A 57,671-nucleotide genomic window follows, 5' to 3' on the forward strand; every position below is an offset into this window, starting at 1 on the left:
TTACCAATCGAATAAGAGAGTTGCAACCCTTTTTTACAAAAAAGTTGTATTTTTTCGTTTTTTTTCTGAAATCAGCGCCATTGCACTGTTTACCCAGCCATTTTTCTCCTTAGCAATGGTTTTATATCCAATCTTATCACGATAATCCGTCCAAAAATGCTTATGTAAAATGGGGCGTCCTACCTTTTCAGGATTCAAAGCTCTTGTAGATAAACTGATTTTTTGATTATATTCATCAATCCCCATTACTACTACTTGAACTTCATCGCCTATTTTATATCTTTCTTCTATATTAGAAACAAATCCATGTTTTAATTCTGAAATGTGAATTAGCCCTTGATGCGTGCTATCCAATTTAACGAACACACCGTAAGATTGAATTCCTGAAATGGTTCCAGTAAGTTTATCTCCTATTCTCATTAATTTTCCACCTTTTTAGATTCTAAATATGTAACAATGTATCTATAGATTATATAACAGAAAATGGTGACTAAGATTATGAATGATAAAATTTATGACATTTCAATCATTGGTGGTGGCCCTGCAGGTATGTTTGCTGCCTATTATGCACGATTACGTAATTTGAACGTATCTCTAATTGAAAGCTTACCTAAATTAGGTGGTCAACCTGAAACATTATATGCGCAAAAGCATATTTATGATGTGGCAGCCTTACCTAAGATATCAGGTACTGATCTCATTAAACAACTAACTACTCAGCTCAACACTTTGGATTGTGATAAGTATCTAAGTACTTCTGTTTCTTCTATAGATAGAAATGAAGACGATACTTGGACTATTAAGACCAATAAGGGAGAGATTACTTCAAAAGCAATCATCATTGCTATTGGTAATGGTGCTTTCGAACCACGTAAACTAACGTTTGAATATGATCAATCACTTGAAACAAACAATTTAAGTTACTTTGTTAATGACATTGAAGATTATATAGGAAAAGATGTCTTAGTCGCTGGTGGCGGCGACTCTGCTGTTGACTGGGCGATTGATCTTAGTAAGATTGCTAAGCATACATCCCTTATTCATAGAAGAAACAAATATCGTGCAATGGAATCAAGTGTTGAAAAGTTAAATACTTCTGCCGTTGAACAATTGAATCCTTTTATCATTAAAGAGGTTAACTACAATCCTGACAATCATCAAAAAATTGACGTAACTCTTAAAATGGTTAAATCAGATGAAATTAAAACTGTCACTGCTGATAAGCTCCTCGTTAACTATGGTTTTGTGTCTGATTCACGTGTCCTTCGTGATTGGAATATTGATCTACAGGGACCCTTTGTCAAAGTATCGCAAGAAATGGAAACTAATCTCCCCAATGTTTTTGCAATTGGCGATATTGTAACTTACCCAGGTAAACTACAATTGATCACAACAGCCTTTGCCGAAGGTCCTATTGCAGTAACCAAGGCTCTTCGTAATCTGTACCCTGATAGAAACTACTTTGAGCACAGTACTTCTATTTTTGAAAAATAACATTAAATTTAGAAAATATTAAAGCTAATTTTAAGTTATGCTAGTATAATGAAAACTAATTTGAATTCTGGAGTTGATTGATTGAGTTACGTAATGAGTCTGGTCGATTTCATTTTGCATATTGATAGTCATATGGTCAATATTGTAAATAATTTCGGCCTTTGGACATATTTAATCATGTTCCTTATCATTTTCATTGAAACCGGTGTGGTTATTTTACCTTTCCTTCCTGGTGATTCCCTGATTTTTGCAGCAATGGCTTTAGCAGCTAATCCAAAGTATGGATTATCAACTTGGTTGTTATTCATCATTTTCTTAGCTGCCGCGGTCTTGGGAGATTCGATGAACTATGAGATTGGTGAACATTTTGGACAGTTTGCGACGGAGAATAAATACCTTAGTAAGCTGATTAATAAAGAGCATCTGCATGATGCACATATCTTCTTTCAAAAACATGGTGGTAAAACCATTGCGATTGGAAGATTCATTCCACTAATTAGAACTTTTGTTCCTTTCGTTGCTGGGAGTGGAACCATGCACTATCGAACTTTCCTGAAGTTTAATTTTATTGGTGCCTTCTTGTGGGTCTTGGTTTGTTCTATTGCTGGACATCTATTCGGTAATATTCCCGCAGTTCAAGAACACTTCTCAATGATCATCCTTGGTATTATCTTGGTATCATTGATTCCTGTATTGATCACCGCACTTAAAAATCGCAGAAAAAAAAGAGCTTAAGACAAAACGTCTTAGGCTCTTTTTCTTGCTTCCCAAAAATTAAGTCCTTCAAAAAGGATAAAGAATAGTACAAAGCATTGCGTAAAGAATTCTTCCGGCAGGATATTGATAACAGGGTCACGTCCCGGATCGAATAACCAATCACTATTGCGAAACAAGACTTCATGAAAAATCACGAAAAATCCATCGAAATCAATCAACATTAACAAAGCCAGTATGATTCCCAGAATACCAATCCAGAGAAAAACCTTATTAAAATGAGCTCGTATCTTACCAAATTTAACCACTAGTAATCCTGAAATAATCCAGACACCAAAATTTAGCATAAAGAGTTTTTTACAATCTTCAAAATGCAGCCTACCTGCTGGTGAAGAGATAAAATTACTCAAATGAAAATTCCAATTAAATGGATTGATCAAGTAATTCATCATTTGAGCATAATTTTTATAAACTGTTCCGTAATCCATATTTACCAAAGAATCCAAATTGTAGAATCTAATATTGATAGCAAATAAAAAATAGCTGGCAAAAATTGTTACTGTAATTGCCGTTGTCAAAATGAAAAGCGCTAAAGCAGCCGTGTAAAAGCCATCCTTTTGCGTATTAGACATCCCACTTGTCCAAACTTTCTACTTCATGAGTAGGTTTGATCTCTTGTTTAGCAATATCCTCATGTGTACTTACACCTGTATAAACCAATAGAGTATCTACATTTGCGTTGATTCCACACTTAATATCAGTATTGTAATTGTCTCCTACCATCAAAGCTGTCTTAGGATCAAAATTTTTAGCTTTAGCAGCAAAATCCATAATGTCTCGTTCTGGTTTACCGATGTACTTAGCTTTTTGTTGAGTAGACGTTTCAACTAGTGAAATCACAGAACCAGCTCCAGGAACTAGTCCACGTTCATTAGGCAAGTTAGTATCTGCATTAGTTCCAATAAAGAATGCTCCACGCTTAATAGCCAAAGTAGCTAACTCAAACTTATGGTATGTAACATCATAATCCAATCCTACAATAACCACATCCGGATTAGTCTCATTCAACTTGATGCCAGTACCAAAGACTGCACTCTTTAAACCGTATTCTCCAACCACATAAGCTGAATGGTTCTTTACATCATCATCAAACATATTCTTAACGTAAGCTGCCGTAGCAAGTGATGGTGTTACCACTTGATCTGCCCTTGCAGAAATTTGGTGGTTATTAGTTAAATTATCTGCCACTTGTTGTGGTGTTTTAGTTGTATTATTTGTTAAAAAATAATAATCAATTCCCTTAGCGTTCAAATTATCGATAAACACTTTAGCTTCTGGAATCTTATCTTTTCCGCGATACATTGTTCCATCTAAATCAATTAAATATGTTTGATACTTCATTTATTCGTTTCACCTATTTTTCTAATTTTAAAAGTCTTTTTAGCCGTTGTTTTTCTTACTCGACGTTTAGAGACTTTATTTTTTTTCTTCTGACCATTAACGTTATTCTTCGAATTATTATTATTCGAATTATTAGAATGCTTCGTTTTATTATTACGAGTATGAAATTTATGATTAGACTTATTATTACGACGTCCATTTTTTAATGGTGCTTTCTTGACCTTTTCTAGTACAAAATAAGCACAGCCAAAATTACAGTACTCTAGTAAGTAATCTTCTAAATAGGAGATTCTGGTATCTAGAGTACTTTCTTTTCTTCCATCTTCATAAAAGCCTTTAAATCTTAATTGATCATAACCCCAGTCGCCGACAATATAATCGTATTTATCTAAGACATTGTTATATCTCTCTTCAATACGTTCTTTGCTAAAACCATCGTCGTGATCTTCAACGATTCTGTACTGGGTTTTATTAATCGTAATTAGGTTATCAGCCAGAACAATAACATCAGCTAATTTGGTTGTGGTATTATTCTCAACTTCCTGCAAACAATCACCTCAAATCGGATATTTTTTCCCTAAATATTCACCAAAAACATTTCTTAAAAACTTAGGATACATAATTTTGTTCTTACCTGCTACCTCTATAGAAGGAAAATACGGAACAAATAAGTAATGATCCAATAAAGCTAAAGTATACTCTTGATTCTTATTTAATTCTTGACCATTTATATATACATTACGTTTATCATCAATCTTAATGCCTCGATAAATGAGTTCGCCAAATATCTTACCACGAAATCCCATTCCCTTTTGTTGATGCGTCCGCAAATACAAACGATTCTTTTCCATTTCCATTACTAGGCGCCAAACATTATCACCTGTCATAGTTGTTCTCATTACATGGATTGCATGTGGCAAAATATCATGTAAATTTTTCTCAGTAATTATACCTTTAGGTAAATCCTTCAAAAATAAACCTGAGCTTAAAATGGCTACTTCAGCATCAGCATATTCTTGTACCGCTGTTAAAGCCTCTTGAATAATCGAATGGTCTGCATGATAATCACTGCTCAAAGTAACTGGCAAATTTGCAACTTGTCTTTGATTCAACAATTCTTCACCTTTATCATATTGTGCTTTAATCCAGGCAGCATCAGTGTCCAATACTTTCATGGATGAAGTTGGTGTAGTAAAGGCGTCCTTTTTAATTACATGTTTATCCTGATTCAACTCTAAATTAATAGTCCCTACATTTTGACCGTATTTACCAGCCGCTGCTAGCAAAACGCCATTGTCCATTTCTCCCTTAGGAAAAAGGTGATGGGTATGAGATCCGATAATCACATCAATTTCAGGATGCTTACTGGCAATCAATCGATCCATGGAAACTCCTAAATGCGATAAGAGAACAATCACATCACAGTCTTTCACATCCTGTAGAACTTTGGGCAACATATCTTGTATTAAACGAATATCCCAGTTTAATAATGGATAAGTCAAAATAAATGGCGCCGTCAAACCGATCACACCAATTTTTGTACGAGATTTAGTTGTAAAAATTTTCGATTGCACAGCAAAATCAGCCAATTTGCCAGTTTTCTCTTCATATAAGTTACCTAAAATAACTGGAAAATTAGCATGGTCGTACAAATGTTCCAATTCTTCATGACTATTACCCAACCCTTCATTATTACCAATTGTAGCCGCATCATAATGAAGTGGATTCATCCAAGCAATATTAGCTTGACCATTAGTTGCTTCACTTAAAGGATGAGCTCGATCCATTGCATCCCCGATATCAAATAAATAAAAATCATCGGCAGTACTATTTTGACGAGTCTGCTCAATAAAACGAGATACTCGAGGAAAGTTTTCGAAGTGAGAATGCAGATCATTAGTATGAACTATTTGAATTTTTTCCATGGTAACCTACTTTCTTTCCATCTTTGCTAACTCTTTTTTCTTCTTATCATACATTTCTAGGATCTCTTCCCCACGTAATGGTGAGCCCCAAGGTAAATCCTCAGATAATAGATCACGTTCAGGTGCATCAACTCCGACATTGATATTTTCTGGAATTGGTACAGAATAATGATGAATGTGTCCATGCAAATTAATTATTTTATCAACTTTTCCCAATAACATTGGATAATGCGTACAATAAAATTGATGGTGATCAAACTTCAACAATGAGCCGACATCTTCGAACTCATATTTAGACTTACCATCAGCCATTGTCACGTTATGTTTATCAATAAATTTGAAAAGTGAACGATAATCGTGGTTTCCTTTAATCAGGGTTATGTGACCGTTCAATTGACGTAATATATCATAAGTCTCTTGATCAGTTGGATAATCCTGTGGACGCATCGAAATATCACCCAGATGATAAACACGGTCATTATCATCGACACGTGCATTCCAAGCATCAATCATTGCCTGATTCATTTCGTCAACATTACCGAAATGTCTTGGCGCAAAGTTATTTGGTTCTAATAATTGATAATGATAAAAGTGTGTATCTGCTATAAAGTAATTCATTATTCAGCGTTATCATCCTTTGAAATTATTTTATTTGCTTTAAGGATTTCATTGAAGGCATCTTGAATCTTACCTTCTGGTTTCTTATATTCAACCCATTCTGTCAAATCCATCGGTGGAACTGTATAATTTTCGTTAACATAGTCTTCATAGACTTGCACAGCTGATGAGTGTGGGATATTAAGTTTTAAGATTCTAACTTCTTTGATCATTCCTAATTCAGCGGCCTTTTCAGCACGACCATTCATGACGATATTAGCAAGCTCATAATACTTAGTCCCATCATTACGAGTTATTTGTTCAATAATATCGAGTGTTTGCTTTTCATTATCCATTTGTTACTACCTCACATTTCACTACTTATTTTAGTATATAATATCTAAAAAGTTAGGGAGTTAATTATGATTTCAAAAAGTTTCAATCTTTTCAAAATATCATTGGCACTGCTACTTTTCTTCTTTGCTAGTGGATTTACCGTTATCGGTCACCGTGGTGATCCAATCAATGCCCCCGAAGAAACCTTTGAAAGTTTCGATAAAGCTTTTGCGGAAGGCGCTGATTACGTTGAACTAGATATTCATGTTTCTAAAGACAACGTCTTAGTTGTTTCACACGATCGAGACTTAGAACGTGTCACAGGAACTTCTGCTATTGTATCGCAACACAATTTTTCAGATCTGGCTTCACTAAAACAAAAAAATGGTGAATCAATTCATAGTTTGAATCAGGTCTTCGAACACTACAAGAATAACCCTAAGGCTAAATTCCTCATTGAAACAAAGAAAACCAAAAAAGGTAATCCTCAAAATATGGAAGCCCTACTCAAACAAGTTATCGATCAATATGGTATGCAAGACCGCGTTATGTTCCATTCATTTTCCACTAAGAGTTTGGAAAACGAAGCTCAATTAATGCCGAACATCCCTCGTATCTTTATTGCCGGAACAATCAAGCGTGTCAATTTTGACATTTTACAGTATGTCACCGGCGTTAATCTATCTTCCACTATCGTTACTCCTGAAATAATCAATACAATGCACTACATGGGCAAAAGTGTTTATGTTTGGGATGAAATGAATGAAAGTCCTAAAAAATGGAATACTTTGATCAATATGCCAATTGATGGTGTCGTCACTAATTATCCTGCAACTGGTAATGAGTATCGGGAATTAAAGGATAAATCTAAGAGCCAGGTTATCAATCAAAATGTTTATTACATGAGCTCCAAAGAAGAACCTGTTTACGAAAATCCCTATCGTTTGATCAAGACTAAGAAAGTGGTTGAGCCGTTAGGTGGTTATCACATTACTAATATCATTAAATCTAATGGTCAAAAGTACGTTCAAATAGGCGAAAATGAGTTTGCAAACGCCACCGGTTTTAACTCCGAATACGTTTTAAAAGATTTACGTCAATATTTCGGTGCTAAAGTTATTTATCGCCAACAACAGCCTAATAATTTTCTCTATAGCGAACCAGATGACCAGAGCCCAGTTTCTAATCGTATTGAAGCCAACAAACCTGAGAAAATTATTACTATCCAACGCACCGGTTCACAGACTTGGTTGAAATTGAAAAATGGCTGGATCAATGCAAAAAATGTTTTAATTCAATTAAATCCTGACAATTACTTAGGCAACGATAGCGAGCAAAGTTACTACGACTTGCCTCAAGGGCAAAGATTGAAAAACATCGACTTGTTAGAAAATATTTCTTTAGCTAAACCAACAACCGACCAAAAGGTTAAAAACGCTGATTTACTAAGTGATTTCAATAATTTATTTATTAATTTCTCTTTAAATAATGACAACGATTCCATAAAGAAAATTTAGGTAAATTAGCCATTAATCCAAACCTTTGGTAAAATATATAAAACTTCATGTGGAGGTCAAAGATACATGTCTATAGATTGGGAAAAAGAAGTTTCACATCGTTCAGATGAATTAATCAACGATCTTTCTGAATTAGTAAGTATTGATAGTTCAAGAGATATCGAACATAAAACTAGTGATTTTCCATTAGGACCCGGACCAGCCAAAGCTCTTCAAACATTTTTACATTTTGCAGACCGTGATGGTTTCGAAACTAAAAACGTTGACAACTTAGCTGGAAGAATTGAATTTGGTGATGGAGAGGATGCTATCGCCATTTTGGGACACGTTGACGTTGTTCCTGAAGGCCCAGGCTGGAATACAGATCCATTTGATCCCGTTATTAAAGACGGAAACTTTTACGCTCGTGGTGCTAGTGACGATAAGGGCCCTAGTTTGGCTTCCTATTATGCAATGAAGATCATTAAAGAATTGAAACTACCAACATCCAAAAAAGTTCAATTGATCTTAGGAACTGATGAAGAGAGCGAATGGGTTGGTATCAACCACTATATGGAAAAAGAAACTCTTCCTGAAACAGGTTTTTCTCCTGATGCTGAATTCCCAGCTATCAATGGTGAAAAGGGTATTGTCTCATTTAGAGTTAACTTCCCTACTCCAAAAATCGTTTTAGTTAAGAGCTTCAATGCTGGTATCAGACCTAATATGGTTCCACAAAATGCTGAAGCAGAGTTAGATTTGAATTCTATCAAGGCCGAAGAACTAAAAGATAGTTTAAATAATTTCTTGGCTGAAAATAGTGAAGTCAAAGGTAGCACAACTACTGAAGACGATACTATCAAAGTACAAATTATCGGTAAGGGTGCACATGCTATGGAACCATTCAATGGTATCAATGCTGCCACTTACTTAGCTAAATTCTTAACTACTTTAAACCTTAATGATAGCGAAAAGCTATACTTCTCATTCATTGCTAATGATTTACACCTTGATTTTGCAGGCGAACATTTAGGAATTGCTAATAAGGATGACGTCATGGGTGAATTAACACTCTCACCTAACATCTATGAATACGACCAAGACCAAGCTAACATTTTATTGAACATTCGTTATCCAAAGGGTGACAATGGCAACACATTGACTGAAAAGATCAATCAACACTTACCAGAAAATGTTACAGCTGTAATTGAAGGACACAACCAATTGCCTCATTTTATTGACGCAGATGATCCTTTAGTTCAAGATTTAGTTGGTGCTTATCGTGATCATACCGACGACCAAACTGAACCATTCACTGTTGGTGGTGGTACTTATGGTCGAATTTTGAAACATGGAATTGCCTTTGGTGCAATGTTCCCTGGTGACGAAAACGTTATGCATCAACCTAATGAATATATTAATATTGATAAATTATTAAAAGCCACTGCAATCTATGCAGACGCTATCTACCGCTTGATTAAGTAACTTAATAAAAGTTCCGTAGAAATTCTTTTCTATGGAACTTTTTTTGTTTTTACACTTCTAAATCAATTTTATTATATAATTACGGTATGTAACTTTTTAAGGGAGCTTATTTAAAAGTGAAAAATTTATGGAATAGCATTGTCAATTGGTTCAAAAGTATTAAGAGCTGGTCCGATTTTGCTAACAAAGCTAATCTTACAATAGAGATCATTAGAAGAATAATTCTCTACTCTATCGCTGGTCTATTTATTATTTTAAGTTTAGCTGTAGGTCTCGGAATGGGATATGTTTCAGCATTAACGAATCAAGTTAGTGTTCCTACCAAAACCGAGATGAGAACCGAACTTCAAGATGTAAACAATTCAGCCACTCTATACTTTGCCGATGGTCAAAAAATTGAGAGTCTTCAAAAGGACCTTGAGGGTACTAAGATTTCAATCAATGAAATGTCACCTTATTTGAAGAAAGCCATCGTCTCAACTGAAGATAGTGACTTCTATCGTCATAAAGGTGTCGTCCCTAAGTCTATCTTTAGAGCTATTATTTCTGATGTTACTGGTATTGGTGCACAAACTGGTGGATCTACTCTGACCCAACAAACAGTAAAAATGCAAATGTTATCATCAGAAACAACTTGGAAACGTAAAGCTGTTGAAATCTTCTTAGCTATGCGTCTCGATAAGTATTTCTCTAAGGATGAAATCCTAGCAGATTACTTAAACGCCGCTACTTTTGGTCGTAATAATAAGGGACAAAACATTCAAGGTGTGCAAGCTGCCGCTCAAGGTCTCTTTGGCAAGGATGCTAAAGATTTAAACTTGGCAGAATCAGCTTTCATCGCCGGTTTGCCTCAAAGTCCTTCTATCTATACACCATATGACGAACGTGGAAGAATCAAGGACAACATAAGTCTTGGTTTAAAACGTAAAAATATCGTTTTATATCGTATGTATCGTGATAACCAAATTTCCGAATCTCAATACAATCAAGCCAAGAAATTTGATTTGAAGAATGATTTCCAAAAGCCAGAAAAAGCTGACAGTCAAAGTATCAAGTATGGTTACTTGTACAATACCTTAACTTCTCAAGCTAGAACAATTTTAATTAAACGTCTAGCTAAAAACGATGGTATTAAATACAAGGACTTGATCAAAGACAAGAACCTTTATGAGAGATATTGGACTCAAGCAGATACAGAATTACACAATAAGAATTACAAGATTCACAGTACAATCAATAAGAGTTTATACGTTGCCTTAAACAAGCAAGCTCAAGAATATAAAGATAACTTGGGAACAACTCATACTGACAACGCAACTGATCCTAATACTGGTAAGAGTATTAAAGTCTCCGAACCGGTTCAAAATGGTTCCGTCTTACTAGATAACAAGACTGGTCAAGTCTTAGCCTTCGTTGGTGGTGTTAACTTCAAGAAATCACAAAATAACCACGCCTTCGATACTAAACGATCACCTGGTTCATCTATTAAACCATTGATTACTTTTGCCCCAGCGATTGAAAATGGATTAATTGGTTCACAATCAATGTTGGCCGACTTCAAGACTAGTTTCAAGAAGTACTCACCAACTGATTATGGTGAAACAATTCAAAATCGTTTCATCTCCGCTCGTGAGACTTTGGAAGAATCATACAATATTCCTTCAGTTAACCTCTATAACTACATCAGACAACACGGCGTTGATTCTGAAAAGTATATGTCTAAGATGGGAATTCATCTTTCTGATAAAGAATATCAACAGTTAGGTATTACTTTGGGTGGTACCGCATCTGGTGTGACCGTACTTCAACAAGCCAGTGCCTTCTCTACTTTTGCTAATAAGGGTGTTCACGTTGATCCTTATGTTGTCTCTGAAGTTACTGATCCATCTGGTACCGATATTTATAAACATAAAGATTCTCGTACTCGTGTCTTCAGTAAACAAACTTCATACATCATCAAGAACATGCTTCACGGTGTTGTAACTAAAGGTACTGCTTCTGCTCTTTCATATGAAGCTAACTTCAGTACTAAGAACCTCTTTGGTAAAACTGGTACATCTAATGACTATCGTGATAACTGGTTCATTGGTAGTACCGATGGTATGACTTTGGCTTCTTGGATTGGTTACGATAATTTCTACGGTAACAATTACAATCTATCAAGCAATTCGACTGACCTTAACCAAGAACTCTGGGCGAAAATGGCAAATGCCGTTTACAAACAGGATCAAAGTGTCCTTAACGTTCATACCGCCTTTACTAGACCAAGTGGTGTTCAATCTTACAAGGTCGACAAAGAAACAGGTACTAACGTTGGTACAATTGGTTACAATGGTGTCACTTCTAAGGTTGATCAACATACAACTACCTCACTTTATTACAAAGGCAGTCCTCGTGATATGTCTTACAATAACTTTGCCATTGGTGGTAAAGCTAAGAATTACAAACTATTCTGGGATAACTACTTCGGACGTAGCAATAGTTACGGTACTGTAAAACGTCTTGGTGATGATAGTAAATCTGCCAATGAATTAGCTCAAGAAAACGGAAGCGGTCGTACTTCTGGTTTCAGTAATAGTACAAACAGCAGTGATTCATCACAAGTAATTACTAACAATAGTTCTTCATCCAATTCGGCTACAACGGAATCAACCGCTAGATCAAACATATCTAACAGTAATTCCGACACTGGTACTGGCTCGGGAACAGGTTCAGGCTCTGGTTCTGGATCAGGTTCTGGTAGCTCAAGTGAAGAAAAAGAATCTTCAAATAGTACTAGTTCAAGTTCTAATGAACAATCAAGTACTGAAACCACTGGTAACTCTTCATCAACTGGTACTGATACGGTTTCGACAACTCCACCAGCAGGTGAATAGTTAAAAAGCAGATATCTACGGATGTCTGCTTTTTTATGCAATCGAAAAACTATGATAGAATAAGTTTCGTTACTTTAGATCTAAGGAGAATAGTATGTACTTTAGTCCTGAATTCTTGCAAAACACTTTATATATAGTTGCTGCCATTTTAATTTTGTTTATCTTAATCGTGATTGGTTACAAAATTAAACACAACATCAAAATATGGGATAAATCTTTTACTTTAGCTTTGATCGTACTAGCTAACACGCTTTATTCCATCCTATCTGGATTCTTCGATATGCCTTACGAATTAAGTTCAATTATTACCGGTGGACTTTCATTAGTTGCTTTCGGATATATCGTCGTCATCGTTTGGGAATTACATAAGCAAAGAAAATCAATCAAGAGCAAGTAAAAAAGCCCTGAGAATGAAAATAACTTCACTCTCAAGGCTTTTTGTTTATGATCTTACTTATTTTGTTGAACCACGTTTTACAATGCTGTATGGTAATTTAACTGTATTTTCATCAATTTGTTCTTGATTCATCATCTTAGTCAACAAGCGCATAGCAACCGCACCAATATCATACAATGGTTCTTCAATAGAACTCATCTTTGGACGTGTTACTTCACAAAGCACTGTATCGTTACTTGTAACAAGTTCAAAATCATCTGGAACCTTAACGCCAGCCTTAACAGCTGAATTAAGAATACCAGCAGCCAACAAATCATCTGTAACATAAGCAGCTGTAGCACCACTACTGTGAACGGCATCCCAAATCGCTTCTCCGGCACGAACTGAATATTCAGCTTCAAATACTAAGTTAGATGAGAAGTTAAGATGTGCTTTCTTCAAAGCTTTCTTGTAACCATCTAATCTGTATTTTCCATCAATAGGATTTTCAAGGCTACCACCCACGAAGGCAACCTTCTTGTGACCATTTTGTGTTAATTGACTTACAACACTAGCAACAGCATCTGTAAAATCAATATTTACACTGGCACTTTCATTATTCTTATCAACTGAACCAGCCAAAACGATTGGTGTCTTTGAGTTTGCAAGAATGCGCTTCAATTTCTTTGATAATTGCTTGCCCATGTAAATAAGTCCATCAACTTGTTTAGAAAGCAAGTTATTCAAGATTTGTTCTTCATCACCAACAGATTCTTGTAAACTTGTCAAAATAATATTGTACTTGTACATTGAGGCAACATCATCAATACCTTTAGCCAATGAAGCAAAGTATAGGTTAGTGATATCTGGTAAAATAACACCAATAGTTGTACTCTTCTTACTTGCCAAACCACGAGCAACCGCATTAGGACGATAGTTCAAACGATCGATTACTTCCAAAACACGTTTTCTTGTTTCTTCTTTTACATTAGCGTTCCCATTAACTACACGTGAAATTGTAGCCATTGAAACATTAGCAGCCTCGGCTACGTCATAAATTGTTACTACTTTTTTGTCCATCAATATTCACTCTCTCAAACAATATTTTCATTAATTAACTTTAATTTATCAGAAATTTTCACTAATTGCAAGCGGTTTCTACATTATTGGCATATGTTTTCATATTTTTTCAAAAAGAAAATGATTTTCAGTGATATACTACTATTAAATCTGAACGTAAAGGAGTATTTTCATGAAGAAACAATTATTAGATCTACAAGAATATTTAGCACAAAATAATCTGGATATTGCTTATATCTCTAACCCCAGTGACATCAACTACTTTACCGGTTTCTACAGTGATCCTGTAGAAAGAATTCTCGCACTTTTAGTTTTCCCTGACAAGGACCCATTCCTATTTGCCCCTCAACTAGAAGTTGAAGCAGCTAAAGATGCTGGCTGGGATAAGGATGTCTTCGGTTACTTAGATCATGAGAAACCATTTGAATTAATGGCTGGTCATATCAAGGATGTGGCTGGAACTCCTACCAAATGGGGTATTGAAAAAGATGACTTACCTGTTCAAAAACTAGAAGCTATTAAAGGACAATTTCCTGATGCTCAATTTCCAACTAATCTTTCTCGCTACATGGAAAATGCTAAATTAATCAAGACGGCTGCTGAAATCAATGAATTAAAAGCTGCTGGTACTGAAGCAGATTACGCTTTTGAAGTTGGTTTCAATGCTATCAAAGAAGGCCGCACTGAACAAGAAGTTGTTGCAGAGATCGAATACGCAATGATGCGAAAAGGTGTCATGCATATGAGTTTTGATACTATTGTTCAAGCTGGTGCCAACGCTGCTAATCCACATGGTGGCCCTGAAAAGAATCCTATCGAAAAAAATGAACTTGTCCTCTTTGATTTAGGTACAGTTCATAACGGTTATATTAGTGATGCCTCACGTACCGTTGCTTTTGGCAAACCAGATGCTAAATCACTTGATATCTATAAAGTTGACCTTGAAGCTCAATATGCTGCTATGGATGCTGCTAAACCTGGTATTACTGCTGCCGAACTTGATAAAGTTGCTCGTGACATCATCACTAAAGCCGGTTATGGCGAATACTTCATTCATCGCCTAGGCCATGGTATGGGAACTTCTGAACACGAATTCCCATCAATTATGGAAGGCAATGACATGGTTCTAAAACCAGGCATGTGCTTCTCAATCGAACCCGGAATTTACATTCCAAATGTTGCTGGAGTTAGAATTGAGGACTGTGTTTATATTACCGAGGATGGTTGTGAACCATTCACACATACAAATAAGGAACTGAAATATATCGACTAATATAAAGTAAAAAGGATTTGATAAAACCACTAAGTGGTTTATTAAATCCTTTTTGTTTGTATAAACTTATTAAAGCAAACATCTTCCATTCAGAGAATCTCATAAATTTTAATAATTATATTACCAAATTTATTTTTAGAATCAGGGATTATCTTTGAAATAAATGTTCGGTTAGCTAAATTACCGTAGTATCCTTCATCATTTACAATGAATTCAGGATGACATATTCCAATTCTGCCCTTTTCTATATTACCTGAATTTCTGATGAAAATATTTTCTTGATTATTTTCAGTCTGAAGAACATATGATGCGTCAGCACTAGAATACTTGTCATCAAATTTATAATTAAAATCACCGCCAAACTTCAATACTTTTCCTGATATTTCTCCAGTAAAATATCCGCCATCAATTGGAATGATTTTAAAATATCCCTTTTTCGTATTTCCTATTCTAATTGGATTACCTAACATTATGTGAATATCAATAAAACTCTTAATCTTTAATGCCATTTTTATTAGATCCTTTATATCCAAATAGCATAACTAAAACAAAACCTATAATTGCAGTGACTATTCCTCCAATCGTCATAGGAATCCAATTAATTGATGTTTGTAATGATAATATACTGAAGAACATTACAGTAATTTGACCTTTTACAACTGCTGTAATTGCTCCACCTATAGCACCAGCTACAATAACATATGCCATACATTTCCTATATCTTAATAATGCTCCATAGACAATGGGTTCTGTTATTCCTGCAAATAATACAGGAATAATGGCTGCAGCCATAACTGAACGTAGTTCCGGATCTTTTTTTGCTTTAAAGATTAAAGCAATGGCAATACCAATAGCAGCCCAAGTTGCAGCACCAGCACAAGCTAATATTGAATCTGCACCTTTGGTTGCAATATTAGAGATAACAATTGGCATTATTGCCCAATGTAACCCAAACGTTACTAATATTTCCCATAAGCCACCCAAAAGCAAACCAGCCAAAATTGGTGCAACCGAAAACAGGCTCATAATTAATCCACTGATCATATCTCCAAGTCCAACTGCAATTGGACCAATTATTAAAATAATAAACGGAACCATAATTAATAATGATATAAATGGAATCAATAACGTATGATAATTACTTGAAATTCTTTTTTTCATAAATTTATATATTAGTGTATAAATGGGAATAGCAATTAATACTGGAAAAACTGTTGAAGAATAATTTTCCATCGAAAATGGAATTCCTAAAAATGATGTACCTTTAACACCAATTAATTTCATGATCATAGTAGGTTCTAGAATTGACGCACCAATAGCTGCAGCCACATATATATCAACTTTAAATTTTCGAGCCATACTTATACTTATGATAATTGGCAAAAAGTAAAAGAAAGCATTATATATTCCATTAAATATCATTAATGTTGGAGCTTTAGCAGAAAATACGCCTATCCCTGACAAGGTTATTGACAATGCTTTTATCAAACCCACTCCTGCCATTGCTGGTAATATCGGAGTGAATGTCGCCTGTAGTACCGAGAAGACACTGTTAATTAGATTATTAAATGATAATGATTTTTTATCTTTTAAATCTTCTTCAGAATAATTTTCATCTACAATTCCTTTTCCCTTGTCCTTATCAAGTAACGTCATAACAGCATCATACATACTTTCAACTTTTGGACCTATAACTACTTGTTCCTGTCCACCACTCTCTAAAAATTTTAATACTTCATTTAATTTCTCTATATTTTGACCATTTACCTTGCTTTTATCATGAACTACAAAACGTAATCTTGTAGCACAATGTGTAAGACTCACTATATTAGATGTTCCACCAATATATTCCATGATTGATTGTGCTTCTGCTTCAAATGACATATTTGTCCTCCAAATTTTAAGCATTCGCCATTTCTTTTATAAAATTTATAATTCTATTCCAAGCGTCTTTAGATGCATCGGGGTTAAATTCTTTCAAGTCTTTATGTGTAAATCCATGTTGGCAATCCTTGTAGCATTTATAATTGACCTTAATATTTTCTTTAATCAATGAATCTCTAAATATTTCTTCACCCTTTCGTAGGGAATCATACTCAGCGGAATTTATTAAAGTTGGTGGATAAATACTAAAATCAGAATTTAAAAGCGATGAAAGAGGATTATCCATATCTTCAAAATTATCATATTCCCAATACTGATATTGTTGAATTCTATTTATAGAAATTGCCTTTTGAGGATCAATATAAGTTTGTAATTGATTATTTTGTGAACACGGTGCGTAATTCATAACCAATCCTTTAATAAAATTATTTTTATCCTTATTTTGAAGTTGAACTAACGCTGCAGCAATTTGACCGCCCGCACTACTACCCCCTACAATAAATTTTTTACCTTCGAAATCTAAGTCTCTTCTATGAGAATCACAGTACTTTATAAATTCATAGGTCGTACTGTATGCCAAAGGAAATTTATATTCAGGAGCCAAACAGTAATCAATATTTACAACAATTGCTCCACTTTTCTCACAAATTAATTTACAGTATGGAATATCTAACTGATAATATCCAAGGCACATACCACCGCCATGCATATTAAAATAGACAGACTTTGTCTTTAAGTGTTTAGGATAATAAATGTATCCATCTATGAACCCTATAGAGGTTCTAACTGAAATTTTCTTTGAAGTATCATTGGCCATTTCTTGTTTTAAATAATCATTCAATTTCATTAATTTCGATTTTCTATAATCATAAACATCAGAATCTCTAATTTTTTTATCCAAATAATTACCTTCTTAAATTTATTCGTTGGAACCGGTTCCAAAAACTAGTATAATACAAATATAAGCAAAAGCAACACATTTTTGGAACCGGTTCCAAAAAAAGGAGAAAAAATGACAATAAACGATATAGCAAAAATAAGTGGTGTTTCTAAAAGTTCAGTTTCTAGATATTTGAATGGCGGTAGTATTTCCAAAGCAAACGCTTCAAAAATCGAAAAAGTAATTAAAGAAACAGGTTATAGACCCAATAAAGTCGCCAGTAGATTAAAGGCAACAAATGGAAAAATGATAGGTATCCTCATTAGTGAAATTCAAACAAAAAGTGTTGGGATCATTTTATTTAATTTACAAGAAACACTAAAAAAATTAGGATATCAATTATTTATAATATCTGATAGGCAATGGGAAAATGATAAAATTTCCAATCTAGCATCCCTTGTTTCTCAAGGTGTGGACGGCATCATTCTTGGTACATCACGTCTAACAAAAGATACCTTGAAATACCTTTCGTCATTAAGTATTCCCGTTTTACTTTTAGGTCAAAAAAATAGTATTTTTCCTTATTGTAAAATCAATGATTTTGATGGCGGACTCATGATGGGTCAATATATTAACACTATTACTGATGGACAAATCTTATACTTATCAATGCCCTTATACGATTTGGCTGCTGGTAAAGAAAGACAGGACGGGTTCTTAAGTGCCTTCACTACAAATAGTACTAATGTTCATACTATCGAATGTGGGTATGATCCAGAATCCGTTTATAATCAAAAAGAAAAAATAAATAAAATTAACCCCTCTGTTATTGTTTGTGCTTCCGATTATTTAGTTCTTGGATTGTTAAAGATAATTAACGAAAAAAGTATATCCAATTATCAACATATCAAATATACCGGTTTTGGAGATTATGAATTTAGTGGAGACTATGCTCTATCAATAACCAGTCTAAAGTTTGACTATAAACAGTTGGGAATTAACACAGGTTATAAAATAGTAAATATGGTAGAAGGTAATAACAAACTAACATCAAATGAATTAACATTGAATTTGATAAAAAGGACAAGTACTGAAGGAATTTAAAAAATGACAAATAAAATAATTATTCGAGCAGATGATTTAGGATATTCAAAGGCTGTGGATTATGGAATATATGAAACAATAAAAAATGGATTAATTAATAATGTAGGAATCATGACAAATATGCCTGATGCCGAAAGAGCCTTTAATTTAATAAAGAACTTTGATGTTTGTCTTGGACTACATGTAAACATTTGTACAGGTTTTCCTTTATCCAATCCATCTAAGATTAAAAGTATTACCACAAATAATGGATTCTTCATTCCCTCAAAAAACTATAGGAAATCAAAAAAAGATATTGTTAACTTAGAAGAGGTAACTTTAGAAATACAGGCCCAGTATGATAGATTTATAGAAATTACTGGAAAAAAACCTTCTTATTTCGAAGGACATGCGGTCCAAAGTAAAAACTTTAAAATCGGACTAAAAAGAGTAGCAAACAGAGAGGACGTAGCTTATTTAGATTTTTCACTTGATCCAGATATTAAAACAATTCCGTTTAAAAATACTATCATGTACCCTTATATGGAAACTTTAAATGAAGGCTTTAATCCTTATGACATGTTGAAAAATGCATCTCTTGATGAGCATAAGGATGGTTTTTCAATGGTCGTTTGTCATCCAGGTTACTTGGACAAGTATATTCTCAATCATTCAAGTGTAACTATTCCCAGAACTGAGGATGTAGAGATGCTCACTAGTCCCAAAGTAAAAAAATGGATTATATCGAATAATATTCAATTAATTAAATATTCCGATATCAAGTGATTCAAAAAGAGGACTCAAACCTAAATGGTCTGAATCCTCTTTTTTATGTTTAATTTAAATTTTTAAATATATATTAATCTTCGTCGTTAAGATCATCTTCATTAAAAACGATGTCTGATGTATCTTCATCATCTTTAATCTTATCAACAGTTGAAGCCATATGATCTTTTAGGGCATCTGTTTTGTCATTAAAAGCATTTACTAAATCACTGTTAGTGTTTAGACCAACGCCACCATTATTGAAATCGCCACGAATAGTCTTAATGTTTTCAATCAACTTTTGTCCTGATTCACTAGTTAAATACTTAGAAGCTAAATAGCCTGATGCGCAGCCTAAAAATAAGCCAACAATAAAATGATTATTTTTCATAACTAATTATTCTTCTTTCTTGGCCATACTTTGGTGGCTGTCTTAAGAACTGTAGCCACATTGCCTAATGTTAATAAGTTTTGAAGACTGAAACCTGAATTATGATGTTCTGAAGTTGCAGCAGCACTCTTCTTACCTAAGTTCTCCACTGTATCAAAAAGTGGATTCAGCTTACTAGACTTACTGTTAACGTCATCCATCAAAGTATTTGTCTTATCAACAAGCTTTGTACTTTGATCCATGATTTCATCTGTATTCTTAGATAAAATCTCCACCATCTTAGTAGTTTCCTTCATTGTTTCTTGTAACTCTTGAAGCAATTTAGCAGTTTGTACTAGTGTTCTGGCTAAATATACAACCAACACTACAAATGCGACTGCAGCAATCAATCCTGCAATTTGTCCACCAGTCATAATATTACCCTCCTGTATTTTAATAGCACTTTCATACTAGCATTATAACAATTTTAGGGCAATTAATTACCAAATAATCCAATCTTGCCACTGTTTTTCTAACTTTTTAATAGCTTGTCCACGATGACTGATCTGATTCTTTTCATCGACTGTAATTTGAGCCATTGTTTTTCCTAATTCCGGCACATAAAACAACGGATCATAACCAAAACCGTCGTCACCTTCTGGGAAAGCACCAATAATTCCATCTACTTTTCCTTCAACGACTAAATCTTTATCATTCTTAGGATTAGCAAAAACTAAAGTTGAAACAAAATGGGCTGTACGTTTTTCTTTAGGGACTCCACCTAATTCACTCAACAATTTAGCATTATTAGCGGCATCATTGTGATCACCAGCATAACGGGCCGAATAGATGCCAGGACGACCATATAAAGCATCCACTTGTAAACCAGAGTCGTCAGCAATCGTAGGTAGATTGAAACGTTCCATGACGGCATGAGCCTTTAAAGTAGCATTCTCTTCAAAAGTTTTACCAGTTTCTCTAATTTCGGGAAAATCTGGAAAATCTAATAAAGTCTTGATTTCAAAATGTTCATCATCAAAAACACGCTTGAACTCACGTGCCTTACCAGGATTCTTAGTTGCTATTATTATTTCTTTCATCGTTTCCTCCGATATTTACTAAGCTAATTTCATCAATATCCGTTTTTAACCAACGTTTAGCTAATCTAGAGAATTCTTCAATATCACTAGTTGCATATAATTTCAATGTACGTTGCTTACTATCGGTCAACAAATCATTTTCAGTCAAATATTTGGTTGTCACTTTAACAGTACTTACAGCTGGATCGATTAACTTAGTATCTGGTAAATAATCATTAATTTGTTTCTTTAACATTGGAAAGTGAGTACATCCCAAAATTAAAGTATCATAGTCGTTATCTTTAAAGGGTTTCAAAGTTACTTCAATATTATCTTTGGTCTCTTTAGTATCAGCTTGATCATTTTCAACAAATGAAACGAATTTTTGCGCTGCTACACCTAGAGAAGTCAATTTAGGATTTATCTCTTGAATAGTTTTGTTATAGCTCTTTGAATTGATTGTTGATTCAGTTCCAATAATTCCAATATGACCAGATTTAGTTACTTTAGAAGCTTCTTCAGAACCTGGTTTGATTACTCCAATCATGGGAACAGTAAACTCTTGACGCAAAGTTTGTAATGCGTTGGCAGTTGCTGTATTACAACCATAAATTATTAATTTTACATTTTGACTAATTAAATACTGTACCATTTCACGAGTATAAGATATGATTTGGTCATGTGTTTTGACCCCATAAGGCATTCTAGCCTCATCACCGATAAATACAACGTCTTCGTTAGGTAACTGACGAATCACTTCTTTTACCACTGTCAATCCACCTAACCCAGAATCTAACACTCCAATTGGTCTATTATCACTCATATGTTACCCCTGCCTTCATTTAAGCGAATTATCTGTATTTTATGAAAATAATTATGTGCTATCTTTTACATTGACTTAAAAAGCAATTATTCTAATGATATAATGAATTGTCTGAAAAAAGGAGTTAAAGCAATGGCCGCAAAATCAAATGATCTCAACAAACCAAAGTTAACAGATACCCAAGATGATAAAAGTGAAAATACGTTAACTGAAAATTACTTTGCAGTTTCGGTACTCCGTGATTTTATCCTTCCCGATCTACTCGATAAAGATACCGTCGAACTACTATATTGGGCAGGTAAAAATCTTAGCCGTCAATTGATTCTTGACATGCAAAGCCTACCTGAACTATTTCAAAAAGCTGGCTTCGGTAAACTTGAAATTACCAAGCAAACTAAACATAGTTACATTTATACGTTAACCGGTCCCGAAGTTGTTCAACGTTTTGATACTAATAATGATGATCCAGAGTTTTCATTAGAGACTGGAATAATTGCTGAAACTGTCGAAAAAACTATTGCAGCATATTGCCTAGGCACATATACTGTCGACAGCAAAGCCAAAAGCGTTTCAATTAAAATACAAATTGATCGAAACTAAAGTATACACCAAAAAAGCCCTAATTCAGATGAATTAGGGCTTTTTTTATTGCTATTTATTTGAATTAGTCAGAATAGCCATCAAGAATCTTAGCTAGTTGAGCCTTATTATGGAATCCAGTTATCTTATCAACTACTTCGCCGTCTTTTTTAACAAGCAATGTAGGGATAGCCATAATTCCAAATGATTTAGGCGTATCAGGATTAGCATCTACATCCATCTTTAAAAATTTAACTGAATCATCTTCTTCAGACAATTGTTCAATAACTGGTGATTGCATACGACATGGGCCACACCATGTTGCCCAGAAATCAACTAGGACAACGCCATCTTTTGTTTCTTCCTCAAAATCTTTGTCTGTTACTTCATCAACCATTATAATCACTCCTTAACTGGTTAAATATTATCATTAATAACCTAATTTTTGAAAATATTTTGCTTATATTACAAATCAACAATTGTTGCACCAGAACCACCTGAACTAGCTGGTGCGTAGCCAAATGACTTAACTCGCGGATTACGTTGCAAGTAATTCGTAACACCTTTTCTGATAACACCAGTACCAAATCCATGGACAATTGTTACTTGATTATAACCGGCTAACAAGGCAGCATCAATATATTGATCTAGATCTGACATAGCCTCTTCATAACGTTCACCACGTAAATCTAGCTTACTTGATAGACCTGTACTCCTTGTTCTTCTGACCATAGTTGGTTTTTTCTCGGGTTCAGGTTCGGCTGATTGAACTTTCTCAAGATCTTCAGCACCAAACTTCATCTTCAAAATACCTAATTGAACTTCATATTCATTATCTTTATTCTTACGAACAATCGTTCCAATTTGGTCGTATGGCAAAGCCTTAACATCATCGCCAACTTTCAAAATTTGTTTACGTTTATTACGACGTAAAACCTTATTCTTCTTGATCGTCTCATCCTGATGTAAGTTCTTCAAACCAGTCTTAGCCGAAATAATCTGATCTTCCTTGACCATTGATCCCTTACGTTCCATTTCGTGAAGATGATCAATAATCTTTTCGGATTCTTTTTTAGCTTTAGCAACAATTTGATTAGCACGAACCTTAGCAGCTTGAATCTCAGAAGCTTTAGATTTATCCAGAGCGTCACTCTTTTGTTCATAATCTTTTTGAACATCTTTATTCTTAGATAATTGAACCTGCAATTGCTCATTCTTCTGTTCAAATTCTTTACGACGATTCTCTAAGTCAGCAATCATGTTATTCAAATCCTGACTCTCACCACTCATCAATGACTGACCACGATCGACAACACTACGAACCATGCCCAATCTAGCTGCAATATTAAAAGCATTACTTGCACCTGGAATGCCAATCAACAATCTGTATGTAGGTTTCAATGACTCATCGTCAAATTCCATACTAGCATTGATTGTCTCTGGCGTATTGTAAGCAAAGACTTTCAATTCAGGATAGTGAGTTGTTGCCATGATAAAGCAATGTGATTGAGCCAATTTTTCTAGAATAGCAATCGCAATTGCAGCTCCCTCTTGGGGATCAGTGCCGGCACCAAGTTCATCGATCAGAACTAAACTGTGTCCTGACACCTTATGGATGATATTAATAATATTATCCATATGAGATGAGAAAGTACTCAAGTTCTGTTCAATTGATTGTTCATCACCAATGTCGACAAAAACTTCATCGAAAACAGCAATTTCACTTTCTTCACGCGCTGGGATAAACAATCCAGCCTGAGCCATCAATTGAATCAGGCCCAAAGTTTTCATAGTAATAGTTTTACCACCAGTATTAGGACCAGTGATCAACATTGTCTTATAGCCATCACCCATTTTAATATCATTAGCCACGACCTTATCAGGATCGATTAGAGGGTGTTTTGCATTATAAAGTTCAACTACATGGTCCTTAGAAATTAAAGGCTCTGTCGCCTTTATTTCACGTGCATACTTAGCTTTAGCATTGATCAAATCAAACTGAGCCAGTACTTCGTTATTTTTGACGATCTCATCAATTTCTGGGCGAACTAAGTCTGACAAGTCATTTAAAATACGGACTTCTTCCATCTTTTCAGAAACCTGAGATTCATGTAATTGATTATTTAGCCCAACAACGGCTTGAGGTTCAATATAAAGCGTTTGACCACTGGCACTTTGGTCATGGACTACACCACCAAACTTAGCCTTATATTCAGTTTTAACTGGAATTACAAACCGATCATCACGCAATGTCACAATTGCTTCGGTTAAATACTTAGTATTTTTACCACGAGTATATTGTTCCATTGATTGTCTAATTTGGTCATTCAAACGAGAAATACGTCCACGAATATACTTCAAATCATCAGAAGCTGTATCCAAAACTCGACCAGTATCATCTAATGAACGAGAAATTCTCTTTGTTAAACCAGGATTATCGATCAACTTATCATTCAATTCATACAATTGACGTAAATCAATTCTGTCATCCTTTAAACCTGCAAAGAACTCTTTTAATTCAGTTGTATTCTGAAGTACTTGTCCTATTTGAGCCAATTCAGTTCCATTTAAATTACCGTCTTTTTTCAAACGGTTGGCCTGATCATGTAGATCAGCCAATTTTCTAACAGGGATTTCTCCCTTAATACGAAGAATGTCAGCACCATCTTTAGTTTGATCGATCAATCTTTGAACAATTGATTCGACTGACATCGGCATTAATTTTTTTAAGAGAGTATTCCCACGCGTTGTGATTAGGTATTTGGCAATTTCAGCTTTGATTTTGTCAAATTCTAATACTTTCAAAGCCTTATTATTCATACTCTTCTCCTGTTATAAAATAAGACTGAAACAAACGTCTCAGTCTTAAAGTTTTACATAGCTCCTATCCACAGATTACTTAGCATTGCCGTTAAACCTGGTGTACTCTTAATCATCGTCGAAGCTACAAATGAATGTTGCAAAGCATGTTGAATTCCGGATACTGGAATCATTGCCAAAATTAATAGGATCATAAAGATCGTTACATATGTGACAACGAAACCAATAATTCCACCGCTTAATATATTGACGTCATTATACATTGGAAAATAAGTTAAACGTTTAAAATAAAGCCCAGCAAAACGAATAATTACCCAACCAATGAAACAAACAAATATAAAAGCAAAGGCACGATAAAATGCATCATCTAATTTCATACCAACTTTTGTCGTAAAAAAGGCAAACTCACTGCCCAAACTAGCTGAAGGGTATGGTACGATCATTTCAAATTTAGGACCAAGGGCCTTATATGTCACCCATGCTAAACAAAAGAACAGTCCATATCCAACTGCATAAAACGCCTCCATGGCAAGGCCACGGCGAGCACCAATATAAAAACCATAAATCAAAAGTAAAATAAGTAAAAGACTAAGCATTATTTCCCCTTACATCAATCATGCTAAAAAGCGAATTTGTGAATCATACTTTAGGATAAAAATACCAAACGATTGGCTTACGCCAATCGTTATTTTTATCTTATTCTTCGTCACTTGTGAAGGTATTTAATACCTCTTGAACCATATCCCATTCTTCAGGATCTTCAATTGGATTCAATTCTCCTGCATCTACATCACCATTTTGGTCTGGTGTGAAAGAAAAGGCTTGAATCTCAATTTCATCTGAATCCTCTGAAGCCTTAGGATATAGAAAGACATATGATTTACCATAATCATCTGAATCAAAAGTAAAGAGAATCTTGTAAACTTCTTTATTACCTTGTTCATCACTTAAAATAACTTCATCTAAATCTTTTGGTGGTTGTTTTTCACTCATATTTATCACCTAATTCCGTGTTAGTTTACCTTTGGCGTCAAGGTAATTTTGTAAAATCATTTCGGCAGCAATTTTATCAACTACCTTCTTACGTTTACGACGTGAAACATTTGCTTCATCAATCAGCATTCTTTCAGCTTGCACAGTTGTCAAACGTTCATCAATAAAATCGACTGGTATATCGAAACGTTCTTCAACCATTTTACCGTATTCACGAGATTTTTCCGCTCTGGGTCCTTCAGTATTATTCATATTTTTAGGCAAACCGAGAACAATCCCCGTAGCCTGCTTTTCTTTAATGATCTCATCTAAACGATCTAAGCCAAAATCATCTTTTTTTTCATTCATATGAATAGTTTCCACACCCTGTGCTGTCCAGCCTAACAAATCGCTTGCTGAGACACCAACAGTTCTTGCACCAACGTCTAAACCTAATAATCGCATTTACTTACCTTGATTGAGATAACTCTTAACTAATTCTTCGATTATCTCGTCTCTTTCATGTTTCAAAATCAAATTACGGGCATCATTATGTCTTGGAATATATGCTGGATCACCAGAAAGAAGATATCCAACAATTTGATTGATTGGATTATATCCCTTTTCTTCTAGTGATTGATAAACACTTTCAAGTGTCTCTTTGACATCTTTGCCTTTGTTTTCATTAAAGTCAAAACTCATTGTTTTATCAAGTGAACTCATGGCAAACCTCCATATAACAAATATTTAAGTGACTAGAATGCTTAGTTCAATTATAGCCCACTTTAATAAGATTTAATAATATCTTTAGCTAATTGTAACGCATTTGTTAAACCAGCTGGATTTTTACCACCGGCTTGTGCCATATCTGGACGACCACCGCCGCCACCTTGAATCTCTTTGGAGATCTTCTTAATGATATCGCCAGCTTTAATACCTTTAGCTTGTGAATCTTTATTTACAGCTACAACTAAACTAGCCTTATTGTCACCACTGGCACCCAAAACAAGAATATCTGACTTCTCATCATTCTTCCATTTATCAGCCAATTGTCTCAATGTAGCCATGTCAGTTGGGATGATATTAGAAATAACTTTATAACCATTAATTTCTTCAATACTATCAAAGACTTCAGCAGACTTTTGACTTGTTAATTGAGTCTTCAAGTTTTGATTGTCACGCTTCAATTCCTTGATTTCATCGACTAATTGACTAGCACGAGCTGGAACATCTTTTAATTGATTTACTTTCATATTCTTAGCTGTCTCTTGCAAAGCTTGCAATTGATCATTTAAGTATTCAAAAGCCTCTTCGCCAGTTACAGCTTCAATTCTTCTTGTACCTGAACCAATAGCTGATTCAGAAGTAATCTTGAAGAGACCAAGTTCTGAAGTATTACGAGCATGTGTACCACCACAGAACTCAGTTGAAAAGTCGTCAATTTCAACAACACGAACGGTATCACCGTACTTTTCACTGAATAGAGCAATAGCGCCCTTCTTCTTCTTAGCTTCTTCAATAGGCAATACTTCTGTTTTAACAGGAATAGCTGCCCAAATTTTTTCATTAACAATTTTTTCAAGTTGACTAATTTGTTCAGGTGTTAATGCTGAATTGCTGTTGAAATCAAATCGTAGATAGTCAGGTTCAACCAAAGATCCGGCTTGATGTGTTCTTGAACTAACAACATCACGTAAGGCTTGGTCCAACAAGTGAGTAGCAGTGTGATTATGACGAACCTTTTCACGGAAGGCACCATCAATCTCCAACTTGTATTCTGCATCAGCATCAATTTCTGACATTACATTTACTAAATGAATATTTTGTCCATTTGGTGCATGCTGAACATCAACAACCTCAGCGACTTGATTACCCTTCAAATCGTAAATATTACCAACATCTGCAACTTGTCCACCCATTTCAGCATAGAAAGGTGTTGTATCGAAGATCAATTGTGCTTGACCTTCGGTAACATTCTTAACTTCTTTATCATTAACAATAATGTTTTTCAAAGTACTTTGTGTTTCGTTATGATCATAACCAACGAATTCGCTAGGTGTCTTGATTTCCATCAAAGTTTCATCTTGCATACCCATAGATTGTAAGTTACCACGAGCATCACGAGCACGTTGTTTTTGTTCTTCCATGTTTTGTTTGAAACCATCTTCGTCAACTGTTAGTCCTTCATCACTAGCATATTCACGAGTTAATTCCATAGGAAAACCGTAAGTATCATAAAGTTTGAAAGCAGAAGCACCATCAATAACTGTTTGATTCTTCTTCTTCAAATCAGCAATTTCACCGTTTAATAGAGCTAGACCAGCATCCAAAGTTTCTGAGAAACGTTTCTCTTCTTGTTGGATAGTCTTAGCAATAAAGTCTTGTTGTTGGCTAACTTCTGGATAGTAACTTTCCATGATCTTACCAACGATTGGAACCAATCTGTAAAGGAATGGTCCATTAACGCCTAGCTTCTTACCATTCAAAACAGCACGTCTGATAAGTCTTCTGATAACATAACCACGACCTTCATTTGAAGGAAGAGCACCGTCACCAACAGCAAATGAGACAGTTCTAGCATGGTCGGCAATGATTTTGAATGAAATATCATCCTCATCATTTACGCCGTATTTCTTGCCACTCAATTCACCAACATCTTTGATCAATGGCATGAATAGGTCTGTTTCAAAGTTAGTCTTTGTTCCTTGAATAATAGATACAAGACGTTCTAGTCCCATACCCGTATCAATGTTTTTATGTGGTTGTTCTACATATTGACCATTTGGTAAATGATTCAATTCTGAGAAAACAATGTTCCATACTTCGAGGTAACGTTCGTTTTCGCCACCAGGATAGTTCTCAGGGTCATCTTCAGAAAGGTTATTGAACTCTTGACCACGGTCATAGAAAATCTCTGAATCAGGACCACAAGGACCTTCACCGATATCCCAGAAGTTGTCTTCATTCTTAAGAATATGATCTTGAGCAATTCCTGCTTCAGCCCAAAGTTTTTGTGTTTCAGTATCCTTAGGATAAGTTGTGATATAGAGATTATCTTTATCCATACCAATCCAATCAGGACTTGTTAAAAATTCAAAAGCCCAAGGAATAACTTCTTTTTTGAAGTAATCACCAACTGAAAAATTACCAAGCATTTCAAAGAAAGTTTGGTGACGAGCTGTACGTCCAACATTTTCAATATCATTAGTTCTGATACATTTTTGAGCATTGGTGATACGAGGATTTTGTGGGACAACTGTTCCATCAAAATACTTTTTCAAAGTAGCAACACCAGAGTTGATCCATAACAAAGTTGGATCATCATGTGGAATCAATGATGCACTAGGTTCAATCATGTGACCTTTTGTTTGGAAAAAGTCTAAAAACATCCTTCTTATTTCAGCACTTGATAAGTTTTTCATTTTATCTCCCCAAAAAACGAAAAATCGTTGCAAGTCCAAGGACGCCCATGCGCGGTACCACCTTGTTTGCAACGATTTCGTTAGCCTCTCAATATTTTATATACAATTTAAATTGGCAGCATCTTTACATTAAATACATAGGCCTTCACACCAACTGGCCTTCTCTGAAAGTATTTAATACAAGATATATCCAAAGAAAATATTAACCACCAACTGAAAAATTGTCAATATTAAAACTAACTATTATTTTTACGTCTTGCATCTCTTTGCTTACGTCTCTCTTGTCTGATCTCAATTTTACGTTGTTGACGACGCTCATCTGAGATAGCTTGCTTGATCTTTTTCTTATATCCTGGTTTCTTCTTAGTCTTCTGTTTCTTAACGAAACCAACTAACTTAGTATCAAGTTTTTCTTGAGTTGCCTTACGGCTTTGACGACGATCACGTTCTTTAACGTCAACGATCTCACCATTCTTAATGTCCTTAGGTTCAAACTTGATACCCATATGTTCAATCTCATCAACCTTGTGATCTTCACCTGGTTCGTACAAAGTAATGGCAATACCAGACATCCCATTACGACCAGTTCTACCAACACGGTGAATAAAGAAGTCTAGATCATCAGGAATTTCAGCATTGATAACATGAGATACACCACTAATGTCAATACCACGTGCAGCCAAATCAGTAGCTACAACAAATTGATACTCCATGTTTTCAATCTGCTTCATAGTTCTCTTACGTTCTCTAGGTGTTAAACCACCATGAATACGAGCTGTTTTCAAACCCTTATTACGCAAGTAATGATAAATTTCATCTACAGTCTTCTTAGTATTAGCGAATACCAAAACCATATATGGTTCACCAATTGTCATAAGTCGATAAATAATCTCTTTCTTATCACGACCATGAGTGAACATTAGCCAGTTATCAACATTCTTAGGAATAATGCTACTATTCTTAATTTCAACTCGTTTGGGACCATGCATGTATTTGTCCAAAAATGGTTCCAATTTTTGTGGAATTGTAGCTGAGAAGACCATCATTTCACGATCTTCTGGTAATTTATTAGTAATTTGATCAACATCATTCAAGAAGCCCATGTCTAAAGTCATATCGGCTTCATCGACAACATATCTTTGAACATTATCAACATGTAAGTCGTTTTCACGAATTAAATCCCAAAGTCTTCCGGGAGTACCGATAGCAATTTGTGGTTGATGTGCTTCTAGCTTTCTCTTTTGACGATCACGGTCAGCTCCACCAACAAAAATGAAAGCATTATATTCTTCAGGATAATTCTTCAAAATATTCTGTGTATCTTCGTATATTTGGTAAGCTAACTCTCTACTTGGGGTAGCAATCAACAATTGAACCTCTTGGTCCTTTGTCAAAGCATTCATCGATGGCAACAAGAAAGCATGCGTCTTACCTGAACCTGTTTCAGATTGAACAATAATATCTTTTTTCTTATTGACCAATGAGATTACAGCCTCTTGAACCTTTGTTGGTTCATCGAAATGTATTTCTTTTAATGATTTATTGATAGCATCATTAAAGTTGTATTGTGAAAATTTAGTCATCTATTCACCCTTCTGATTAAAATCAGTCACTATTTTTATTAGTTCCTTAAACATTTGTTTAACTTCATCAAGATCCTTAGCTGTAGCACCACTAGCTAATGGATGTCCACCACCATCATGTCTTTTAGCCAATTCGTTGATAACTGGTCCTTGAGAACGCAAATGCATTCTAAATGTACCATCATCCTTTTGGACGGCCTCCATCCATGAACAAACTTCTTTTAGTCGACCTGGTGTAGAAACTACTGAGTTTGCTTCTTCTTGGTTAAGATTTAACTTCTTCATTAAATCATCATCAATAATAGCTAGAGCAGCTCCTGAATCATCGATTTGCAAAATATCATAAATGAAGCCTTGTAACTTAGCTTGTTTCAAGCTAACTTCATTCATCTTATTGTTAATACCAGCAGTATCAACACCTAGCGCAATAAACTTTCCGGCAACTTGCATTGTATGTTCAGTCGTTGCTGGATAAAGGAATCTCCCTGTATCGCCAACAATACCAGCATACAAATAATAAGCAACTTTCTTTGTCAATTGTAGTTCATCACTGCTATCAATCAAATCAGCTATGATTTCTGAACAAGAACTGGCATCAGTATTAACAAATAATTGGTCACCGTATGGTTCATCGTTAGGATGATGATCGATTTTTACTAAAAATGCTCCATCATTATAACGTTGATCGTCAATACGAGGTTCATTAGCGGTATCAACAACAATTACTAAAGCACCTTGATAATCTTCAGCAGATACTTTTTGAGCAGTTGATAACCACTTCAAGCCTTCGGTATCATTTCCGCCAATTAAAACTTTTTTATCAGGATAAGCCTGACGAATGACGGTTGCTAAGCCAGCTTGGGATCCCAATGCATCAGGATCTGGATTTTGATGACGTAGAATGATAATTCTATCATATTTTTTTATTGTTGCAATTATTTCAGCAAAGCTATTCATTATAATTGTCCCCCTTATAAGACAAATTCAAAGAAACTTCTTCATATGACAATGGATCTAAATTAGTAACTGTGATCCCTAATAGTCGAATCTTTTGGTCTGTTACCCTTAATTTATCATAAATATCCTTGGCAACACGATAAATTTCGGTTTTTGTTTGGACATAATCTTGAAAACTCATCCGTTTGGTAATCGTTTCAAAATCTGAATTACGTAATTTAAGAACGACAGTCTTGCCGTGTTGACGTTGCTTTTTTAAATCTTTACTGACTAGATCAGCTAAAAAATCTAATTCCTGAAGTATTTGTTCATCTGTAACTAAATTACGATTATAAGTTCTCTCACGACCAATTGATTTCCGAATTCGATGTCCATTCACTAATGAATCATCGATTCCATGAACTCGTTTATATATGATATACCCCATTTTACCAAAATTCTTCAAGAAGATGTCTTGATCTAACTTTTGTAGATCACCACCTGTGTAAATGCCCATATCATGCATTTTTTGCTGCATGGCTTTACCGATACCATTGAATTTTTCAATTGGAATTGGTCTCAAGAAATCTTCAGCATATTTGCCAAGAATAATCGTTCTACCAAATGGTTTTCGATAATCTGATGCCATTTTGGCCAAAAATTTATTATAAGAAATTCCTACTGAACAGGTCAACCTAGTTTCTTTAACAATCCTTTGCTGAATATAATTAGCAATTTTTATCGTATTTGTCTCATGTAATTTATTCTGTGTGACATCAAGATACGCTTCATCCAAAGCTACTGTTTGATAATTATCCGTTACCTCATGAAAAATATCATGAATTTGATCTGAAACCTGACGATACAATTCAAAATGTGGCGGTGTGATAACTAACTTTGCTCGGGGAATTAAGTCAACCGCTTCTTGAGCTGGCATGGCCGAATGAGCACCATATTTTCGAGCATTATAATTTGCCGTAGTCACAACTCCATGATGATTATGTTTTCGCGGATCTTGAGCCACAATTAAGCACTTTTTCTTATATTCAGGATGTTCTCTTTCTTCCACAGAAGCGAAAAAAGCATCCATGTCGACATGGATGACTTTTCGATTTTCTTCAATTTTAATTGGTATTTTTAAAAAGATGGCTTAACACTCCTCTAGTCATCCCAAACCCATGAGTTGCCATTACGTTCCAATAACATTTCAGCTGCATCGGGACCCATTGAACCACTCAAATAGTTTGGAAAATCAGGTGTTTGTTCATCCCAACGATTTCTGATCGTATCAATATACTTCCAGGTACTTCTCAATTCATCCCAAAGTGTGAAATGAACACGATTACCAGAAAGAATATCAATGATCAAACTCTCATAAGCTTCACGAGCTTTGTCGAATTCAGCTTCTTCTGGGAAGGAAATAAAGTCCTGACCTGATTCCTTATAATCGATTCCATTGATTAAAATACTATTACCATTAACTCTCTCAATCAATAAAGTAACAACAGTATTAGGCTTGATACCTACTTCATCAACTTTATCATTGAAAACAATATCGATTCTTGATGATTTCTCAGGCATACGTTTACCAGAACGAACGTAGAATGGCACACCACTCCAACGTTTTGTATCGAATTGAATATTGCCCGCAACAAAGGTTTCAATATTAGAATCTTCAGCTACGTTATCCTCTTGACGATAAGCCTTTTTATCACCTAGTTTGTCGGTATCATATTGTCCACGTACAAAGTCAGTATCAACCCCTTCTGGAGTCAATTTCTTAAGACTGCTAAAGAGGTCAGTCTTATTCTTATGAATAATTTTAGCATCCGTAGCTTCAGGATCATCACTGGCAACAGCACCAATAATTTGCATAATATGATTCTGTACCATATCACGTAATACACCGGCTGTTTCGTAGTAACCACCACGATCTTCAACACCAAGAGATTCGGCAAGCGTGATTTGAATATTTGAAACATATTTGTTATTCATTGCTGCTTCAAGCTTAGGATTATTGGCACGAATGTGGGGAATATCTTGAATCATTTCCTTGCCTAAGTAATGATCAATACGGTAAATATCATCCTCTGGAAAGGCTTTAGAAATATTACCGTTTAATTCGCAGGCAGAATCTAAATCACGACCAAATGGTTTCTCAATTACTAAACGATTATAACCGTCTGTTGTCTTCAAACCTTCGGAATTAATGTGCTCAGCAACTGTACCGAAAAATCTAGGAGCAATTGCCATGTAGTAAACACGATTATGACCAGCTTCAAATTGATCATCTAACTTAGCAGCTAAATTCTTCAAAGCAATATAATGTTCTGAATCATTAACGTCATGTGATTGGTAGAAGAAGTGCTTAGCAAACCCCTTCATGATATCCTCACTATCATCAAAGTAATCTTTCAAAGAAGTGATAACAGTTTCACGAAAGTAGTCATCACTCCATGGACGACGAGCAGTACCAATGACGGCAAAATGATCTTTTAAAATCCCCGATTTATAAAGACGGAACAAAGATGGATATAGTTTCCGATGTGCTAAATCACCAGAACCCCCAAAAATAATAAAAATTGCTGATTTTTCTGTAACCATTTTTAAACTCCTTTGAATGCATCATGTAGTTATATTTTACAACATGAATTATTAAACATCTTGATTTATGACTTATTATTTTTTAAATAATTTACTAACTATACCTTATCTAACGGCATTATTTATTTAACACTTTAAATAATAACCCCTAGAGTGTACTTTAACGCAAATCATATGCTAAAAAGAGCGTAAAAAAATAATCCTCCGTTTAACGGTTGGATTATTTTTTAATTAATTAAAGAATTACTTTGTTTCTTCTTTAGAATCAGCAGGCTTTGTATCTTCTACCTTTTCTGTTGCTTCTTTTGTTCCTGTTTCGTCTGACTTAGTGTCATCTGAAACTTCTGCCTTAACATCTTCTTTAGCAGCATCGTTCTTAACTTCATTGTTGTCTTCAGCAGCCTTATCAGCAGCTGGCTTTGTAGCACCAGCAGCGACTGGAGTTGTACGACGAATGAAATTCAAATCAAATGTTAGATAAATTCCATCACAATCAACAACAACTTCTTTGTTATCACGATCGATTGAAGCAACAACACCTTTAATACCGCCAAGTGTAACAACTTTGTCACCCTTTGACATCTCTTTAAGCATTTCTTGACGCTTTTGTTGTTGTTTCTTTTGTGGACGAATGGAGATAAAGTACATACCAACAAACATAATAACAACAAAGATCAAAAGACCCATTGAGCCACCAGCACCAGCGCCGGCACCTAACGTAAGCATATTCAAATTTTCCACCTCTTAATAATTTACATACTTATAGGTTACCAAAAATATAACCTTGTTTCCAGACTAGAAGACTTTTCTTATCAAAATCTTCTAAAATTTCTTAGCATCTTTTTTATTGAAACCATATTCTTCAAAGACATGTTCTCTAAATTCAAGTAAATTATCATCCCTGATAGCTTGACGAACACCCTTCATTAAATTCAACAAGAAATATAGATTATGATAACTAGTCAAATGTGTACCAAATAATTCATTGGCATTGATCAAATGACGGATATAAGCACGTGTATAGTTACGACATACGTAACAATCACAGTTATCATCCAATGGCGTAAAATCATGAGCATACTTGGAATTCTTAACAACTAAACGACCGTGGCTGGTCATACATGTACCATTACGAGCAATTCTAGTTGGTAGAACACAGTCAAACATGTCAATTCCACGAATAACACCGTCAATCAAGGAATCAGCTGTACCAACTCCCATTAGATATCTAGGTTTATTTTCAGGCAACATTGGTGTTGTAAAATCTAACACTCGATTCATTTCACCCTTTGATTCACCAACAGATAAACCGCCAATTGAGTAACCGGGAAAATCCATGCTAACAAGATCACGAGCACTTTGCTTACGAAGATCTTCAAAGCCTCCACCTTGAACAATTCCAAATAGGGCTTGCCAATCAGGATTACGATGAGCTTGCAAACCACGTTCAGCCCAACGACTTGTTCTGGCAACTGATTTCTTGATATAGTCGTAGCTTTCAAAGAATGGTGGACATTCATCCAAACTCATCATGATATCAGGACCTAAGTAGTTTTCGATCTTGATAGCTTTTTCTGGTGAAAGGAATTCTTGACGTCCATTCAAATGATTTCTAAAGTGAACTCCCGCTTCAGTGATATCACGCATATTAGCTAGTGAGAAAACTTGGAAACCACCTGAATCAGTCAAAATACCCTTGTCCCAATTCATGAATTTGTGTAAACCACCGGCTTCTTGAACAATATCTTCGCCAGGACGTAACCATAAGTGATAGGTATTTGCCAAGATAATTGAAGCACCGATTTTTTCCAAATCCTCAGGTGCCATATTTTTAACAGAGGCTTCTGTTCCAACAGGCATAAACATTGGTGTTTCAAATGTTCCATGGGGTGTCTCTAACAATCCCAAACGAGCACCAGTATGCTTTTCCTTCTTAATTAATGTGTACTTAATAGCCGATTCCATAACTTTCCTCTACTTAATGAACATTGCATCCCCAAAACTAAAGAAGCGATATTTCTCTTCTACAGCGTGTTGGTATGCGTTCAAAATATTTTCTCTTCCGGTAAATGCTGCAACTAACATGACTAAAGTTGATTTTGGCAAATGGAAGTTAGTGATGAACTCATCAACAACTTTCCACTCGTAACCTGGCTTAATAAAAATATCAGTCCAACCACTGTCAGCTTTGATCTCACCATTAAATTTAGTTCCGATTGTTTCCAAAGTTCTAATTGAAGTTGTTCCAGTCGCAACAATCTTACCACCATTCTTCTTCACTTCATTTAAGGTCTTAGCGGAATCTTCATCCAAACGATAGAATTCAGAATGCATCACATGCTTACTAATATCTGATTCAGTCACTGGTCTGAAAGTTCCCAAACCTACATGCAAAGTAATATAAACTAACTTAACACCTTTATCCTCAACCTTTTTCAACAGATCTTTGGTCCAATGAAGTCCTGCTGTTGGAGCAGCGGCTGAACCATTTTCCTTAGCATAAACTGTTTGATAGCGATCAGGATCATCTAATTTTTCCTTGATATAAGGAGGTAAAGGCATTTCACCCAATTGTTCTAGGATCTCCATAAAGATACCTTGATAGTGGAATTCAATAATCTTACCACCATGTTCGAGGTCCTCAAGTACTTCTGCCTCAAGTTGTCCGTCACCGAATTCAACCTTTGTTCCTACCTTGGCACGTCGAGCAGGTTTCATTAAGACTTCCCACTTATCGCCCTCAATATTATTTAAAAGTAATACTTCCTCATGTCCATCGGTATCTTCCTTAGTACCGTATAAACGTGCTGGTAAAACACGAGAATTGTTCATTACCAAAGCATCACCGGGATTCAAATAATCAAGAATATCATAAAAATGCTTGTCTTGATATTCTCCTGTTTCATGATCCAAGACTAATAATCTTGATTGATCACGATTTTTAATTGGTGTTTGCGCAATAAGTTCTTCCGGCAAATCATAATCAAAATCTTCTGTTGTTAGTGTCATTGTAAACTCTCCTTTTAATCGTGGAATAATTTTTTTCTTGAGATACACCAAAACGAGTAAATCACTTTACTCGTTTTGTTCGGGATAAGGTAATCCCATGTGTTCATAACCTTTTCTCGTGACAACACGACCTTTAGCTGTACGCTTCAAGAATCCCATTTGCATTAGATATGGTTCATAAACTTCTTCAATTGTTTCTTGTTCTTCACCAATATTAGCGGCGATAACTTTCAACCCAACTGGACCACCACTGTATAGTTCAATTATCATCGACAAAATTCGACGGTCTAGATGATCAAGTCCGGCATCATCAACTTGTAATTGGTTCAGAGCCGACTCAGCCATATCATAGTCAATCGTATCTTTATTAGCGACTTGAGCAAAATCGCGCACTCGCTTCAACAAACGATTGGCAATTCTAGGCGTTCCTCGAGATCGACGAGCAATTTCATGGGCTCCTTCTTCGTCAACGTTAATATTCAAAACACTGGCTGAACGAAAAACAATTTTGGATAATTCATCTATGGTATAGTACTCCATTCTTTCGACAATTCCAAACCGATCTCGTAAAGGTGCCGAAAGTTTTCCAGCAGCAGTCGTAGCGCCAATTAATGTATAAGGAACCAACTGATGATGTAGTGATCGTGATTCACTACCTTGACCAACAATAATATCAATGTAGAAATCTTCCATAGCCGAATAGAGCACTTCTTCAATAGCTCGGGGCATACGATGAATCTCGTCAATAAACAGGACATCGCCTGGTTCCAATTCATCCAAAACAGCTACCAAATCACCAGACTTTTCAATCGAAGGACCTGTAGTTGTATGAATATTAACTCCCATTTCATTGGCAATGATCATTGCTAAAGTTGTTTTACCTAACCCAGGAGGACCATATAGCAAAACATGATCCAGCGTCTGTTGACGTTGTTTAGCAGCTTTGATATAAACATCTAACTCTTTCTTAGCTTTCTCTTGACCTAAATATTGGTCAAAAGTTTGTGGACGAAGTGTTTGTTCAATAACATCTTCATTGTTATCAAGTGAATCTGCGTCTGTTAAACGTTCACTCTCATCATTCTCGTTATCTGCGATTTTTAACACTCCCTTCATTTCAAAAATTTATTTGCTTAATAATTTAAGACCAGCGCGCAAGTATTCATCAGCACTCTTCAGGTGTTCCTTTTCAAGGGTCGACTTAACTTTACTAATTTCTTTAGATGAATAGCCTAGTGATTCCAAGGCTGCCAAGCCATCTTCCAACTCTTGACTTAAACCACTGCTGAATTCAACTGGAGCCTCGCCAAGTGTCATCTGACCTTCAGCTGTAAATTTACCAGATAGATCCAAAATAATTTGTTGAGCCGTTTTCTTACCAATTTTAGGAAACTTAGTTAAGAATTTTACATCATCATTTTCAATCGCATGAATCAAACCTTGTAGATCTTGTCCAGCCAAAATAGCTAAGGCACTCTTAGGCCCAATTCCGGAAACACTAATTAGATGTAGAAAAATATTCTTCTCATTCAAATCATAAAATCCATATAAAGACTGTTCATTATCACGAACAATTTGCTCGACATAAACTCTAGCCTCTTGATTTTCTTCATAACGATAAGGATTAGCCACTTGGACTTTATATCCTACACCTTTAACATCCACAACAATATACGAAGGGGTAATTGCCGTAATCAAACCATTTAAATATTCAAACATAATTTATTCACTCTCTCTAGTATCATGTGGATCTTGAATTCTTTTGAACATTTTTTCCAAATCCTTATTACTGAATTCAACCAAAACTGGACGTCCATGAGGACAGTTATAGGGATTTTCAGCCTTAGTCAAATTATGGAGCAATTGTACTGCTTCACGATCGTCAATATGATGATTGGCCTTAATAGCCCGTTTACAGCTCATCATGATGGCATTTTTTTCACGGAAACTGGCAACACTGATTTTAGAATCATTTAGCACATAGTCAACCATTTCTTTAATAGTCGATTCCTCTTGTCCCGGGACAAACCATGTAGGATGGGTATTGACGACAAAACTATTTTGCCCGAAATCGTCCAAATAAAGACCAATACTTTCCAAAATCGGTTTCTTCTCTCTAATCAAAATACTTTCTGAATTAGGATAATCCAAAACGATTGGAACTAATAACTTCTGTTGGTCATTGGAAACTTTTCCAATTTCTTTACGATAATATTCATAGTTAACCCGCTCCTGTGCCGCATGTTGATCAATCAGGTAAAAGCCGTCTTCACTCTCGGCAACCAAATAAGTTCCATGTATCTGACCAATATAACGTAGATCAGGGAAACCACTCTTCTCTTCTTGGTTGATAGGTTCCGGCTTTGTCGAATCATTTTTTTGAGACTGACTGTTTAAAACTTTTACTTTAGATTCAGTCTCTTTTTGTAACCGTTGATCCCAAGATTTTAAATGATCAGGGTCTTTAAAAATTGGCATCCCCGTCATAGGCGTTTCAAACGTTTCGCTTGTTTCCATGGGTTGAGATTGTTCACTTGGCATTGAGCTTGCAGGTTCAACAGTCTTCGTAGGTGTACTTAATGGTTCACTGATCTTATCGATCGTGGCAATATCATTGAAACTAATCTGTTCCGGTTTGTAAGTATCAACTGTCTTAATAGGTTCTTTTCTGCCTAAATTCTTAACAGCATCAGGAATCAAATTTTGATCTGACAAACGTTGCTTAATTCCATCACTAATCAAATCACCGATATGCCCTTCATTTGAAAGTCTGACCTCTTGTTTGGTTGGATGTACGTTGATATCAACTAAACTTGGATCCATTTTGATATCAATCACCGCAACTGGGAATCTAGCTACCATCAACTTGGAACCATAGCCACGAATCACTGCATTAGTTAATTGGAAGTTGCGGATATAACGTCCATTTAAAATCAATGAAATGTACGAACGATTAGAACGTGTCGTATCCGGCTTAGAAAAGAAACCATGTATTTCATAGTCTGGATCAGAATTTTCAAACTCTAGCATATGGCTAGCAATTGTTCGACCATAGATACCAGCTATTGTCTGTTGAAGATTATCATTGCCGGATGTCCAAACTAAATCTTTTCCTTCGTTAATTAATCTAAAGGAAATATCCGGATGTCCCATTGCTAAACGATCAACAATATCAACAATTTTGTTCAACTCTGTATGCAGTGACTTCACATATTTCAAACGAGCCGGTGTATTGAAAAACATATCTTCAACTGTGATAGTTGTTCCCTTAGAACGGGCAAAAGTTTCTTTTTTAACCAATTCATTACCTGAATATTTGGCACGAACAGCTGATTTGCCATCGGTACTTGTTAAAACCATTAACTTAGAAATAGAAGCAATACTAGCTAAGGCTTCACCACGAAATCCTAGTGTCCTGATATTGAATAAATCACGATCATTAGCAATTTTACTAGTGGTATGAGGTAAAAAAGCTACTTCAACATCATCCGAAGAAATACCTTTTCCATTGTCATTAACTTCTATTAATTTCAATCCAGCTTGCTGAATCGTAATTAGCACTTGAGTTGCTTGTGCATCGATGGAATTTTCCACCAGCTCTTTCACGACTGATGCGGGGCGTTCAATAACTTCCCCAGCCGCAATCTGGTTACTCAATTCAACTGGTAGTTCATGAATTATACCCACGTTTTCCACCTTCTTTTATTTAAGTTTCTTCTGCCATTTGTAGAGTAAATTGATGGCATCGATTGGTGTGACACTCATTAAATCTTGATTGTTTAGTTCCTTAAGAACTTGATTCTCTTTAGATGATAACTTCTTAGTTGGTTTAGAAACTTCTGGGAATAGTGACATTTGTGTGTCCTCTTCCACTTCTGGTTCAGATTTTGGCTCTGATTTTGTTTCAGGAACAACTTCTGGTTCTGGCTGAGCCTTTACGACTGGTTGAACATCTTCATGAATACTGTCAGATGTCGTCGTATGAACCGAAGTTTCTTCCAAACTACTCAATATTTTACCAGCTCGAACTAAAACATCATCTGGTAATCCGGCCAATTTAGCAACGTGGATACCATATGACTTGTCAGCTGGGCCAGGTAATACTTTGTGGAGAAAGACTAAGTCGCCATTTTCTTCTGAAGCATCAACGTGCACATTCTTCAAACCAGGCAACTGACTTTCTAGTTCAGTCAATTCATGATAGTGAGTTGAGAATAAAGTCATCGCCTTAACATGCTTATCGATATATTCAATAATTGCTTGAGCCAAAGCCATCCCATCATAAGTAGCCGTTCCACGACCGATTTCATCAAAAATGATCAAACTATTTGGAGTAGCGTTCTTCAAAGCATCATTAGCCTCACGCATCTCAACCATGAAAGTTGAATCACCAGAAATAAGGTCATCAGCAGCACCAATTCTAGTAAAAATATGATCAAAAATTGGCATCTGTGCAGAATCAGCGGGTACAAAACATCCAATTTGAGCCATGATAACTGTTAAAGCCATCTGACGCATATAGGTACTTTTACCTGACATGTTAGGACCAGTGATCAAAAGAATATCTGTCTGATCATCAAAATCAACATTATTAGGAATATAACTATTATTACTTAAAACTTTTTCCACAACCGGATGACGACCATTAGTGATGTTTAACTCATGTTTTTCAATAAACTCTGGTGCAACATAATGATACTCTTCACTGACAACCGCAAAACTCTGCAAAACATCTAAACGCGACAAGATGTTAGCTAGTGATTGGATTCGTCTAATCTGATCTTTAATCTTCTTTCTGATTTGATCAAATAAGTGATATTCCAAACTCTTAGATTTCTCTTCGGCTTCAAGAATTAAATTTTCTTTGTCCTTTAGTTCAGGCGTAATGTATCTTTCAGCGTTAACTAGAGTCTGTTTTCTTTGATAGCGGTCTTCAGGAATTTTATCGATATTAGCACGACTGACTTCAATGTAATAACCGAAAACTTTGTTATAGCCAATTTTCAGATTATTGATGCCAGTCAATTCTTGTTCCTTAGCCTTCAAAGTAGCTAACCACTGCTTACCATTCTTCGAGGCGTCTAGATACTTATCAAGTTGATCATTGTAACCTTCTTTAATCAGACCACCGCCAGTAATGGATATTGGAGCTTCCTCCACAATAGCCTTGTCGATCAGTTCACGAATATCAGCCACTTCATCAATTTTTTCCACATAGGCTGTCAATTCATCATCGCCAATGTCCAAAAGAATCGATTTTATCTCAGGTACTTGTTCGAGCGAGGTCTTCAATTGAATCAAATCACGTCCATTAACGGTTCCGTAAGCTACTCGACCGGCTAGTCGTTCCAAATCGTAAACTTTTGTCAAATAGTCTTGGAAGGATGATCTTTGAAAATAGTTATCCATGAAGACTTGAACGAAGTGCTGACGTTCTTTCAATTTCTCAACACTGATCAAAGGACGAGCTAACCATTGTTTTAACAGACGGCTACCCATAGCGGTTTTGGTTTCATCCAATAGCCACAAAAGCGTTCCGGATTTCTTATTAGTCCGAATATTTTTAAACAATTCTAGATTACTTTGAGCTGAATGATCCATCAATAAGTATGAAGAGGTTTCATACGATTGAGCAGCTTTTAAATGATCCAATGAACGCATCTGTGTCTTGATCAAATAACTTATCAACAGCTTAACGGTGGATACTTCTAGATTTGAACTAATTTGTGAAAAATCGAAACTGTAATTATCATCCAGTTCATCCAATTTAGAAATCAGGATACCGTATTTACGTAATTGATCGAGATATTTTTGTGGGAAACTGCCAGAAACGACAGTCTCTTTAGTGTCCAAATTTTGTAATTCATTTGTTAAGTCTAATTGACTAGTAACCGATGTAACTTTTACTTCACCGGTGGATAAATCTGCATAAGCTAAACCAAAAACATCTTTATTAGCTGTGATTGCTGTGATGTAATTGTTCTCTTTGGCTTGATCTGATTTATCCATGATAGTACCGGGTGTAACTACTCGTGTAACACCACGTTTAACCATCTTACCTTCTGCGTCAGCGGGATTCTCCAATTGATCACAGACAGCAACTTTGTAGCCTTTATCCACAAGTGTATCGATGTAACCTTCGATTGCATGATGAGGAACTCCACACATTGGGATGCCTTCATCGGCTTTTTTATTACGGGATGTCAGAGTTAGTTCCAAGATCTGTGAACCTTTAACGGCATCGTCGTAGAACATTTCATAAAAATCACCAACACGATATAACAAAAAAGCATCTGGATATTGTTTCTTATACTCCAGATATTGCTCCATCATTGGTGTTTCTTTAGTTTTTTGAGGCATGAATTCCCCTCCATTAATTCAAGAAAGATTGATTGTTTGGTGTAATGACATAGTTCTTGATACTACGTGCATTGTTTGTTTGATCATTAATTTCAATAACTGCAAAGCCAATTTGCATGCGACCATCTTCATCAACATCGAATTTATTAGGTCTTTGTGTTAGAAAACGATTGATGATTGGTTCCTTTTTATCGCCAAGAATACCGTCATACGAACCGGTCATTCCAACATCAGTTAAGTAAGCTGTTTGCTTGTTGATAACCCGTGCATCATTTGTTTGAACGTGAGTGTGCGTACCACAGACAGCTGAGACACGACCAGTTACATAATTACCGAAAGCAATTTTTTCACTAGTTGTTTCAGCATGGAAGTCGACAAACTTGATAGCATCTTTATCTAAAGTTTTGAGCAACTTATCAGCTTCAAGGAATGGATTATCGATTGGTTGCATCAAAGCAGTTCCCATCATATTGATAACATAGACTTTTTTAGTATTTACATTAATTTCTAGATAACCACGTCCAGGAACATGATTGCCGGGAAAATTATATGGACGGAGAATATTTTTCTTCGGATCATCGATGAAGTCAAGGATTTCACGCTTATCCCAAGTATGATTTCCTCCCGTTACGACATCAGCACCGGCACGAGTGATTTTTTGATAATCAGGCTCTTTAGTACCCTTGCCACCAGCAGCATTCTCACCATTAACGATTGTTAATTGTGGTTTAACCTTCTTCTTGATCTCAGGTAGATATGTTTCTATAGCTTTAATGCCGACAGAACCTACGACATCGCCAACGAAAAGTATTTTCATTATATTTTTATCCCCAATCTTTACCTATGATATTGTATCAATTTTAGAGGAAATTAAAAAGACCAGACGAACGTCTGGTCGTATATTTTAATCCTCAAAAAAGTCTTCGTCAATTTCAAAGTAAGTAATAACATCCTATTTAACAAATATCCACTTTTTCTTTTAGATTATAAGTCTTCAAAACATAAAATTCATTTTTACCCAATTCCTTAAAACAGGTATTATTAAACTAAGAAATCAAATAAGGGATTAAATAATATTATGGAAAAGAATATTTCTAAACCGATTGTTGAAAAAATAGATTACAACAGTAACTCATTATTAGACTTTGAAAATGAATTAAATTCATCTAAAAAATCAGAGGAAGAATCAGAGATTCTTTTCAGATATCCCACTATTTACATAGTAAACAATCAAATCAAAAAGAAACCTAGTCAATTTTCTGTCTACGTTGGAGAAACCAATGACATCAAGCGTAGAACTAATGAACACTTGCAAATTGATTCCAGAGATAGTGATTTTTGGAAAAAGATAAAAAATTCTACAAATTCTGAAATGTTTCTTATAGGACATGAGCATTTCAATAAATCTCTAACATTAGACATCGAAAATAGATTGATGCACTATATGTCCGGTATTGAAGCCGTGACAGATATTTCTAACAAACGTGCCAATCAACAAGGCGACTATTATACGTCGGATGAATTGAATCCAATATTCGAACTACTTTGGGATGAACTGCGTAATAAGGGGAAAAATAGTAAAGGGGAAAATCTATTTCCACCTATTAACGTTATTAAAGATTCCGCCATTTTCAAGTCGTCTCCTTTTCAAAAATTAACTTTTGAACAATTCAAAGCCAAAGATCAGGTTATGGCTAAAATTGAAGAAGCACTAAATCGTAATAAAAATGGTCAGCTGATTTTAGTAACTGGTGAGGCCGGTACTGGAAAGACTGTCCTTCTCAGCAACCTCTTTTATGAACTATTTAAATCATCTGCTGCCGATAGTGAGAATGTTATTCTACGTGGTAAAACAGAATCACTACTGGTAAACCATGATGAACAATTAAAGGTATACAAACAAATAGCAAAAAAATTAGGTATGACTGATAAAAAGAACCCTTACATGGTCGAAAAGCCAACTACCTTCATTAAAAATCATTCTTCTAAAAATAAAATTGACGTAATCTTAGTAGATGAAGCTCACCTTCTCTGGACACAAGGTAAACAATCTTATCAAGGTAAGAATCAGCTAAACGATTTATTGAAACAAGCTAAAGTTGTCGTTGCCGTATTCGACCCGCATCAAATTCTCAGAACTGCTGAATACCGTAGTGCGGAGAATATTCAAAAAATGCAATTAGACGCGGCTAAAAATAATAATCTCGTCACACTTGTAAATCAAATGCGTATCCATAGCAATGAGAATACTGTCAAATGGATAAGAAATTTAATTGATAATTCAAGAATTAGTCCTATCCCTAATGACGATTCCTTCGATTTAAGAATTTTCGATAGTCCTCAAAGAATGTACGATTCTATTAAAGCAAAATCTCAAAATAAGCAGAATGGTATTTCCAGATTATTGGCAACTTTCGATTGGCCATATAATCAAAAGAAGAAAAATAAGCTTGATTCAAAAGGATATTGGAATGTAAAAGTTGAAGATTTTTCTTTACCTTGGAATTTACAACTTCCTGTACACAAGGGTATAAAAGATTTACCTTGGGCTGAACAAGACCAAACAATAGATGAAGTCGGTTCTACCTTCACTATTCAAGGTTTTGATTTAAATTATGCTGGTGTCATTATCGGTCCTTCTGTTAAATATAGAAATGGACATTTAATTTTTGATAAAACCGCCAGTATGAATAAAAATGCTACTCAAAAACGTGACGGAAAGATTGATAATTCAAAAGAATTCTTAAAAAATGAACTAAATGTCTTATTGACTCGTGGAGTTAATGGTTTGTACATTTATGCCGTTGACGATGAACTAAGAAAGAAACTATTAAAAGTCCAAGGAGATAAAATAAAATGACACTGAATTCAATGGATAAAATAAATAAATTTAGAGACGATCGTAATTGGCGTCAATTCCACAATGAAAAAGATTTGGCTATTTCAATTTCACTAGAGGCTTCTGAATTACTAGAATTATTTCAATGGAAAAAATCTGAAGAAACTGTTTCAACTAAGAAAACTGAATTAAAAGAGGAATTAGCCGATGTTTTAATTTATTCATATATGATGGCCGATAACCTTAATTTAGATGTTGATGAAATTATTGACGAAAAAATCAAAAAAGATAGTGCTAAATATCCTGTTAAAAAAAGTTATGGTAAGAATACTAAATATACTGATTTATAATTTTGAATAAACTAAAGATGCTCATGATAAAAGTCTTTCGAAAAGAAAGGTTTATCATGAGCATTTTTTATTTTAAAACAATTGCATAACAGCAATCACAACAATAGGAACCAACAAAGAAGGCAAGAGATTCAAAACTTTAATCTTCCGAATATTCAACAATCCCAATCCAGAAGCAAAAATCAGCACTCCTCCGACAATAGTTAATTCAGTAATCATATTAGTATTAATCGAATTCTGTAAAAGTAGTGCAATTACATAAATACTACCCTGCCAAGCAAATACAGCAATGGCAGCTAAGGCCATTCCGATACCAAATGTTGATGCTAAAACAATTGAAGTAATACCATCCAACATTCCATTAGTAAATAGGAAAGTGGAATCGTGATTTAAGGCTTCCTGTATTGGTCCTAAAATTGACAATGAACCGATGCAATACAACAAAACAGCAGTTGCTAAACCTTCAGATAAATTTTTGCCACCATCGATACTCTTCTTGGAAAACTTTCCAACTAAATTATCAAAATGTTTTTCTAAGTCGATCCATTGTCCAATCAATCCACCAATTGCTAAACTGACAATAAACAAAACAGGATAGTGACTTTTTGACATATTTCCCACAACTGCATTGATTCCAATCATCATTGCGGCTAATCCTAAAGCTTGTGTCAAAATCTCATTATATTCGGCTTTAATTCCTTTTTTAAAATAACTACCAGCAAAACTTCCACCAATAATCATTACTACATTAAAGGTCGTTCCTATCATGTTTATCCCCCAATAATATCATTTCGTTAATTTTAAATTATAAACTCTCTAGTCGCTGGAGGGTCAACTTATTTTAAATTTCTTTAACAGGAATTCTAATTTCTGTAACGTACTTGGACAGATCGTCAGTTATTCCGTAATCGATCAAAGCTGTTTCTACAGCATCCCCTATAATTTTATAACGATGTTTCTGACAGTAATCTAGCAACTTTTGATACTGAATAGCTGACGTTTCGTGCGTGCCATTAAATCTTAAACGTAAATATTGCCTTGCTATTAATTCACCAGTTGCCGCTTTATCGTCCCCCGGCTCAAGTATTAACAATAAGCCACCATAATTTTCAAAACGATTCTGCTCTAATTCTGACTTTGATAACATTAGAGCAATCTTACCTAAGAAGATACTTTTATCAACACCAAATTTTTGTCTCAAAGTAGTGATTGGCAACTCAATATCCTCTTTGGCATGATAATTTTCACTTAAAAAAATGACCGGAATTGATGGTAAATTGACTAGTTCAACCACATTTAAATTACTTTGAATTGCATCATTTACTTGAAGAATTCGATCATCAATTCGCTGTTCTATACTTTGTAACGCTGTTATTTGTTGATGTACTTGTGACTTTTGTTCTCGTAGCATTTTCCCCAACAATGAGGTATCACGGGCCTCAAAAAAATTTCTAATCGACTCAATCGACAATCCCAACGCACGTAGATAAGTAATCACATTCAATCTTTCAAACTGTTCTGTCGAGTAATAACGATAATGTGTTTTCCGATTTATCCTGGCTGGCTTCAATAACCCCACTTCATCGTAATAGCGAAGTGTGGTTATTTTTATTCTAAATATCTTCGATAATTGCCCAATAGTAAATAAAGGATTCAATTTTATACCCCGTTTAATAATTTGTGAAGTTTAATTCAATCTCGAACAAAATAATAATTAATAATTGAATCAGATTGTTTTTTATTAAATCATATAATGATAATGATAGAAAATACAATCACTTATTATTGTATCTTAGGGGAGGATATGAATGAGTAAGGAATATAGATACATTCGTAGAATCATAGGCATATTTTTCATTGCCTTATTTTGTTTTATCACCTTTAATAACAGCACCACTTTAAACGTTAAAGCCTTTTCTGAAAGTGATGTAATTACTAATACCAATAAAATTGATGATGGTATTAGTACGTGGCATCAGATATCAGGAACCAATCCCAGTAACAGCGGCTACGTTGGTTCTATTCAGATTAGTAACGGTGTTTATTTGAAATATACTTTTGGATCGGCTCGTGATAAATATGGTAATGTGACAAGCGGCGGTGATAATACTGTAGCCACTGACGTTACCAAACTGAATAGCGGTGTTTACGGTGCGGGATATAATTACTATTCTAAAATCAATGTTTTTATTGATAATCATGGTAAATACAATAGTATCGTTCATCAAGGACAAGATTCCTATATCAACGGTAGTCCTCAGAAAACTTCTGATTCATCATTCGATTACGCCCTTGTTTCTGGTTCATCAGGTAAATATTATGCTGATCATTCAGTAATGGGAAAAATGAGCCCCAAAGTTTTTATGTATGGTTATGACAGTAACAATCGTCTAGTCTTAAAAATTGCCGGATATCTGGCTAGTGGACCTGGTGCCCGTGCTTATGCTGAAGTAGTTTTACGTCCCTCAGCAACTGGAGCACCTATTGTTCAACGTGAACTCTACGTCTACACTCCTTCTGGACAAGTACAATTCCAACCATATTTTGGTGAAGATACTGCGATGAATGACGATAGTACCATATATGACGCTTCTACTAATACTAGTGTTGATGCCGTTGGTGATGACGTTCCACTTTATGCTATCGGTGGCGGTCAAGGTCTTTATATTAATAGTGCTAAGAATACTAGTAACAGTAAATCTAAATTATTTGTCACAAATAATGTTCCCGGTGGATTCAAGAATTACATGGGTATTGCTTTTTCCAGCCAATACTCACAAGATATTAAAGGTAAACCTGTCAGCAGTAATGCCGGTAACGTATTAACACCTAACCTTAAACCTGGTGGCAGTGATCCTGGTGATACTGACAAAGCTGCCGGAGAACCACTTCTATTTGCCAATACACAAAATGGTGGATTGCAAGCTATTGTTGATGCCAATGGTCGTCAAAATTCAGCATATGTATTGAGATGGGATAGTGTCACATTGCCTGCTGGCAGTACAGGTCACTACGCTTCAACAATAGGTGCAACCGTATCCCCTTACGCTGTACCTATCGTAACTAAGACTTACACAAATAGTAATCAGAATTCCGATGGAACAAATAATGTTGGCGACACACTTCATTTCAAATTAAAGGTTGTTAATAACGGTTTGAATTCCCACTGGAATTACAGCAAATTAGTTGATACATTGCCTAAGGGATTGCAACTAGATCAAGACTCTGTTAAATATGTTTCTACTAAATCAGTTTCATACGGTTCTGGTTCTAATCAATATGACAAAGATGTTGTCGATGGAAGTGGTAATATTTCTGCTTCTTCAACGACAAATAATACAATCAACTTTACACCCAATAAAGTTCTAGAAGATAAAGCTACTTATACTGTTACCTTTGATGCTACAGTTACGTTTGCTGCTGGGGAGAGTTCTAGTTTGACTAACTCAGCCTCTTTCTATGGTAATAATCAAAACGCTAGTGGAGTCGCACTCGATACTACTGCTACTTATAATGACAGCGTAAAAATACCTATAGCAAGTCCTCATCTTGACATCTCATTCGACAAGACATTACGTAATGACACTACTAATCCAACTGGTAGTTTTTCAAATTCAGCTGATGGTAAAAAGGGTGACACTATTGAATATAAAGCTACAATCAAACCTACCGGAACTGATACCGTAAAAAGTGCCATCTTCAATGATAAACTCCCTGCAGGACTAGAATTGAAAGCAAATAGCGTCACAGTGAATGGTGTCGCCCAAAGTGGTGATATCGATGGTATCAATTTAGGCTCCATTGCAAATAACGGTACAGTAACCATTGGCTTTAAAGCTACAGTTACGGCTGTTACTAAACAAACCGCGACTAACATTGCTGTTTTGAATAGTATTAAAACAGCTAATGGTAAAACATATAATAATTTTCAATCTACCAGTGCTATCCTAAACATTGCTGAAACAGCGCCAACAATGAGTTTCGAACAAGTTCCAACTTCTATTGATTTCGGCGTCATCAATAGCTCTGGCTCTGAAAGAATATTGCCTAACGTCAAAACCGATGGTCATTTGGTAGTTGATCATACCAGTGACACTCCCTTCCAAATCACTGTAGGTTATGACAATGATAATGACGATGCCATTAAAAATACTGGCGATAATTCAAAACTAATTCAAGATAACGACAATGCTATTTACTTTAACCAAAATAATAATACTAATAAGGAAAATTGGTTGCCTCTTTCGGCCAGTGGTATTCCCATCAAAGATGAAGGCTTCTCTGGATCGCATACAAACTACGATTTAACTAATTACATCGGCTTAAAGCAATGGCGTTTGCGTGTTCCAGGTACAGCTACATCTGGTCAATATTCAGGTAAAATAACTTGGTCAATGCAAGATACTTTACAATAGACTCACGATTATTACATCTACAAAAATATTCAGCAGCTTATCAAAAAGTTGCTGGATATTTATTTTTCCATAACATAATTTTTAATACAATATTGCCCATTTTTATGCAATTTGTCTATTATGAGACAAAAATCATAATCATTCCATTATAAATATATTATTACTTATGTATAATATTCATGTATCAAAAATCAAAAAATATATTTTAATTTTATTATGTAAGGTCATCTAAACATATTTCCTAAAGGGGGTTAATAAAAAATTGTTAACAAAGTATGTTTTACAGGAGATGCCTTTACTCACTAGTCTCTTCTTTATCTTTGGTGTTTTTATTATTTACGAAATATTATTTGATGGAGTCAGATCAGTTTTATCTTTAAAAGAAATCAATATTGAATCGGGTTTTCTCAAAGCCCAACTAGGAATCATGTATTTATCTATTCTTTTATTCGGCCTGCAAACTCTCGTCGTCAATCGACAAACTACTTGGATTTTCATTAATTTTCAAATTATCGCTTTAATTTTCTGTGCTGTCTTTCTGGATGCACCAATTAATTATCCCATCTTCATTCCTATTGTCTTAGCATTTATGATTTTCAATTCGGCCATCTTTTATTGGGAATCATGGTGCTTTGCCTTAACGCTATTTCTTTTTTATTATTCACTAAAATACATTAAGAAAAAGCGAACTAATTCCTTTCCATTCATTTACTATATGCTGGATGGACTGTTCTTCGGTACTATTCTTTGGGGTCTAGCCAGAATCAAATTCTCTCTTAACGGAGCTATCATTTTTCAACAAGTATCTTACCTAATTGTTTTCGAAATTTTTGTTTACAGCTATATCGGCTTCTTTATCCGTGATATCCGCGTTAAACAGACACTTTATGAGTTTGCTCACTTAGATGCCCTGACACACGTTAAAAATTTTGCTGCCTTCGATAATGACATTCATTCTTTTTTCAATCAACATCAGAGTAATGATATTAATGTTGCCATGATTATGTTCGACATTGACCATTTCAAAAATATTAATGACCACTATGGACATTTAGTTGGTGATAAAGTTTTACAACAAGTCGCCGACATTACACAAACAGTTCTCAATGCCAACGATGAAAATATCAATTTTTATCGTACTGGTGGTGAAGAATTCAATATTCTCTTACCTAATTACAAATTATCAGAAATAGATTCCATTACTCAAGAAGTTTTCACAGCCATCAATAATTCTCAATTTAATTTCAACAATCAAACCGTTGACGTTTCAGTCTCTGTGGGTAGTTCTGAAATAAGAGAAAATGATCTTAATTCGGATGAATTTTTTAACCGAGTTGACGATGCGCTCTACCACTCAAAAAGAAATGGGCGTATGCGAATTACTAAGAGTTAAACAATCTATTTTTGTATTATTTATCAATCATAAAAAGAGGTGTTCATGTTAACCAAAATTAATCGGTTAATATGAACACCTCTTTAATTTCAAAATTAAAGCCCTAAATAGTTAAAACACTATTTAGTCTGGAGTAAGAATTTGGAATGCGTTCAGTTATGAAATCATTGTTAACGGCTTTGCCGTTTACAATGAGGCCGGACTTGAAGATCCATAATTTCACACAAAGCGTGGAATTATTAGCTTCAAGCCGTGCCCATAACGTTCCAATGCATTCCAAATTCCTGCGGAAGGCGGAATTTCAAGCACACTTATACTACTTACTATGATTGCTTAACCATTTCAGCACCAATGCCAGCTTTATCACAAATAATGGCAATGACATACTCGATTGTCTCCGTATCATCCCAATCAGCTGACAAATCCAAATTAACTTCACGACCATCTTTTAACTTTATTTCCAAATAATATGGTGTTGGCAAATTGAACATAATTTTTTTAGGTGCATAGAATGATCCACCCAAAATATTAGCAGGTGCATTCATTTCTCGACCCACGATCACTCGCAAAGACTTAACATCAACAAATTTAAAACTCATTTTATCTTCGCTAAAAGGCATCAATACTGATTGAAATTTGACACCGAAGTTTTGATAATCGTAACATCTAATACCATCATCGGTAACTTCCCAATAGCCATAAAAATCTGATAAAGTTTTGGCAAAAATAAGCGCAGTTATAACAAGAAAAGTTACTCCTAAAATTACCGCCAATAATATTTGATGCGTAAATACTGTTATCACTAAACCAACTAATATACCAACTACCCAACTCACGATCATTGGCACGTAGTTAATCTTGCGACCAAATTCAATACTATCCATTCTAATTCTCTCTTCTTCTCTATACTCTAATAAACAATTCTATACTTTTCACATTCACAAAGACAATAAAAAATAAGACCACATATTGTATGCAGTCTTATCAACATAATTCAATTAATTATTTCCAATCATAATCTGTCGGATCATTTAGTCCCCTCCCAGTGGCTTTATTCAACATAATTCTTTGTTCAAAGCGAGCTACATTACGTTTCGTTTCCTTAACCATATCTGGATTGACTGAAACATAATCAATGCCGCATTTAATTAAGAAGTTAGTGAAGTCTGGATACTCTGATGGTGCTTGACCACAAATACCAACAGTCTTGCCATCTTTATGAGCTACTTTGATCAAGTGGTTGATAGCACGTTTAACAGCTAGATTACGCTCATCGAACAAACTAGCCACTGTATCATTATTACGATCACAGCCAAGAATCAACATTGCTAAATCGTTTGATCCGATTGAGTAACCATCAACATACTTGTTAAACTGATCGGCTAAAATAATATTTGTTGGGATTTCAGCCATCATATATACATGGAAGTCGACACTACGTACAAGGCCTTCACCACGCATAATATCAGTAACCTTTTGAGCTTCATCAACAGTTCTAACGAATGGGATCATAACATTCAAGTTCTTTAAACCAAATTCGTTACGTACTTTCTTAACAGCAGCCAATTCGAGTTTAAAGGCTTCGATATATTTAGGGTCATAGTAACGTGAAGCACCACGCCAACCTAGTAAATCAGCTGGTTCATGTGGTTCATATTTGTCGCCACCCTTTAAGTTACGATACTCACTAGACTTGAAGTCTGAGAAACGTAATACCATTGGACGAGGAGCCATAGCACGAGCAACTTTAGCAATTCCATCAGCTAACATATCAACAACTTTTTCTGGATGTCCTTGTTCAATCAAATATAGTGGATGTTCATGAATAAAGGTTGTCCACAAGAACTCTTCACGCATCAAGCCAATTCCGTCAGCTGGTAATGTTGAATATTTATCGGCTAAATCAGGATCACCAAGATTCATCATTACTCCAGTTGCTGTAGGTGCAAATGTTTCAGCTGCAACTACTTGACCGCCAGCTTGAGTTGGTTCTGGTTTCTTAAGCAGGCTCTCAACTTTACCTATGTAGACAATACCATTTGTAGCATCAACTGTAACAACATCGCCCGTCTTCAAAGCATCAGTTGCAGCAACGTTCATACTCTTGGTACCAACGATACATGGAATTTGCATTTCACGGGAAACGATAGCAGCATGACAAGTCATCCCACCATTATTAGTTACAATGGCAGCGGCTTTCTTCATAGCAGGAACCCAATCAGGCGATGTCATCAAAGTAACAAGGATTTCGCCTTCTTTGAATTGGTCAATATCTTTAGGATCATCAATAACATGTACAACACCACTAGCTAAACCGGGACTAGCTGGCAATCCACGAACTGCAACTTTAGCATCTGCTTCTGCAACCACGTTATCATCTCCACCGTTAGCTTTATTCTTCTTACGTTGTGACCAAACAGTCTCTGGACGAACTTGAACGATCCACAATTTATTAGTATTGCTATCAAGAGCATATTCCATATCCATATAACAGCCATAGTGACGCTCAATCTCTTTAGCATATCCGGCTAATTCAATAACTTGGCTGTCAGTCAAGACTGGTTGACCTTGTAATTCTTCAGGTACTTCTTGTTCTTTAGTACCACCAGTTGAATCTCTAATTAATTCAATTGGTTGTTTAATAATATTCTTTTCAACAATCTTCATTGATTGCTTGTCTACAACAAAATGATCAGGCGTTACTTTTCCTAAAACAATATATTCACCTAAACCATAGATAGCATCAATCACAATCTTAGACTCATCACCATTAGCGACGTTAACCGAGAACATGATTCCTGATGCTTTAGAGAAAACCATCATCTGAATAGCAGCTGACAAAGCAACTTTTTCATGTGGAAAATGTTGCTTGTGTCTGTAGTACGTTGCACGATCAGTAAAGAGTGATGAATAACATTGTTGTACACGGTTAACGACATCATCGGCTCCTCTAATATTTAGATAAGACTCTTGTTGGCCAGCAAATGAGGCATTAGGCAAATCTTCAGCTGTAGCAGACGATCTAATCGCTACGAATGGATCAGTCTGTCCCATCTTGTCAGAGAGATCGGCATATGCTTTCTTAATATCATCAGCCAAATCAATTGGCATCGTTGCTCCAACGATCAAATTTCGAATTTCTTCACATGTCTTATGAAGTTCATCGGAATTCTCGTAGTCACTTATACTTTCCAACAATGCATTAACCTTATCGTTCAATCCAGTTTGATGCATGAAGTATTGATATGCGCGTGCGGTCGTTGCAAAACCATATGGTACCGGTACGTCCATTGAGGAAGTCATTTCTCCCAAAGAAGAAGACTTTCCACCAACTAAATTAACATCCTTGCGATGCAATTCATCAAACCATAAAACATTCGCAGTATCTCGACTACTCATGATAATATTGCCTCCTTATATTTCCGATTTAATTCTATTCTATGCATAATTGAAATTGCTTTTTATAAGTAATTTCATTACGACCACATTATAGTTCATTTACTCACAAATAGTAAACATGTTTAAACCATTTTTGGCTTAAAATATTAACCTAATTCCATTGACTTCTTGATAAATAAAACGGTATATTCATTGATATATACGGATTGTATAGTAAAATTAGTCAATTTTTATTAATCAATAATAATCATAATTTATATCATTTTTAAAAGTTCATTTCATCACAATATTGTCATATAAGTGCAAAAAAAAGAAGCATATCAGTTAAGATATGCTTCTTAAATTATCTTCATATATGAATCAAAAGATTACATCATGCCGCCCATACCACCGGCTGCAGGATTAGCTGCAGGTGCAGCATTGTTATCCTTTGGTTCTGGCTTGTCAGCAACAACAGCTTCTGTTGTTAACAATAGAGATGCAACACTGGCTGCATTTTGCAATGCTGAACGTGTTACCTTAGTTGGGTCGATGATTCCGGCGTCAACCATATTTTCCCATTTGTTAGTTGCAGCATTGAAGCCAACTTCATTCTCTTGGTTCTTAATGTGTTCAACGATAACTGAACCCTCGAAACCAGCATTTTCAGCGATTTGACGTAGTGGCTCTTCAAGAGCACGTGCAACGATATTGATACCTGTTTGTATGTCTCCTTCTTCTTTAAGAGCAGTAACTTTACCAAGTACGTTCATCAAAGCAGTACCACCACCAGCAACGTAGCCTTCTTCAACAGCAGCACGTGTGGCATTTAAAGCATCTTCAATTCTGTACTTGCGTTCTTTCAATTCTGTTTCAGTAGCAGCACCAACTTTAACAACGGCAACACCACCAGCTAATTTAGCTAGACGTTCTTGTAGTTTTTCCTTGTCAAAGTCAGATGTTGATTCACTGATTTGTTTCTTGATTGTTTCAACACGTTCGTTGATAGCGTCCTTGTTACCTGAACCTTCAACAATTGTTGTGTTGTCCTTTGTAACAGTAACCTTACCAGCT

The 57,671-nt window shown here is 35.3% G+C and carries 52 protein-coding genes and 1 pseudogene (1 of these 53 running past the window's edge); 14 read left to right on the forward strand and 39 right to left on the reverse strand.

What is annotated here, in order from left to right; all coding sequences use genetic code 11:
• Window positions 1–33 precede the first annotated feature (33 nt).
• Window positions 34–420, reverse strand: a complete 387-nt coding sequence (locus FD33_RS02930) for a CvfD/Ygs/GSP13 family RNA-binding post-transcriptional regulator (protein WP_056955739.1) — start codon at window positions 418–420, stop codon at window positions 34–36.
• A 78-nt stretch (window positions 421–498) separates the two neighbouring features.
• Between FD33_RS02930 and FD33_RS02935 the strand changes: the two genes are divergently transcribed.
• Both FD33_RS02935 and FD33_RS02940 read left to right on the forward strand, forming a co-directional pair.
• Window positions 499–1,494: an NAD(P)/FAD-dependent oxidoreductase gene (locus FD33_RS02935; protein WP_082603692.1), complete on the forward strand. Its 996-nt coding sequence runs from the start codon at window positions 499–501 to the stop codon at window positions 1,492–1,494.
• 93 nt (window positions 1,495–1,587) lie between these two features.
• Window positions 1,588–2,229: a DedA family protein gene (locus FD33_RS02940; RefSeq protein WP_025084663.1), complete on the forward strand. Its 642-nt coding sequence runs from the start codon at window positions 1,588–1,590 to the stop codon at window positions 2,227–2,229.
• A gap of 11 nt (window positions 2,230–2,240) precedes the next feature.
• On the opposite strand, the gene FD33_RS02945 is transcribed toward FD33_RS02940, so the two are convergent.
• From FD33_RS02945 to FD33_RS02970, 6 genes are read right to left on the reverse strand one after another with little or no spacing between them, the layout of a single operon-like run.
• Window positions 2,241–2,840 (reverse strand): TIGR01906 family membrane protein, encoded by a 600-nt coding sequence (locus FD33_RS02945; protein WP_025084662.1) that lies wholly within the window; start codon window positions 2,838–2,840, stop codon window positions 2,241–2,243.
• Window positions 2,833–3,609 carry a TIGR01457 family HAD-type hydrolase gene (locus FD33_RS02950; RefSeq protein ID WP_025084661.1) on the reverse strand — a complete coding sequence of 259 codons (777 nt, stop codon included), beginning with the start codon at window positions 3,607–3,609 and terminating at the stop codon, window positions 2,833–2,835. Before FD33_RS02950 ends, FD33_RS02945 begins: the two co-directional genes overlap by 8 nt.
• A complete protein-coding gene (locus tag FD33_RS02955) occupies window positions 3,606–4,157 on the reverse strand; it encodes a YutD family protein (protein ID WP_025084660.1) in 552 nt (183 codons plus the stop codon). The genes FD33_RS02950 and FD33_RS02955 overlap by 4 nt, the downstream gene beginning before the upstream one ends.
• Window positions 4,158–4,166: 9 nt before the next feature.
• On the reverse strand, window positions 4,167–5,534 hold the full coding sequence (locus FD33_RS02960; RefSeq protein WP_025084659.1) for a bifunctional metallophosphatase/5'-nucleotidase: 1,368 nt from the start codon (window positions 5,532–5,534) through the stop codon (window positions 4,167–4,169).
• 6 nt (window positions 5,535–5,540) lie between these two features.
• A complete protein-coding gene (locus tag FD33_RS02965) occupies window positions 5,541–6,152 on the reverse strand; it encodes a metallophosphoesterase family protein (RefSeq protein WP_056955741.1) in 612 nt (203 codons plus the stop codon).
• Entirely contained in the window at window positions 6,152–6,487 is a 336-nt protein-coding gene (locus FD33_RS02970) for a hypothetical protein (RefSeq protein ID WP_025084658.1), read from the reverse strand. Before FD33_RS02970 ends, FD33_RS02965 begins: the two co-directional genes overlap by 1 nt.
• A 66-nt stretch (window positions 6,488–6,553) precedes the next feature.
• Here FD33_RS02970 and FD33_RS02975 point away from each other — a divergent pair, with 66 nt between their 5' ends.
• The 4 genes from FD33_RS02975 to FD33_RS02990 all read left to right on the forward strand — a co-directional run bounded on the left by FD33_RS02975 (window position 6,554) and on the right by FD33_RS02990 (window position 12,721).
• Window positions 6,554–7,984 carry a glycerophosphodiester phosphodiesterase gene (locus FD33_RS02975; protein ID WP_034543860.1) on the forward strand — a complete coding sequence of 477 codons (1,431 nt, stop codon included), beginning with the start codon at window positions 6,554–6,556 and terminating at the stop codon, window positions 7,982–7,984.
• A 66-nt stretch (window positions 7,985–8,050) separates the two neighbouring features.
• Window positions 8,051–9,448, forward strand: coding sequence for a dipeptidase PepV (pepV, locus tag FD33_RS02980; protein WP_025084656.1), 1,398 nt, complete (start codon window positions 8,051–8,053; stop codon window positions 9,446–9,448).
• A gap of 116 nt (window positions 9,449–9,564) precedes the next feature.
• The gene (locus tag FD33_RS02985) at window positions 9,565–12,324 is read left to right on the forward strand and encodes a transglycosylase domain-containing protein (protein WP_025084655.1); all 2,760 of its coding nucleotides are present in this window, start codon (window positions 9,565–9,567) and stop codon (window positions 12,322–12,324) included.
• A gap of 94 nt (window positions 12,325–12,418) precedes the next feature.
• Window positions 12,419–12,721, forward strand: a complete 303-nt coding sequence (locus tag FD33_RS02990) for a hypothetical protein (RefSeq protein ID WP_025084654.1) — start codon at window positions 12,419–12,421, stop codon at window positions 12,719–12,721.
• Window positions 12,722–12,778: 57 nt separating this feature from the next.
• Here the strand turns inward: FD33_RS02990 and ccpA are convergent, their stop codons facing one another.
• Entirely contained in the window at window positions 12,779–13,780 is a 1,002-nt protein-coding gene (gene ccpA / locus FD33_RS02995) for a catabolite control protein A (protein WP_025084653.1), read from the reverse strand.
• 172 nt (window positions 13,781–13,952) lie between these two features.
• Between ccpA and FD33_RS03000 the strand changes: the two genes are divergently transcribed.
• A complete protein-coding gene (locus FD33_RS03000) occupies window positions 13,953–15,053 on the forward strand; it encodes a M24 family metallopeptidase (RefSeq protein ID WP_056955742.1) in 1,101 nt (366 codons plus the stop codon).
• Between the two features lie 89 nt (window positions 15,054–15,142).
• Here FD33_RS03000 and FD33_RS03005 read toward each other — a convergent pair whose 3' ends face one another.
• From FD33_RS03005 to FD33_RS03015, 3 genes are read right to left on the reverse strand one after another with little or no spacing between them, the layout of a single operon-like run.
• On the reverse strand, window positions 15,143–15,562 hold the full coding sequence (locus FD33_RS03005; protein WP_025084652.1) for a DUF3237 family protein: 420 nt from the start codon (window positions 15,560–15,562) through the stop codon (window positions 15,143–15,145).
• Window positions 15,546–16,937: a PTS transporter subunit EIIC gene (locus FD33_RS03010; protein ID WP_056955743.1), complete on the reverse strand. Its 1,392-nt coding sequence runs from the start codon at window positions 16,935–16,937 to the stop codon at window positions 15,546–15,548. Before FD33_RS03010 ends, FD33_RS03005 begins: the two co-directional genes overlap by 17 nt.
• A 16-nt stretch (window positions 16,938–16,953) precedes the next feature.
• Window positions 16,954–17,838: an alpha/beta hydrolase fold domain-containing protein gene (locus FD33_RS03015; RefSeq protein ID WP_056955744.1), complete on the reverse strand. Its 885-nt coding sequence runs from the start codon at window positions 17,836–17,838 to the stop codon at window positions 16,954–16,956.
• 111 nt (window positions 17,839–17,949) lie between these two features.
• Between FD33_RS03015 and FD33_RS03020 the strand changes: the two genes are divergently transcribed.
• Both FD33_RS03020 and FD33_RS03025 read left to right on the forward strand, forming a co-directional pair.
• Window positions 17,950–18,921, forward strand: coding sequence for a LacI family DNA-binding transcriptional regulator (locus FD33_RS03020; protein WP_025084650.1), 972 nt, complete (start codon window positions 17,950–17,952; stop codon window positions 18,919–18,921).
• 3 nt (window positions 18,922–18,924) lie between these two features.
• Window positions 18,925–19,686, forward strand: a complete 762-nt coding sequence (locus tag FD33_RS03025) for a ChbG/HpnK family deacetylase (RefSeq protein ID WP_056955745.1) — start codon at window positions 18,925–18,927, stop codon at window positions 19,684–19,686.
• Window positions 19,687–19,759: 73 nt separating this feature from the next.
• On the opposite strand, the gene FD33_RS03030 is transcribed toward FD33_RS03025, so the two are convergent.
• The 4 genes and pseudogenes from FD33_RS03030 to murI all read right to left on the reverse strand — a co-directional run bounded on the left by FD33_RS03030 (window position 19,760) and on the right by murI (window position 21,937).
• Window positions 19,760–20,056 (reverse strand): hypothetical protein, encoded by a 297-nt coding sequence (locus tag FD33_RS03030; RefSeq protein ID WP_025084649.1) that lies wholly within the window; start codon window positions 20,054–20,056, stop codon window positions 19,760–19,762.
• Window positions 20,057–20,058: 2 nt separating this feature from the next.
• Window positions 20,059–20,469 (reverse strand): DUF948 domain-containing protein, encoded by a 411-nt coding sequence (locus FD33_RS03035; RefSeq protein WP_025084648.1) that lies wholly within the window; start codon window positions 20,467–20,469, stop codon window positions 20,059–20,061.
• 66 nt (window positions 20,470–20,535) lie between these two features.
• Window positions 20,536–21,147: pseudogene (locus FD33_RS03040) on the reverse strand (XTP/dITP diphosphatase); the annotation flags it as partial.
• The gene (murI, locus tag FD33_RS03045) at window positions 21,110–21,937 is read right to left on the reverse strand and encodes a glutamate racemase (RefSeq protein WP_025084646.1); all 828 of its coding nucleotides are present in this window, start codon (window positions 21,935–21,937) and stop codon (window positions 21,110–21,112) included. The pseudogene FD33_RS03040 and the gene murI, both read right to left, overlap by 38 nt.
• 132 nt (window positions 21,938–22,069) lie before the next feature.
• Between murI and FD33_RS03050 the strand changes: the two genes are divergently transcribed.
• Window positions 22,070–22,537 carry a DUF2507 domain-containing protein gene (locus tag FD33_RS03050; protein WP_054642560.1) on the forward strand — a complete coding sequence of 156 codons (468 nt, stop codon included), beginning with the start codon at window positions 22,070–22,072 and terminating at the stop codon, window positions 22,535–22,537.
• 64 nt (window positions 22,538–22,601) lie between these two features.
• Here FD33_RS03050 and trxA read toward each other — a convergent pair whose 3' ends face one another.
• The 19 genes from trxA to FD33_RS03145 form a co-directional block, all read right to left on the reverse strand.
• On the reverse strand, window positions 22,602–22,913 hold the full coding sequence (trxA, locus tag FD33_RS03055; RefSeq protein WP_025084645.1) for a thioredoxin: 312 nt from the start codon (window positions 22,911–22,913) through the stop codon (window positions 22,602–22,604).
• 68 nt (window positions 22,914–22,981) lie between these two features.
• Window positions 22,982–25,336 (reverse strand): endonuclease MutS2, encoded by a 2,355-nt coding sequence (locus tag FD33_RS03060; RefSeq protein WP_056955746.1) that lies wholly within the window; start codon window positions 25,334–25,336, stop codon window positions 22,982–22,984.
• Between the two features lie 53 nt (window positions 25,337–25,389).
• The gene (locus FD33_RS03065) at window positions 25,390–25,932 is read right to left on the reverse strand and encodes a CvpA family protein (protein ID WP_025084644.1); all 543 of its coding nucleotides are present in this window, start codon (window positions 25,930–25,932) and stop codon (window positions 25,390–25,392) included.
• A gap of 100 nt (window positions 25,933–26,032) precedes the next feature.
• On the reverse strand, window positions 26,033–26,329 hold the full coding sequence (locus FD33_RS03070) for a DUF1292 domain-containing protein (RefSeq protein ID WP_025084643.1): 297 nt from the start codon (window positions 26,327–26,329) through the stop codon (window positions 26,033–26,035).
• 9 nt (window positions 26,330–26,338) lie between these two features.
• On the reverse strand, window positions 26,339–26,773 hold the full coding sequence (ruvX, locus tag FD33_RS03075; protein ID WP_025084642.1) for a Holliday junction resolvase RuvX: 435 nt from the start codon (window positions 26,771–26,773) through the stop codon (window positions 26,339–26,341).
• The gene (locus FD33_RS03080) at window positions 26,774–27,031 is read right to left on the reverse strand and encodes an IreB family regulatory phosphoprotein (protein ID WP_025084641.1); all 258 of its coding nucleotides are present in this window, start codon (window positions 27,029–27,031) and stop codon (window positions 26,774–26,776) included.
• A gap of 62 nt (window positions 27,032–27,093) precedes the next feature.
• The gene (alaS, locus tag FD33_RS03085) at window positions 27,094–29,730 is read right to left on the reverse strand and encodes an alanine--tRNA ligase (RefSeq protein ID WP_025084640.1); all 2,637 of its coding nucleotides are present in this window, start codon (window positions 29,728–29,730) and stop codon (window positions 27,094–27,096) included.
• Between the two features lie 236 nt (window positions 29,731–29,966).
• A complete protein-coding gene (locus FD33_RS03090; protein ID WP_025084639.1) occupies window positions 29,967–31,313 on the reverse strand; it encodes a DEAD/DEAH box helicase in 1,347 nt (448 codons plus the stop codon).
• A complete protein-coding gene (locus FD33_RS03095; RefSeq protein ID WP_025084638.1) occupies window positions 31,314–32,270 on the reverse strand; it encodes a DHH family phosphoesterase in 957 nt (318 codons plus the stop codon).
• The gene (gene dinB / locus FD33_RS03100; protein WP_034543857.1) at window positions 32,263–33,396 is read right to left on the reverse strand and encodes a DNA polymerase IV; all 1,134 of its coding nucleotides are present in this window, start codon (window positions 33,394–33,396) and stop codon (window positions 32,263–32,265) included. Before dinB ends, FD33_RS03095 begins: the two co-directional genes overlap by 8 nt.
• A gap of 14 nt (window positions 33,397–33,410) precedes the next feature.
• Complete coding sequence (gene zwf, locus FD33_RS03105; protein ID WP_025084636.1) at window positions 33,411–34,853, reverse strand: glucose-6-phosphate dehydrogenase; 1,443 nt, start codon at window positions 34,851–34,853, stop codon at window positions 33,411–33,413.
• 243 nt (window positions 34,854–35,096) lie between these two features.
• A complete protein-coding gene (yajC, locus tag FD33_RS03110; RefSeq protein ID WP_025084635.1) occupies window positions 35,097–35,579 on the reverse strand; it encodes a preprotein translocase subunit YajC in 483 nt (160 codons plus the stop codon).
• 96 nt (window positions 35,580–35,675) lie between these two features.
• Window positions 35,676–36,818, reverse strand: a complete 1,143-nt coding sequence (tgt, locus tag FD33_RS03115; protein ID WP_054642551.1) for a tRNA guanosine(34) transglycosylase Tgt — start codon at window positions 36,816–36,818, stop codon at window positions 35,676–35,678.
• Window positions 36,819–36,827: 9 nt separating this feature from the next.
• Window positions 36,828–37,862 (reverse strand): tRNA preQ1(34) S-adenosylmethionine ribosyltransferase-isomerase QueA, encoded by a 1,035-nt coding sequence (gene queA / locus FD33_RS03120; RefSeq protein WP_025084634.1) that lies wholly within the window; start codon window positions 37,860–37,862, stop codon window positions 36,828–36,830.
• A gap of 66 nt (window positions 37,863–37,928) precedes the next feature.
• Window positions 37,929–38,960 carry a Holliday junction branch migration DNA helicase RuvB gene (gene ruvB, locus FD33_RS03125; protein WP_152319290.1) on the reverse strand — a complete coding sequence of 344 codons (1,032 nt, stop codon included), beginning with the start codon at window positions 38,958–38,960 and terminating at the stop codon, window positions 37,929–37,931.
• 27 nt (window positions 38,961–38,987) lie between these two features.
• Window positions 38,988–39,581 carry a Holliday junction branch migration protein RuvA gene (gene ruvA / locus FD33_RS03130; protein ID WP_025084633.1) on the reverse strand — a complete coding sequence of 198 codons (594 nt, stop codon included), beginning with the start codon at window positions 39,579–39,581 and terminating at the stop codon, window positions 38,988–38,990.
• Between the two features lie 3 nt (window positions 39,582–39,584).
• A complete protein-coding gene (mutL, locus tag FD33_RS03135) occupies window positions 39,585–41,549 on the reverse strand; it encodes a DNA mismatch repair endonuclease MutL (protein WP_152319185.1) in 1,965 nt (654 codons plus the stop codon).
• A gap of 15 nt (window positions 41,550–41,564) precedes the next feature.
• Entirely contained in the window at window positions 41,565–44,222 is a 2,658-nt protein-coding gene (gene mutS / locus FD33_RS03140; RefSeq protein ID WP_056955749.1) for a DNA mismatch repair protein MutS, read from the reverse strand.
• Window positions 44,223–44,235: 13 nt separating this feature from the next.
• Complete coding sequence (locus FD33_RS03145) at window positions 44,236–45,039, reverse strand: TIGR00282 family metallophosphoesterase (protein WP_025084632.1); 804 nt, start codon at window positions 45,037–45,039, stop codon at window positions 44,236–44,238.
• Between the two features lie 261 nt (window positions 45,040–45,300).
• Between FD33_RS03145 and FD33_RS03150 the strand changes: the two genes are divergently transcribed.
• Both FD33_RS03150 and FD33_RS03155 read left to right on the forward strand, forming a co-directional pair.
• Window positions 45,301–47,082 carry a DUF2075 domain-containing protein gene (locus FD33_RS03150; RefSeq protein ID WP_056955750.1) on the forward strand — a complete coding sequence of 594 codons (1,782 nt, stop codon included), beginning with the start codon at window positions 45,301–45,303 and terminating at the stop codon, window positions 47,080–47,082.
• Between the two features lie 2 nt (window positions 47,083–47,084).
• Window positions 47,085–47,411 (forward strand): nucleotide pyrophosphohydrolase, encoded by a 327-nt coding sequence (locus tag FD33_RS03155; RefSeq protein ID WP_025084631.1) that lies wholly within the window; start codon window positions 47,085–47,087, stop codon window positions 47,409–47,411.
• Between the two features lie 72 nt (window positions 47,412–47,483).
• Here the strand turns inward: FD33_RS03155 and FD33_RS03160 are convergent, their stop codons facing one another.
• Together FD33_RS03160 and FD33_RS03165 are read right to left on the reverse strand one after the other, a co-directional pair.
• The gene (locus tag FD33_RS03160; RefSeq protein WP_025084630.1) at window positions 47,484–48,179 is read right to left on the reverse strand and encodes a DUF554 domain-containing protein; all 696 of its coding nucleotides are present in this window, start codon (window positions 48,177–48,179) and stop codon (window positions 47,484–47,486) included.
• Window positions 48,180–48,252: 73 nt separating this feature from the next.
• Window positions 48,253–49,068 (reverse strand): MerR family transcriptional regulator, encoded by an 816-nt coding sequence (locus FD33_RS03165; RefSeq protein ID WP_025084629.1) that lies wholly within the window; start codon window positions 49,066–49,068, stop codon window positions 48,253–48,255.
• 151 nt (window positions 49,069–49,219) lie between these two features.
• Here FD33_RS03165 and FD33_RS03170 point away from each other — a divergent pair, with 151 nt between their 5' ends.
• Window positions 49,220–51,826, forward strand: a complete 2,607-nt coding sequence (locus tag FD33_RS03170) for an isopeptide-forming domain-containing fimbrial protein (protein WP_025084628.1) — start codon at window positions 49,220–49,222, stop codon at window positions 51,824–51,826.
• Window positions 51,827–52,088: 262 nt separating this feature from the next.
• Window positions 52,089–53,219 carry a GGDEF domain-containing protein gene (locus tag FD33_RS03175; protein WP_056955751.1) on the forward strand — a complete coding sequence of 377 codons (1,131 nt, stop codon included), beginning with the start codon at window positions 52,089–52,091 and terminating at the stop codon, window positions 53,217–53,219.
• A gap of 323 nt (window positions 53,220–53,542) precedes the next feature.
• On the opposite strand, the gene FD33_RS03180 is transcribed toward FD33_RS03175, so the two are convergent.
• From FD33_RS03180 to groL, 3 genes are all read right to left on the reverse strand, one after another.
• Entirely contained in the window at window positions 53,543–54,103 is a 561-nt protein-coding gene (locus tag FD33_RS03180) for a hypothetical protein (RefSeq protein WP_025085094.1), read from the reverse strand.
• Between the two features lie 118 nt (window positions 54,104–54,221).
• On the reverse strand, window positions 54,222–56,618 hold the full coding sequence (gene ppsA, locus FD33_RS03185; protein ID WP_025085095.1) for a phosphoenolpyruvate synthase: 2,397 nt from the start codon (window positions 56,616–56,618) through the stop codon (window positions 54,222–54,224).
• Between the two features lie 368 nt (window positions 56,619–56,986).
• Window positions 56,987–57,671 carry the end of a chaperonin GroEL gene (groL, locus tag FD33_RS03190; protein ID WP_025085096.1) on the reverse strand. Its footprint extends 950 nt past the window's final position, so the window shows 685 of its 1,635 coding nt (coding positions 951–1,635); its start codon lies off the right edge, out of view; it ends in the stop codon at window positions 56,987–56,989.

The organism is Companilactobacillus paralimentarius DSM 13238 = JCM 10415, assembly GCF_001434985.1.
GTDB classification, from domain to species: domain Bacteria; phylum Bacillota; class Bacilli; order Lactobacillales; family Lactobacillaceae; genus Companilactobacillus; species Companilactobacillus paralimentarius.

What these genes read in the sequence shown, in the direction of transcription:
- FD33_RS02930 (WP_056955739.1), bottom strand. Translation starts at nt 420, where the DNA reads ATGAGAATAGGAGATAAACTTACTGGAACCATTTCAGGAATTCAATCT.
- FD33_RS02935 (WP_082603692.1), top strand. Translation starts at nt 499, where the DNA reads ATGAATGATAAAATTTATGACATTTCAATCATTGGTGGTGGCCCTGCA.
- FD33_RS02940 (WP_025084663.1), top strand. Translation starts at nt 1,588, where the DNA reads ATGAGTCTGGTCGATTTCATTTTGCATATTGATAGTCATATGGTCAAT.
- FD33_RS02945 (WP_025084662.1), bottom strand. Translation starts at nt 2,840, where the DNA reads ATGTCTAATACGCAAAAGGATGGCTTTTACACGGCTGCTTTAGCGCTT.
- FD33_RS02950 (WP_025084661.1), bottom strand. Translation starts at nt 3,609, where the DNA reads ATGAAGTATCAAACATATTTAATTGATTTAGATGGAACAATGTATCGC.
- FD33_RS02960 (WP_025084659.1), bottom strand. Translation starts at nt 5,534, where the DNA reads ATGGAAAAAATTCAAATAGTTCATACTAATGATCTGCATTCTCACTTC.
- FD33_RS02965 (WP_056955741.1), bottom strand. Translation starts at nt 6,152, where the DNA reads ATGAATTACTTTATAGCAGATACACACTTTTATCATTATCAATTATTA.
- FD33_RS02970 (WP_025084658.1), bottom strand. Translation starts at nt 6,487, where the DNA reads ATGGATAATGAAAAGCAAACACTCGATATTATTGAACAAATAACTCGT.
- FD33_RS02975 (WP_034543860.1), top strand. Translation starts at nt 6,554, where the DNA reads ATGATTTCAAAAAGTTTCAATCTTTTCAAAATATCATTGGCACTGCTA.
- pepV (WP_025084656.1), top strand. Translation starts at nt 8,051, where the DNA reads ATGTCTATAGATTGGGAAAAAGAAGTTTCACATCGTTCAGATGAATTA.
- FD33_RS02990 (WP_025084654.1), top strand. Translation starts at nt 12,419, where the DNA reads ATGTACTTTAGTCCTGAATTCTTGCAAAACACTTTATATATAGTTGCT.
- ccpA (WP_025084653.1), bottom strand. Translation starts at nt 13,780, where the DNA reads ATGGACAAAAAAGTAGTAACAATTTATGACGTAGCCGAGGCTGCTAAT.
- FD33_RS03000 (WP_056955742.1), top strand. Translation starts at nt 13,953, where the DNA reads ATGAAGAAACAATTATTAGATCTACAAGAATATTTAGCACAAAATAAT.
- FD33_RS03005 (WP_025084652.1), bottom strand. Translation starts at nt 15,562, where the DNA reads ATGGCATTAAAGATTAAGAGTTTTATTGATATTCACATAATGTTAGGT.
- FD33_RS03010 (WP_056955743.1), bottom strand. Translation starts at nt 16,937, where the DNA reads ATGTCATTTGAAGCAGAAGCACAATCAATCATGGAATATATTGGTGGA.
- FD33_RS03020 (WP_025084650.1), top strand. Translation starts at nt 17,950, where the DNA reads ATGACAATAAACGATATAGCAAAAATAAGTGGTGTTTCTAAAAGTTCA.
- FD33_RS03025 (WP_056955745.1), top strand. Translation starts at nt 18,925, where the DNA reads ATGACAAATAAAATAATTATTCGAGCAGATGATTTAGGATATTCAAAG.
- FD33_RS03030 (WP_025084649.1), bottom strand. Translation starts at nt 20,056, where the DNA reads ATGAAAAATAATCATTTTATTGTTGGCTTATTTTTAGGCTGCGCATCA.
- FD33_RS03035 (WP_025084648.1), bottom strand. Translation starts at nt 20,469, where the DNA reads ATGACTGGTGGACAAATTGCAGGATTGATTGCTGCAGTCGCATTTGTA.
- murI (WP_025084646.1), bottom strand. Translation starts at nt 21,937, where the DNA reads ATGAGTGATAATAGACCAATTGGAGTGTTAGATTCTGGGTTAGGTGGA.
- FD33_RS03050 (WP_054642560.1), top strand. Translation starts at nt 22,070, where the DNA reads ATGGCCGCAAAATCAAATGATCTCAACAAACCAAAGTTAACAGATACC.
- trxA (WP_025084645.1), bottom strand. Translation starts at nt 22,913, where the DNA reads ATGGTTGATGAAGTAACAGACAAAGATTTTGAGGAAGAAACAAAAGAT.
- FD33_RS03060 (WP_056955746.1), bottom strand. Translation starts at nt 25,336, where the DNA reads ATGAATAATAAGGCTTTGAAAGTATTAGAATTTGACAAAATCAAAGCT.
- FD33_RS03065 (WP_025084644.1), bottom strand. Translation starts at nt 25,932, where the DNA reads ATGCTTAGTCTTTTACTTATTTTACTTTTGATTTATGGTTTTTATATT.
- FD33_RS03070 (WP_025084643.1), bottom strand. Translation starts at nt 26,329, where the DNA reads ATGAGTGAAAAACAACCACCAAAAGATTTAGATGAAGTTATTTTAAGT.
- ruvX (WP_025084642.1), bottom strand. Translation starts at nt 26,773, where the DNA reads ATGCGATTATTAGGTTTAGACGTTGGTGCAAGAACTGTTGGTGTCTCA.
- FD33_RS03080 (WP_025084641.1), bottom strand. Translation starts at nt 27,031, where the DNA reads ATGAGTTCACTTGATAAAACAATGAGTTTTGACTTTAATGAAAACAAA.
- alaS (WP_025084640.1), bottom strand. Translation starts at nt 29,730, where the DNA reads ATGAAAAACTTATCAAGTGCTGAAATAAGAAGGATGTTTTTAGACTTT.
- FD33_RS03090 (WP_025084639.1), bottom strand. Translation starts at nt 31,313, where the DNA reads ATGACTAAATTTTCACAATACAACTTTAATGATGCTATCAATAAATCA.
- FD33_RS03095 (WP_025084638.1), bottom strand. Translation starts at nt 32,270, where the DNA reads ATGAATAGCTTTGCTGAAATAATTGCAACAATAAAAAAATATGATAGA.
- zwf (WP_025084636.1), bottom strand. Translation starts at nt 34,853, where the DNA reads ATGGTTACAGAAAAATCAGCAATTTTTATTATTTTTGGGGGTTCTGGT.
- yajC (WP_025084635.1), bottom strand. Translation starts at nt 35,579, where the DNA reads ATGCTTACGTTAGGTGCCGGCGCTGGTGCTGGTGGCTCAATGGGTCTT.
- tgt (WP_054642551.1), bottom strand. Translation starts at nt 36,818, where the DNA reads ATGGAATCGGCTATTAAGTACACATTAATTAAGAAGGAAAAGCATACT.
- queA (WP_025084634.1), bottom strand. Translation starts at nt 37,862, where the DNA reads ATGACACTAACAACAGAAGATTTTGATTATGATTTGCCGGAAGAACTT.
- ruvA (WP_025084633.1), bottom strand. Translation starts at nt 39,581, where the DNA reads ATGTTTGAATATTTAAATGGTTTGATTACGGCAATTACCCCTTCGTAT.
- mutS (WP_056955749.1), bottom strand. Translation starts at nt 44,222, where the DNA reads ATGCCTCAAAAAACTAAAGAAACACCAATGATGGAGCAATATCTGGAG.
- FD33_RS03145 (WP_025084632.1), bottom strand. Translation starts at nt 45,039, where the DNA reads ATGAAAATACTTTTCGTTGGCGATGTCGTAGGTTCTGTCGGCATTAAA.
- FD33_RS03150 (WP_056955750.1), top strand. Translation starts at nt 45,301, where the DNA reads ATGGAAAAGAATATTTCTAAACCGATTGTTGAAAAAATAGATTACAAC.
- FD33_RS03160 (WP_025084630.1), bottom strand. Translation starts at nt 48,179, where the DNA reads ATGATAGGAACGACCTTTAATGTAGTAATGATTATTGGTGGAAGTTTT.
- FD33_RS03170 (WP_025084628.1), top strand. Translation starts at nt 49,220, where the DNA reads ATGAGTAAGGAATATAGATACATTCGTAGAATCATAGGCATATTTTTC.
- FD33_RS03180 (WP_025085094.1), bottom strand. Translation starts at nt 54,103, where the DNA reads ATGGATAGTATTGAATTTGGTCGCAAGATTAACTACGTGCCAATGATC.
- ppsA (WP_025085095.1), bottom strand. Translation starts at nt 56,618, where the DNA reads ATGAGTAGTCGAGATACTGCGAATGTTTTATGGTTTGATGAATTGCAT.